This window comes from Flavobacterium covae, from assembly GCF_001534645.1.
Classification (GTDB): domain Bacteria; phylum Bacteroidota; class Bacteroidia; order Flavobacteriales; family Flavobacteriaceae; genus Flavobacterium; species Flavobacterium covae.
In genome coordinates, this window is the sequence record NZ_CP013992.1 from 570,001 (window position 1) to 627,671 (window position 57,671).

The following is a 57,671-nucleotide window of genomic DNA, read 5'->3' on the forward strand; positions in this document are numbered from 1 at the left end:
CCCCTGTTGCTAGTTGCCAGCGAGTCAAGTCGGGAACTCTAGCAAGACTGCCGGTGCAAACCGTGAGGAAGGTGGGGATGACGTCAAATCATCACGGCCCTTACGCCTTGGGCTACACACGTGCTACAATGGACGGTACAGAGAGCAGCCACTACGCAAGTAGGCGCGAATCTACAAAACCGTTCTCAGTTCGGATCGGAGTCTGCAACTCGACTCCGTGAAGCTGGATTCGCTAGTAATCGCAGATCAGCCATGCTGCGGTGAATACGTTCCCGGGCCTTGTACACACCGCCCGTCAAGCCATGGAAGCTGGGGGTACCTGAAGTCGGTGACCGCAAGGAGCTGCCTAGGGTAAAACTGGTAACTAGGGCTAAGTCGTAACAAGGTAGCCGTACCGGAAGGTGCGGCTGGAACACCTCCTTTCTAGAGACAAAAAAAAGAAAATAGACCCTTACTCTCGCTGTTAATTCAAAAAAAAAAAAGACTTAAAATACAGAGTCTCGTAGCTCAGCTGGTTAGAGTACTACACTGATAATGTAGGGGTCGGCAGTTCGAGTCTGCCCGGGACTACAAACAAATTTGAAAATTGATTAATTTGAAAATTTAAAAAAATTAAGTTTAAAAGGAAATTCTAGAAGCGAATTTTGAATTATAAATTTTAAATCATGAATTTGAAAAATAATTCAAAATATATAAATCAACATTCAAAATAGAAAAAGAATGGGGGATTAGCTCAGCTGGCTAGAGCGCCTGCCTTGCACGCAGGAGGTCATCGGTTCGACTCCGATATTCTCCACCAAATTGATTTGAAAATGAATTGATTTGAAAATTTGAAAATGAATAACATCTTCAAATTAACGAATCATCAAATCTTCAAATTGAATAAAGTTCATTGACATATTGAGATAAACATACAAACAAGTAGAAAGAACACTTTAGTAATTAGTACAGAGTGAATAGTAATTAGTCTTAGGGCTAGTCACTAATTACTAAGAACTAATCACTAAAAAAAAGAAAACAATAAGCAAAATAAGGGCGTATGGGGGATGCCTAGGCTCTCAGAGGCGAAGAAGGACGTGATAAGCTGCGAAAAGCTACGGGGATTGGCACACACGAATAGATCCGTAGATATCCCAATGGGGCAACCCAATGCATTGAAGATGCATTATCCAATAGGAGGCAAACCCGCTGAACTGAAACATCTAAGTAGGCGGAGGAGAAGAAAACAAAAGTGATTCCGTAAGTAGTGGCGAGCGAACGCGGAATAGCCCAAACCGTTGTTGTTACGGCAATAACGGGGTTGTAGGACCACAATATTTCTTATAAACAGAATTAGAATAACCTGGAAAGGTTAACCAAAGAAGGTGAAAGTCCCGTATAAGCAAAGAATATAAAGAATAGTGGTATCCTGAGTAGGGCGGGGCACGAGAAACCCTGTCTGAATCTGGCGGGACCATCCGCTAAGGCTAAATACTCCTGAGAGACCGATAGTGAACCAGTACCGTGAGGGAAAGGTGAAAAGAACCGTGAATAACGGAGTGAAAAAGAACCTGAAACCATACGCCTACAAGCGGTCGGAGCAGCATAAGCTGTGACGGCGTGCCTTTTGCATAATGAGCCTACGAGTTACCGTTACTGGCAAGGTTAAGTGATTAAGTCACGGATCCGTAGCGAAAGCGAGTCTGAATAGGGCGCTATAGTCAGTAGTGGTAGACGCGAAACCGTGTGATCTACCCATGGGCAGGATGAAGCTGTGGTAACACACAGTGGAGGTCCGAACCGGTTGACGTTGAAAAGTCTTCGGATGACCTGTGGGTAGGGGTGAAAGGCCAATCAAACTCGGAAATAGCTCGTACTCCCCGAAATGCATTTAGGTGCAGCGCTGTGGTAGAGTTATATAGAGGTAGAGCTACTGATTGGATGCGGGGGCTTCACCGCCTACCAATTCCTGACAAACTCCGAATGCTATATAATATACACAGCAGTGAGGGCTTGGGTGCTAAGGTCCAAGTCCGAGAGGGAAAGAACCCAGACCATCAGCTAAGGTCCCCAAATGTATGCTAAGTTGAACAAACGCGGTTTGATTGCATCGACAGCTAGGATGTTGGCTTGGAAGCAGCCATTCATTTAAAGAGTGCGTAACAGCTCACTAGTCGAGCGATCGAGCATGGATAATAATCGGGCATAAGCATACTACCGAAGCTATGGATTTGTACACTGTACAAGTGGTAGGGGAGCATTCTAACATCGCCGAAGGTGTCTTGTGAGAGATGCTGGAGAAGTTAGAAAAGAAAATGTAGGCATAAGTAACGATAAGGGGTGCGAGAAACACCCCCGCCGCAAAACTAAGGTTTCCGCAGCTATGCTAATCAGCTGCGGGTTAGTCGGGTCCTAAGGCGAATCCGAAAGGAACAGTCGATGGCCAACGGGTTAATATTCCCGTACTACTTATAATTGTGATGGAGCGACGCAGTGGTGAAAGTACCGCGAACTGACGGAATAGTTCGTTAAAGCACCTAACTATAGGCCCAGTAGGCAAATCCGCTGGGACTGGTGAAATGCGATAGTACTCGGAGTCTTCGGACAAAGGGATAGAGTACCTAAAGGCTGCCAAGAAAACCTTCTAAACATAGATTATAAGTACCCGTACCGTAAACCGACACAGGTAGTTGAGGAGAGTATCCTAAGGCGCTCGAGAGATTCATGGCTAAGGAATTAGGCAAAATAGACCTGTAACTTCGGGAGAAAGGTCGCCAGCGCAAGCTGGCCGCAGTGAAAAGGTCCAGGCGACTGTTTATCAAAAACACAGGGCTCTGCAAAATCGTAAGATGACGTATAGGGCCTGACACCTGCCCGGTGCTGGAAGGTTAAGAGGAGATGTTATGAGCAATCAGAAGCATTGAATTGAAGCCCCAGTAAACGGCGGCCGTAACTATAACGGTCCTAAGGTAGCGAAATTCCTTGTCGGGTAAGTTCCGACCTGCACGAATGGTGTAACGATCTGGACACTGTCTCAGCCATGAGCTCGGTGAAATTGTAGTATCGGTGAAGATGCCGATTACCCGCAGTGGGACGAAAAGACCCTGTGCACCTTTACTATAGCTTAGTATTGGTCTTGGATAAGTGATGTGTAGGATAGGTGGGAGACTATGAAATGGCGTCGCCAGGCGTTGTGGAGTCATTGTTGAAATACCACCCTTTGCTTATCTGAGATCTAACCCGCCCCTGGCGGGGACATTGCTTGGTGGGTAGTTTGACTGGGGTGGTCGCCTCCAAAAGAGTAACGGAGGCTTCTAAAGGTTCCCTCAGCACGCTTGGTAACCGTGCGTAGAGTGCAATGGCATAAGGGAGCTTGACTGAGAGACATACAGGTCGATCAGGTACGAAAGTAGAGCATAGTGATCCGGTGGTTCCGCATGGAAGGGCCATCGCTCAAAGGATAAAAGGTACGCCGGGGATAACAGGCTGATCTCCCCCAAGAGCTCATATCGACGGGGGGGTTTGGCACCTCGATGTCGGCTCGTCACATCCTGGGGCTGGAGAAGGTCCCAAGGGTTGGGCTGTTCGCCCATTAAAGTGGCACGCGAGCTGGGTTCAGAACGTCGTGAGACAGTTCGGTCTCTATCTACTGTGGGCGTTAGAAATTTGAGTGGATCTGACTCTAGTACGAGAGGACCGAGTTGGACCAACCGCTGGTGTATCTGTTGTTCCGCCAGGAGCACCGCAGAGTAGCTACGTTGGGAAGGGATAAGCGCTGAAAGCATATAAGCGCGAAACCCACCACAAGATGAGATTTCTTTTAAGGGTCGTGGAAGATCACCACGTTGATAGGCTATAGATGTAAAGGCAGTAATGTCACAGTCAAGTAGTACTAATAACCCGTAAGCTTATTGGTGCCCCACCCAACCTCCCCAAAGGGGAGGAGCAAGGGTGGGGCGTAAAATTCTTTCCAAATTGAATATTTATCTCAATATGTTAAAATATAGCAGCAAAGCTGCGTTTGAAGTTCCAAGTTTAAAGTTCCAAGTTACCTAACTTGAAACAAATAAAACTTGAAACCCCAAACCAAAACCTTAAGGTGGTTATTGCGGCGGGGCTCACCTCTTCCCATTTCGAACAGAGAAGTTAAGCCCGCCTGCGCCGATGGTACTGCATCCTGTGGGAGAGTAGGTCGCTGCCTTTCTTTGGAAACCCTTCATCCGAAACGATGAAGGGTTTTTTGTTTTATGCGCGTTTGTGCTATCAAACCGAAATCACCGCGTGAGCGGGCGTAGCAAGCTACCGTGTAGCGCGAAGCACGCGACCCGACGAAAGGTAGAACTCGCGCCAAAGGCTCACGAAAGTTTTGTTTGAGGCGGGGCACGCCCAAAAAATTAGTATTTGAAGGATAAAAAGGCTATATTTGCAGACTTTTTAAAAATAATTAACCATGAAAGCAGGTATTGTAGGCTTACCGAATGTAGGAAAATCAACTTTATTCAATTGTTTGTCGAATGCGAAGGCACAGAGTGCTAATTTTCCGTTTTGTACGATTGAACCGAATATTGGGGTGGTGAATGTACCAGACCCGCGTTTGGAAAAATTAGAAGAATTGGTTAATCCAGAGCGTGTGTTGCCTGCGACTGTAGAGATTGTGGATATTGCCGGATTGGTAAAAGGTGCGAGTAAAGGGGAAGGATTAGGAAATCAGTTTTTGGGTAATATTCGCGAATGTAACGCAATTATTCATGTGTTGCGTTGTTTTGATAATGATAATATTGTGCACGTGGATGGGAATGTGAACCCGATTCGTGACAAAGAGACGATTGATATTGAATTGCAATTGAAAGACCTTGAGACAGTTGAAAAACGTTTAGATAAGGCTAAGAAAACGGCTAAGTCTGGAAATAAAGAAGCGATTGTTGAAGCGGATTTATTAGAGCGTATTAAGACGGTTTTGTTAGAGGGGAAATCGGCTCGTGTAATTGAGCCTAAAAATCAGGATGAGGCGGATTGTTTAGATATGATTCAGCTGATTACTTCAAAGCCTGTGTTGTATGTGTGTAATGTGGATGAAGCATCGGCAGCTAATGGGAATGCGTATGTTGAGCAAGTGAAAGAGTTGGTGAAGGATGAGAATGCGCAGGTGATTGTGTTAGCGGTTGCTACTGAAGCGGATATTACGGAGTTAGAAACTTATGAAGAGCGTCAGATGTTTTTAGGAGACATGGGGTTAGAGGAGCCTGGTGTGTCGAAGTTGATTCGTTCTGCATATAAATTATTGAATTTACAGACGTATTTTACGGCTGGGGTGAAGGAGGTTCGTGCTTGGACAATTCAAGTTGGAGATACGGCTCCGAAAGCTGCGGGTGTGATTCACTCGGATTTTGAGAAAGGGTTTATCCGTGCAGAGGTGATTGCTTATGACGATTATGTGACTTTTGGTTCTGAAAGTAAGGTGAAGGAAGCTGGTAAATTGCGTGTGGAAGGTAAGGAGTATATAGTGAAGGATGGTGATGTGATGCACTTTAGGTTTAATGTATAGCTTGGTTATTGGTATTTTTAATATTGGTTTATAAGAAGGTGTACTAGTAATGTAGAGCTTACTTTCTAAGAATCGATTATATGAAGGCACATTCATAATTACCCAAACACTTGCATATCAACAAAATAAGTGTTATTTTAGAAGAAACAAACCCCGAAATTGCTCAAAAAGAGTCAAAAACGGGGTTTTTCTTTAAATGCTATGCCAAAAATAATACGTTTAAGCGAATTTCAATACCAAATTCCATTTTTTACTATCAATAAAGATTTTGATGGTTTTTACGCCCAATTTTTAAAAACAGATTTGGGTAAAATTTATCTTTCGATGCCTTTTTCAGAGCTTGCTCAAGCCTTCAAACTGAAAGATTCTCAAAAAGGGACTCATTGTTATTTTAGTCCTAAAGGCAAAATTGCTCTGATGATGCTTAAAAACTACTACGGTTGTTCGGATAAAAAGTTGATTGAACTTCTCAATGGAAATATCTTTATGCAATTTTTTTGTGATATTCTGATTCCGATTGATAAACCTTTGAAAAACTTTAAAATCGTGAGTCAAATCAGAATGGAGCTATCCAAGACTTTAACCATTGGCAAAGCTCAAGAAGTACTAGCTAAGAACTGGATTCCTTATATGGGAGATTTAGATAAAATGCTTACGGATGCTACTTGTTACGAGAGTGAAGTGCGCTTTCCTACGAACCAGAAATTGCTTTGGGAGTGTGTACAGTGGAATTATAAGCAAATGGAAGCTTTGTGTCATTTGTTTAAAATAAAACTACCAAGAACTAAATATTTAGATTGGTGTAAGCGATACAATCAATATTCAAAAAAGAGAAAAAAACAATCAAAACATCGCACAAAAGTTACCCGAGGTTTACTTAAATTATTATACAAACTCAATGGCGAACTTAGCCGTATTGAAGCACAAAATCCGTTTGAAGCCACTACAAAATATAGCAAACAGCGCCTGATTATCAAACAAGTATACAAACAACAAATTCAGATATTTAAAACTGGTAAAAGTGTTCCAGACAGGATTGTAAGTATTAGCAAAAGTTATATCCGCCCAATTGTTCGCGGGAAAGAAGTAAAGCAAGTTGAATTTGGAGCCAAAGTAAACAAAATTCAAATCGATGGCATTAACTTCATCGAACACATTCAATATCGAGCTTTCAACGAAGGAACTCGTCTGCAAAGCAGTGTTTTTTGCGCTCAGAATTTAACTAAAACAAAAGTAAAAATACTTGGAGCCGATGCCATTTATGCTACCAATAAAAATCGAACCTTCACGTCTACCAATACTATCCAAACCGATTTTGTACGTAAAGGAAAAGCTGGAAAAAATGAAGAACAACGCAAAATTTTAGCGCAACACATCAAGAAAGAACGAGCTACTCGACTAGAAGGAAGTTTTGGCAAGGAGAAGGAACATTACCATCTCAAGAAAATCAAAGCCAAAACCCAAAAAAGTGAGATCCTTTGGATTTTCTTTGGCATTCACACAGCCAATGCATTAGAAATAGGGAGACGGATTTATCTACAACAGCAAACTTTAGTAGCATAAAAAAAATGTAAGACCAGCATCATAGGGGAACGTGCGTCGTGTTGCGACCCAAAAACCTATTTTTAAACATTTGAATCCTTTAAAAAACAAAAATGACCCAAATTTGTAAATCAAAATGGGTCATTGTTTTATTTTTTTACAAAAGTGAGGTTACTTCTGAATGTGCCTATGAAAATTATTTCCGAGGTATCCGGATAATTTAGTAACAAAGAAGGCTGTCATTTTGACAGCCTTCTTTGTTTTAAAATTTATAGTTTAAAGATAGATTGAACATAGTTCCTAATTGGCTGAAATGGTATCCGTCATAGGTCATCTGCGAATAACGTTGGTTGAAAGTAATTAAATTTGATTGTGTTTTTACAAAATTAGGGTCTGTTAAACTAGCTTCTCCCGTACTATTTTCAGCTTTAAATTCCCATTTAGGTAAAATATTAAATAAGTTATTGATGTTTAAGGCGAAAGTTAATTTGTTTGTGGGATTAAAATTTATTCCTAAGTCAGTTACGACTTTTGGTTTGAATTCAGTTCTTAAATTAGAATCTAATCCAGCTTGTTTGAATACTGTTTTTCCAAATAAGGTATTGTTTAATGAGAAACCAAATTTTCCAATGTCATAATTAGTTCCTAAAATCCATTTAGTTTTAGGACGAGAAGTAAATAATAAATGCTGTTGTGTGGCATCTATAAGATCTTTTCCGAACTTTACAGGGATTTTATTGGTATTCCAGTTTTCAAATGTGTAATTTCCAGATAAATTAAATCCTAAATCTCCACTTCCTAATTTAATGTTTCGTATGCCTGCAACAACATCAATACCTCTTGTTCTTGTATCCAAAGCGTTAGTAAAGAAAGATAATGTTCCGAGATTTTTTCCGTTAATAGTTACATCTTTAATTTCATCACTTAAAACGATTCTGTCGTAAACATTGATGTGGTAGTAGTCAAGTGTTAATGTTATGTTTTTCATTGGTTTAAAACCTAGTCCAATTGTGTAATTTTCAGATTTTTCAGCTTTTAGTTTTTCAATTCCCATTTGACGTGCTTGAGGTGATACATTGTTTACTAATCCGCTTGCTAAAACACCTTGTCCTGGGAAAAAGCTATATTGAGATTTTTGGGTGTAAATTTGATGTAATGAAGGAGCTCTGAATCCAGATGATATAGATGCTCTTAATGTTATTTTGTCATCTAAAAATTTATATCTGCCACTTAATTTACCGATGTAAGTTGTACCAAAGTCACTGTAATTTTCACCACGTAAAGTAGCATCTAGTAGAAAATCTTTTGTAAAATCTATTGTGGTTGCTATATATCCTCCAATGTTATAGCGATTGAATTTTCCTGAGTTTTCGGGTCTGTTGCCAGCAAATGAATCGGCACCCATTCCATCCCAAGAAGCTTTGTCTCCTTCAATAATGGTAAAGTTTTCAGTTCTGAACTCTGTGCCTATAGCAAAACTGATTTTATCAGTTAAATTTTTATTTATGTCTATATTTCCTACTATGTGATCAAATTTTGTTCCTCCTGGTTTAAATGAAATAGGACTGTTTTGAAGATAAAGATTGGCACCGTTACTATCTAGAATATTAGAACGGTTAAATGAATTGTTTACTGTGTATTCTTGCATATTACCTCCAAAAGTGATGCTTAAATCAGTATTCCATCCGTTTTTGGTTGATTTTAAGCCTAAGGTAGCATTGTAATCGTTAAGATCTCCTTCAAATGTAGGGGCATATCCATCATATCCATTTTTTCCATTTCCTGGGAATAATTGATTTAAAAAAGGATAGTCTGTTAAGGTTCTCCAGTAGGGAGTTCTGTAGTTTGCAAATGAATTTACTTTTTTGTAAACATAAGCACCATTGAAATATAATTTTGAATTTTCAGATGTATCTACGCCTCCATTGATTTCAAATTTAGCAGTTGCGGTTGCAGGCGCTCCATTTATGTTGCCTGCATCTGGATGTCTGTTTAGAAAATCTTGTACATCTGTTATGTTGGCACCAAAATCTTTAGCTTCACCTTGTGCATCAACAGTGCCTGGTCTATTAGCTAAAGTTACTTTGGAAAAATCTAAGGTGTAATTAATAAACCCTTTTTCGTTAAAAGCAGTGGTGCCATTATTAAGGCTTGCGCCAATCATTTTTCCATCTCCTTTTCCTGTAATTCCTGTTCGTAGAGTGGTAGAACCTGAATTAGGATTGTTTTTTAGTATGATGTTCATAACCCCAGCAATAGCATCGGATCCGTATTGAGCTGAGGCACCATCACGTAATATTTCAACTCTTTCAATAGCGTCTTGCGGAATAGCAGAAATATCAGATCCTGTTTCGCCACGTCCAGGAGAGGTTTGTGTATATACTAAGGCACTCATGTTTTTACGTTTGCCGTTTATTAATATTAATGTACGGCTAGGTCCCATATTTCGTATCTCATAGGGATCTAATAAAGATGTAGCGTCATTTACAGGAGTTTGAACGGTATTAAATGAGGGAATTCTATATTGTAATGCTTTATCAAATGTTGCTTGCCCTGTTGAAGCTAGTTCTTTAGAAGATAATAAGTCTACAGGTAGGGGAGTGGTAGTATTACTTCGGGGAGCTGTTCTAGTGCCTACTACAACTACTTCGTCTAGACTTTTATTTTCTTCTTGAAGTATTATGTTTAGTTCAATATTTTGGTCCTTCATTTCAATTTCTCTAACTTCTGTTTTGTACCCCATATAATTGAATTTTAAGGTATGCTTTCCTGGATTTAGTTTTAAAGAAAAACCACCATCAAAATCAGATGTAGTAGAACCTGCATTGTTAGCAATAATGTTAACTCCTGGAATTCCTAGGCCTCCAGTGTCTTTAATAGATCCTTTTATGAAGTTTTGAGTAAAACCTGTCCAAGTCATTATTAGTAATAATAAGCAATGAATTTTTTTCATATTTATTTTTTTTAGGTTATTGTTTTATCAAATATCTAAAAAAAATGTTAATAAAATAATAATGTATGTATTTTTTTTCTTTATTTATTTTTGTTAATAGGTTGTTTTATTTTCTTTTTACATACTTTTCAAGTATCTTAGCACCAAATCGATTTTTTATTTATGTTCGAACAAAATCAATACACCGAAGACAATATTCGTTCTCTCGACTGGAGGGAACATATCCGTATGCGTCCTGGGATGTACATTGGTAAATTGGGAGATGGGTCATCTCCTGATGATGGTATTTATATTTTAGTAAAAGAGGTTCTAGATAACTGTATCGACGAGTTTGTGATGGGGGCAGGAAGAACCATAGAAGTTACTCTTAAAGATCGTACCGTAACGGTGCGTGACTACGGACGTGGTATTCCTTTAGGGAAAGTAGTAGATGTAGTTTCTAAAATGAATACGGGAGGAAAATACGATTCAAAAGCTTTCAAAAAATCAGTTGGTTTAAATGGAGTCGGTACTAAAGCAGTAAATGCACTCTCTACTTTCTTTAGAGTAGAATCAGTACGTGATAATCAACAAAAAGCAGCCGAATTTTCTGCTGGAACACTTACCTTAGAAGAAGATGTTATAGAGACTACTAAGCGTAAAGGTACCAAAGTTAGTTTTATAGCAGATGATACGATTTTTAAAAATTATAAGTATCGTAACGAATACATTGTTAGGATGTTAAAAAACTATTGTTATCTTAATAAAGGATTGACAATAGTTTATAATGGTGAAAAATTCTTCTCTGAAAATGGATTGAAAGATTTGTTAGAGGAGACCATTACTGAAGAAGATATGCAATATCCTATCATTCACCTGACTGGTGAAGATATCGAAATTGCCATGACCCATAGTAAAACACAGTATTCGGAAGAATATTACTCGTTTGTTAATGGTCAAAATACAACTCAAGGAGGTACACACTTGGGAGCATTTCGTGAGGCTATAGTTCGTACGATAAAAGAGTTTTACAATAAAAGTTTTGAGGCATCTGATATTCGTAAATCGATAGTTTCTGCTATTTCGGTTAAAGTAGAAGAACCTGTCTTTGAATCGCAAACGAAAACCAAATTAGGTTCTACCGATATGGGACCTAATTCGCCATCTGTTCGTACTTATGTTAATGATTTCATCAAAACGAATTTAGATAACTTTTTACATAAAAATCCTGAAATTGCCGATTTATTACTTCGTAAAATTCTGCAAGCTGAACGTGAACGTAAAGAATTGTCAGGTATTCGTAAGTTGGCTAAAGAACGTGCTAAGAAAGCGAGTTTACACAATAAGAAATTGCGTGACTGTCGTGTACATCTTACCGATGCTAAAAATTCACGTAGTTTAGAGAGTACTTTGTTCATTACCGAGGGAGATTCAGCTTCGGGTTCCATAACGAAATCACGTGATGTGAATACTCAAGCGGTATTTAGTTTACGTGGAAAGCCTTTGAATACCTATGGAATGACCAAAAAGATAGTGTATGAAAATGAGGAATTCAATTTGCTTCAAGCCGCATTGAATATTGAAGAAAGCATGGAAGATTTGCGTTACAACAACATTGTAATTGCAACTGATGCCGATGTCGACGGGATGCACATCCGTTTGTTGTTAATTACCTTTTTCTTGCAGTTTTTTCCAGAAATCATCAAAGAAGGACATTTGTATATTTTGCAAACGCCTTTGTTCCGTGTGCGTAACAAGAAAGAGACGATTTATTGTTATAGCGATGAAGAACGTAGAGATGCCATTGAAAAACTAAAACCAAAACCAGAAATCACCCGATTCAAGGGATTAGGGGAGATTTCACCTGATGAGTTCAAGCATTTTATAGGGGAAGATATTCGTTTAGACCCTGTAATGTTGGACAAAGCGACTTCTATCGAAAAATTATTAGAATTCTATATGGGTAAAAATACTCCTGACCGTCAGGAGTTTATTATCAAGAATCTGAAAGTGGAGTTGGATACGGTGGAGGAGTTGACGTCGTAGCACAAAGTCACACAAAGTTTGGCACGAAGTCAAAGAAGTTTTTTAGGTTTAACTTTGAGAAATTTAGTGTTATTACTATTTATTGAGAAAAGGTCACACTGAGTCACACTAAGTTAAGCACAAAGTCAATGAAATTAAAAAACTTTGTGAAACATTGTGAAGTACTTTGAAAAACATTGTGAAACAAAAAAAATGAATATGCAAGAAGAAAACGATATCAGTAAAATAATTTTAGACTGTGCTTATAAAGTTCATACAAAATTAGGCTCAGGATTATTGGAAAAAGTATATAGAGAGTGTTTAGCTTATGAATTAGAAAAATGTGGATTAAATGTTAAACAAGAAAAAGGATTTCCAGTAGTTTATGAAGATATCAAATTTGATTGCGGATATAGAGTAGATATAATAGTAAATGATAAAGTTATTATCGAGTTAAAAGTAGTTGAAGAATTTACAATCGAACATACTGCACAATGTTTGACTTATATGCGACTAGCAGATTGTAGATTGGGATTACTTTTAAACTTTTATAAAAGATCATTAAAAGACGGAATAAAAAGATTAGTTATTTAATAACATAGTGAAGCTTTGTGCTAAACTTTGTGAGACTTAGTGAAACTCATTAATGTACAAACAATTAAACAATAAAACATCCCTCAACCCTGAAAACAATTTCTTTCAGGAGGTGATTACTATTGTTAAAAGTTCACAACAGCAGTTACTTCGTACCGTTAATCAAACTTTGGTTATGACTAATTATGAAATTGGACGGAAAATAGTAGAAGAAGAGCAAAAAGGAGAAGATAGGGCTGAATATGGAAAACAGCTACTCAAATTATTATCAGATAGGTTAACAACAGAGTTTGGAAGAGGTTTTTCAGTTGATAATTTAGAACGATTTAGGAAGTTTTATATTGTATATTCAAATTCCGCATCACTGACTCGGATTTCTAATATTGAAATTTCCGCGTCAGTGACGCGGAAATCTGAAAGTTCAAAATATGAGATTCAATCTCAGATTTTTGGTATTGATAAAAAAGCGCAGACACAGACTGCGGAGTTTAGATTGACATGGACACATTATGTTTTTTTAATTAGCATAGAAGATAAACTAGAGCGTAACTTCTACGAAATAGAATCTATCAAGCACAATTGGAGTGTTCGTGAATTAAAACGTCAATACAATTCAGCATTATTTGCAAGATTGTCATTAAGTAGAGATAAAGAAGAAGTATTAAAACTTGCCCAAGAAGGTCAAATTATCGAAAAACCAAAAGATTTAATAAAAGACCCGTATATATTAGAGTTTTTGGGATTTGCTGAAAAAGCACAGTATACGGAAGAAGAACTTGAAACTGAAATGATAGACAAATTAGAAGCCTTTTTGATGGAATTAGGCCACGGATTTACCTTTGTGGCGCGTCAAAAACGGATTTCTTTTGATGAAAAACATTTTTATATTGATTTAGTGTTTTATAACCGAGTTTTAAAATGTTTTGTGTTAATTGATTTGAAAATTGGCGAACTCAAACATCAAGATTTAGGACAAATGCAAATGTATGTCAATTATTACGATAGAGAAATGCGTTTGGAAGACGAAAACAAAACTATTGGAATAATTTTATGTCAAAATAAAAGCGATTTGTTAGTAGAATATTCATTGCCAGAAGAAAATGACCAAATATTCGCTAGTAAATACAAAACAGTGTTGCCAACAGTAGAAGAATTTAAAAAGATAATTTCGTAAGAATGGTTACACAAAGTCACCCTAAGTTTAGCACAAAGTCAAAGAAGTTTAAAAAACTTTGTGAAACATTGTGAAGTACTTTGAGAAACTTCGTGTAACAAAAATATGATTATGCAAGAAGAAAACGAAAATATAGAAGATTTAACCCCACAAGACGAAAACCAAGCCGAAGAAAATCCTACTACGGAAGGACATTTTGAAGGGGAACATTTTTACGACCATGATGAGGAAAATCCTGATGCGACCATTACTAAGGTAACGGGGATGTATAAGGATTGGTTCTTGGATTATGCTTCTTATGTAATCTTGGAGCGTGCGGTGCCTGCTATAGAAGATGGTTTTAAACCTGTACAGCGACGTATCATGCACTCTATGAAAGAGTTGGATGACGGGCGTTACAATAAAGTGGCCAATGTGGTAGGACATACCATGCAATACCACCCACACGGTGATGCCAGTATTGGTGATGCCATGGTGCAAATTGGTCAAAAAGACTTGTTGATAGATACCCAAGGAAACTGGGGGAATATACTAACGGGAGATGGTGCTGCGGCATCCCGTTATATTGAGGCACGATTGAGTAAATTTGCTCTTGAAGTTTTATATTCTCCTAAAATAACCGAATGGGGCTTGTCGTATGATGGTCGTCGTGCAGAACCCATTAACTTGCCCGTGAAATTCCCATTGCTATTAGCACAGGGTGGAGAAGGGATTGCTGTAGGTTTATCTACTAAGATTTTACCCCATAATTTCAATGAGTTAATTGACGCTTCAATTAAAATATTAAAAGGTAAAGCCTTTACACTATATCCTGATTTTCCAACGGCTGGTATTGCTGATGTGTCTAATTATAATGACGGATTGCGAGGCGGTCGCGTACGCGTGCGTGCAAAGGTTTCGCAATTGGATAAGCAAACGTTGGTAATTACACAAATTCCTTTTTCTACTAATACAACTTCCTTGATTGATAGTATCTTGAAAGCGAATGATAAAGGGAAGATTAAAATCAAGAAAATTGAAGACAATACGGCAGCGGAAGTTGAAATATTGATTCACTTGCCACCAGGTGTTTCTCCAGATAAAACAATCGATGCGTTGTATGCTTTTACGGCATGTGAAACTTCTATTTCTCCATTGGGCTGTATTATTGAGGACAACAAACCTTTGTTTATTGGGGTTTCTGATATGCTCAGAATGTCTACGCATCGTACTGTCGATTTGTTACGTCAAGAGCTAGAAGTGCAATTGGCAGAGTTGGAAACCAAATGGCATTTTTCAACCTTAGAAAAAATATTCATACGTGAAGAAATGTACATTGACTTTAAGTTATATAGCGATAAAGAATCATTATATACCTATATGTACGAGCGTTTTGAACCTTTCAAAAATCTATTGTTGCGTGATATAGTCGATGAGGATTTACAAAAGTTAACCCAAATTCCAATGATTCGTATCACACGTTTCGACTCGGCTAAAGCAGATGAATTGATTGCAAAATTGGAAGATGAAATTGCACAAATAAAACATCATTTAGAGCATTTGACGCAGTTTGCGATAGATTTCTTCGCCCGATTGAAAGAGAAATATGGTAAAGGACGTGAGCGTAAAACTGAAATCAGAAATTTTGAGAATATTGAGGCGACAAAAGTAGTTTTACGTAATACAAAACTCTATGTAAACCGAGAAGAAGGTTTTATAGGTACTGGTTTAAAGAAAGACGAATACGTAGCGGATTGTTCCGATATTGACGATGTAATTTGTTTCTTGCGTAATGGTAAAATGATTATTACTAAAGTAGACGAGAAAAAATTCATTGGCAAAGATATTATTCATATTGCTGTTTTTGATAAAAATGATAAGCGTACCATTTATAACATGATTTATCGCGATGGGAAATCAGGACCATCGTTTATAAAGCGTTTTAATGTTTCAGGGGTAACTCGTGATAAAGAATATGATTTAACCCAAGAAAAAGCAGGTTCGCAAGTCTTGTATTTTTCTGCCAATCCTAATGGAGAAGCAGAAACGGTTACGATTTTGTTGCGCCAAGTAGGTAGCGTGAAGAAACTGAAATGGGACGTTGATTTTGCTGAAATTATGATTAAAGGTCGTGCTTCAAAAGGAAACACGGTGGCTAAATATCCGATTAAGAAAATTGAGTTAAAAGAAAGAGGTATTTCTACGTTGCGCCCGCGTAAGGTATGGTTTGACGACACAGTGCAACGTTTGAATGTAGATGGAAGAGGGGAGTTGCTAGGCGAGTTTAAGCCCAATGACCGTTTGCTAATTATCCATCAATCAGGTAAAATAAAAACAGTTATTCCAGAGTTAACCACGCATTTTGAGGATGATATGATTGTTTTGGAAAAATGGCATCCTAAAAAGCCTGTTTCAGCTATTTATTATGACGGTGAAAAGGAACGTTATTTTGTAAAACGTTTCTTGATGGAAAACGAAAACAAAGAAGAACTGTTTATTTCTGAACATGAAAAATCACAGTTAGAAATTGTTTCAACCGATTGGCGTCCAGTGGCAGAAATTGTATTTGCCAAAAAAGGAGGTGTTCAAAAAGAAAATATGACAGTTGATTTGGAACAATTTATTGCTGTAAAAGGAATAAAAGCTCTCGGAAACCAATTGACAGCTGACAAAATCAAACAGATTAGTATGCTTGAACCATTGCCGTATGAAGAACCTATTGAAGTGCATCCCACAGAAATAGTGCGTCAAGATAACGAAAATGGTGAAGGAAACGATTTAACAGATTACAACATCACTTTAGAAGATGATGGTCAGATTACTTTGAGTTTGGACTAAAAGAAATGGGAAGTTTTAGCTTCCCATTTTTGTTTCAATACTTTTAATAACTTCAACTAATTCGGTTTTAAAATCAAACCATTGTGTATTTTCTGTACGTTTGAACCAAGTCATTTGGCGTTTGGCAAAACGACGCGTATTCATTTTAATTTGGTCAATGGCTTCTTCTAAAGAAATTTTTCCTTCAAAATAATCAAATAATTCGCGATAGCCCACAGTTTGTAAGGCGTTCAATTCTTTGTGCGGTAAAAGAGTTTTAACTTCTTCCAATAAGCCTTGTTGCATCATCAAGTCAACTCTAAGGTTAATGCGTTCATACATCAACGTACGGTCTGCTTCTAGACCAATAATTATAGGCGTGAAGTTGCGTGGATTTTTGCGTTTGCCTAAAAAACTAGAGTAAGGTTGCCCTGAACCGATACAAACTTCTACAAAGCGTTTCATACGTTGTGGGTTTTGAAGCGTTTGTGGATTTTCGCTCGCTATTTTTTGATAATATTCAGGGTCTAATTTTTTTAAATTATCTAGAAGATAGGAGATACCTAATTCATCATATTTGCGGTTAACGGTTTCACGTACCGAAGCATCAATATCAGGAAATTCATCAAACCCTTTTAACACGGCATCTACATACAGGCCACTACCCCCCACAAGCACTTGGATGTTGTTTTTTTGGAATAACTCCTCCAGCCTTGCTAAGGCTTCAACTTCATAATCACCAACTGAGTAACTTTCAAAAATGGATTTGTTTTGAATAAAATGATGTGGTGCTTGTGCTAATTCTTCCTGTGAAGGCACAGCCGTTCCGATACACATTTCCTTAAAAAACTGACGGCTATCACAAGAAATAATCTCGCAACCAAAATGATTAGCTAGTTGAATAGCCAAAGCTGTTTTGCCAATAGCTGTGGGACCTATAATGGTAATCAAATAATTTTGTGCCATTAGATTGTTGTTAATTTATCAAAATCGTTACTTGTAAGAAGTTGTACATTTTGGGTGATTTTTTCAATATCCCAATGCCACCATTGCTTTTCTAATAAAAGGTCAATAACCTCGTCAGAGAAGCGTTTGCGGATTACTTGCGCGGGATTACCGCCTACAATAGTGTAGGGCGATACGTCTTTGGTAACCGTGGCGTTGGTCGCAATAATGGCGCCATCACCTATAGTAACGCCAGCCATAATCGTGGCATTATGACCTATCCAAACATCGTTGCCTATTACCGTGTCACCTTTAGTTGGATACGATTTGCCTTCCATAGCGTGTTGCCAATCGTGTCCAAAAATAGCAAACGGATAAGCCGAAATGGCTTCCGTGAGATGATTAGCTCCATTCATAATAAATTTGACTCCTGATGCAATCATGCAAAATTTACCAATGATTAATTTATCCCCTGTAAAATCAAAATGGTATTTGACGTTCTTTTCAAAATTTTCCACATCGTCAAAATCATCATAATAGGTATAATCGCCCACTATGATATTTGGATTTTGAATGATATTTTTTAAAAAACAAAGTTTATTATATCCGTTTAATGGAAAGGGATTGTTTTTATCTGGAATATTGAACATGTTTTGAATTTAGTTTATAGTTTACAGTAAACCGAACTTAATGTTAATACTTCACAAGCTTCAACATCTTCTTTTTATTGATATAATGCTGAATAATATTACGACTGTCACGAGTGTTTTGCATCGGAACAAGAATGTTTTTTAATATTTGTAAAGTATTGATTTGATGGTTTAAATCGTAAAAACAATAGCCTTTGTAAATTCCGTTTTCAATGACCACCGCACTTCTTTCTTCTAACGTTCGACCTTTATCCACAATCACCATAGTATTATTATGGAATTGATGGTTGCTGATGAATTCATTCACACGCAAGTTGTAGGCATCAGGTGCTTCTTTTTGGATACAAGCACCAAAACATTGTTTAATGTCATACTGAAAACAGCTTTTTTTAGTATCGTACAAGCCGTTAATTTTCTGACACAATTGGTATTTTTCTGTAATTTGGAACAGGGCATTTTTGCCTTCCAGTTGACTGCTGAAAGAAGTGATTTCTTTTTTGCGACCATCAGCTTTCAACACTTTCAAGGCTAGATAGCCTTGAGTGTCCTTTTCTGCATACAGCGCCCAAGGGAAAATGGTTTTGCGTTGGGCTCTGTTATAAATGGGTTTATTTATCTTAATTTCCTCGCTTTCTTTCAAAAGAGCAATCAATTCACTGCCTGTTTCTTCAAAAGTAACAGCATAGACTTCTTTTTGTATTTTCTTGCTTTTTTTAGAAGTACCAGTAAAATGTTGGTTGACCCTTTTTTTGATATTTTTACTTTTACCTATATAAATCAAGTCGCCTTTTTCATTATGAATATAGTAAATACCCGTTTTAGAGGGTAAAGCCTCTACAATATCCAATAATTTAGGCGCCATCCCTGATTTGATTTCGGTTTTTACAAAACTTCTGACAATATCTTTTTCAAAATCTTTAGCTAAAAGAAGTTTGAACAAGCGCACAGTAGCCATAGCATCACCACTGGCACGATGTCTGTCGGCTACAGGAATGCCTAAACTACGAACCAACTTACCTAAACTATACGAGGGCAAATCAGGAAGTAATTTTTTAGATAATTCTACGGTGCAAAGCGTTTGTTTTTGAAAATCAAACCCTAATCTTCGGAATTCTGTTTTTATCACTCGATAATCAAAGGATGCATTGTGAGCCACAATAATGCAACCATCTGTGATTTCTATAATACGTTTGGCGATTTCGTAAAATTTAGGAGCACTGCGCAACATGGCGTTGTTGATGCCCGTAAGTTTAACCACAAAGGGTTGAATCGGAATTTCAGGATTAACCAAGCTGATAAATTGGTCAACGATCTCATGACCATCAAATTTATAGATGGCAATTTCGGTAATACCCTCTTCGTTGTATTGACCGCCCGTGGTTTCTATGTCGAGTATGCAGTACAAGCCCCCTAGCCCCCAAAGGGGGAATATTTATAAGTTAATAATTCGTGACAAATATACATAATCTATTTCGTTCCCCCTTTGGGGGCTAGGGGGCTTTTTTTTATCTAACCCCAAAAATACTACTTCCAATGCGAACCATAGTACTTCCACAATCGATAGCCAGCTGATAATCACCACTCATTCCCATAGAAAGGGTTTGCAGGTGACAATTTTCAGTTTTCACAGCTTTGTGTTTGTCAAACAAAGATTTCAACTCTAAAAATTCTTTTTTTATTTGGTTTTGGTCTTCAGAAAAGGAAGCCATTCCCATCAAACCAATAATTCTAATGTTTTGTAACGAATTTTCATTCTGCACTAAGTGAAGAATTTCCTCTAGTTCCGTTTCATTTAAACCAAATTTTGTTTCCTCCTCAGCGATATAAATTTGTAACAAACAATCAATGATACGGTTGTTTTTTTGCGCTTGTTTGTTGATTTCTTGCAATAATTTTAAGCTATCTACACCATGAATCAAACTCACGAAAGGCGCCATATATTTTACTTTGTTAGTTTGTACATGACCTATCATGTGCCATTGGATATCTTTTGGCATTTGCTCCCATTTTTCTGTCATTTCTTGGATTTTGTTTTCTCCAAAAATGCGTTGCCCAGCTTGGTAAGCTTCCATTAAGTCACTAACTGGTTTGGTCTTTGAAACTGCAACCAAGGTAACTTGTGATGGTAAAGAGGATTTTATGTTGTTGAGATTTTGTTGGATTGACATTTTAATAAGCCTTGAGTTTTAAAAATTTCTTTTCAAAAAAGTGAAATGATAAATATGAAATAAGTATCGTTAAGATAAAAACAGAAGTATAAAAAATTAATATGGAAACTGCTTCTGGTGCATAATGTGATATTTGAGTTTTTATAAAAATAAAACCAATAAGTTGAAAAACAATTGGATGATACATATAGATACCATACGAAATTTCACCAAGTTTTTTTAATATGTTAATTTCTAGTAATTTGATGGGTCTTATAGATAAAAAATAAATTGTGATTGAAAAATTAAACATGCAAATTAAATTGTAGAGGTTTTCATTCAAATTATTTTTAAAAATATCTGTAAAAAAAATGAGTATAGTTATGAAAAATGAAATTAAAGAAGTGGTGCGTCCTATATTGTTTTTTTTCTTAATTGACAAATAGGCTATTACGCCACTGAATGAAAAGAAATAAAAATACATTCCATATTTTAATAATATTGTGTTAATCATACTGAAGTGTGCCAAATAAAAATAAAATATGGTAAACAATATTAGAAAAATGAAGATGTTTTTTGCCTTTAAATAGTAGACAATTGGTGCGATAAATAAATAAAACTGTTCTTCTATTCCTATAGACCAAAGTATTTCAATGATTCCTCCTGGTTTATAAGTTGCTAAAATATTAGGGAAGAGTGTTAAGCCTAATGATAATCCAATGCCTAAGCTATAACCAGAATTTGGAATATAACCGAATTTAGGTGCAATTAAATGATAAAATAAAAGGCCTATAAAAAAAACAATGTAATAAAGCGGAAAAATTCTTAAAACTCTTCTTAAATAAAATTTTTTTAGATTGATTTTGTTAATACTTTTTTCTAAGAATAAATTTCTAATTATTAAAAAACCACTTAATGAGAAAAATGCATAAACAGCTTCTGTTCCTCTAAAAAACAATGGGAGATTATTGAAATGAGGAAAGTTTCTGTTGATGCAGTATTCCGGAAGATGGAATAAAACTACAAATGATGCTAAAAAAAAGCGAAGAGATGTTAAATTTGGTAAACGATTCATTTTTTATGCATAGTTACAATTCATACACCAACAACCCACTTCTAAACTTCGGTTCAATATAGGTTGATTTAGGAGGCATAATCAGGTTATTATCAGCTAGTAACTTAATTTCATGAATGTCCGATGGGTACAACATAAAACCTACTTCAAAAGTGCCTTCGTCTATCAATTCCTTCATGTGCAATATAGCTTGTTTGCCAGGAATATAATCAATGCGTTCGTCGTTGCGAAGGTCGCCAATGCCTAAAATAGGTTGGAGCACATAGTCGTACAAAATTTGCGCATCTAGGTTTTTTAAAATTTGATTATTCGTACTATTGTTGTCATTTTTCTTGTATTCTAAAGCATAAAAACGACCGTCTAAATACATCCCAAATTCATATTTGCGTTTGGGTTGGTAGAGTTCACTTTTTTTGTCTTTGATGATGAAATTTTCTGCCAAAAGCTTGATAAATTCTTCCTTCGTATGTCCGTTGAGGTCATGAATTACACGGTTAAATTCATAAATTTTGACATTGCTTTCCGCAATTAAAAAACTCATAAAATAATTCAAATTCGGATTGCCAGTTGTTTTGTCTTGCTCGTATAGCATTTCTGCCGATGCTGAACGATGGTGCCCGTCTGCGATGTACAAATTAGGAATCGCTTCGAAATGTTCTATCAAAAGGTTGATTTCTGTTTCCGTATCGATTTTCCAAAGCGTATGCTTTTCTTTGTTTGGCGTAGCAAATTCATAAATAGGTCTGTTCTTTTTATGAATCGCAATAAAAGTGTTGATTTCAGTACTGTCAGGATAAGTAATCAATACGGGTTCAGTGTTAAATCCCGTTTGATGTAAATAATCCTTGAACAATTCCACGCGGTATTGTAGGGTGTCTTCGTGTTTTTTGATGTGATTATTTTGATAATCCTCAATAGAAGTTCCAGCAACGATACCAGTAAAAGTATTTGTTTTGGTTTGGATTTCGTATAAGTAAAACATTGGTTTTTCTTCCTGAAATAGGATGTTTTCTTTTTTGAAATCGTTGTATTTATGAGTAACTCCTCTAAAACGCTTGTCCGCCGTAATTTTTTGCGAATGTGTGTAAGCAGGATGAATAACATGCAAAAACGAATAGGGATTAAAATCCAACCAAGCGGCTAATTCTGCTGCGGAATATTCATCATAGGTTCTACACGTCACTAACGCTACTTTATCATGCGTGGGGCGAACTGCTTTAAAAGGGATTATTTTGCTCATTTTTTTGAGTGATTAGTGAAAAGTGAATAGTAATTAGCTTGTTTTGCTACTACTATTCACTAATTACTTTTACTATTTACTAAATTGAGATGAAACTTTCTCTGCTTTTTTACTTTCTGAGTAATCGTAGAAACCTTCTCCAGATTTCACTCCTAATTTACCTGCCATAACCATATTAACTAATAAAGGACACGGAGCGTATTTCGGGTTTTTGAAACCATCGTACATTACGTTTAAGATGGACAAACATACATCAAGGCCAATAAAATCGGCTAATTGTAAAGGTCCCATTGGGTGTGCCATACCTAATTTCATCACGGTATCAATTTCATACACACCACCTACACCGTTGTATAAAGTTTCGATAGCTTCGTTAATCATTGGCATTAAGATACGATTCGCTACAAATCCAGGGTAATCGTTTACTTCGGTAGGTGTTTTACCTAATTTAACTGATAAATCCATGATGATTTTAGTTACTTCGTCAGAAGTGTTGTAACCACGAATAATTTCAACTAATTTCATGATAGGCACAGGATTCATAAAGTGCATACCTATCACACGTTCTGGATGTACTACATTGGCAGCAATTTGTGTAATAGAAATAGAAGAAGTGTTTGTTGCTAAAATGGTGTTATGGTCGCAAACTTCGCTTAATTGTTTGAAAATGTTGAATTTTAATTGTACATTCTCAGTAGCGGCTTCTACAACTAAATCGCAACCTACCACACCGTCTTTAATTTCTGTGTACGTGATAATGTTGCCTATGGTTTTATGTTTATCTTCTTCTGTAATAGAACCTTTAGCCACCATACGGTCTAGGTTGTTAGCAATAGTAGCCATCCCTTTTTCTAAAGATTTTTCAGAAATGTCAATTAATTTTACGGTAAATCCGCTTTGTGCAAAAGTATGAGCAATTCCGTTGCCCATCGTACCCGCACCTATAACTGCAATGTGTTTCATAGTTAGCCCCTAATCCCGCCATGGCGGATTCCTACTAGGGGTGAGTAGGGATTAATGGTTTGGTTTATTATTGAATTCTTTTTTTATTTCATTTAACAACTGCTCTTCCGAAGGTAAAATCAACTCATATTGACTTGCAAGTATTGTTTTGTTTTCTTCGGGTAAAGAAAATTTTACGACGGCATTGTTTTTATCGGCACACAAAAGTACACCAATTGTTGGTTTTTCATGAGGTAATTTTTCTACTCGGTCAAAATAGTTGACATACATTTGCAGTTGTCCTAAGTCTTCGTGAGTGAGCTTGTGTGTTTTGATTTCGAAGATAACAAAACTCTGTAACATACGATTGTAGAAGACTAAATCCACAAAGAAATCATCACCTTCTAAATGAATTCTTTTTTGTCGCGCCACAAATGAAAAACCGTTACCTAATTCCAATAAAAAATCTTGAAGATGTGTAATAATAGCTTGTTCTAAATCTTTCTCATAATAAGCACTTTCTCTTTTTAATCCTAAAAACTCTAGTACCATAGGGTCTTTGATAATTTCATTAGGATGGGTAGGAAGCACTTCATTGCGTGCTACGGCCAATACACTTTCTTTGTCATTACTTAAGAGTAGCCGTTCGTACAATTGGCTATTGATTTGACGTTCCATTTGTCGTACGGACCAATTGTTTTTAGCAGTTTCGGCTATGTAATATTCTCTTTTGTCTTCATTGTCAATGCGAATTAGCGTTCGATAATGCGTCCAACTCAATTGTGTACGCAGTGAGTTCACAATTGGAAAAGTTCTGTAAAATTGTCTATACCAATAGAGGTTTCTATATGAAAACCCGCTTCCAAATTCAGGTTGTAATTGTTCCGAAAGATATTTTATCAAATACTCTCCGTAATCAGCTCTATCTTTTCCTTGTTGTTCTTCGTTGAAAATCCGCTCGCCTATATGCCAATATAATAGGGTGCGCTGATAATCTACAGCCTTTATGGCTGAGGTTCGCGCATTTGATATTAAAGACTTAATATCGCTTATTATCGTTGGATTGGAGAGCATTTTTATTTTTTAAAAAAGTATAAAGTAATTACTTTTCAATACACTCAATAATCTGATACGCCACACGTAAGGCTTCCGTGCCATCTTCCAGTGTAACCACAGGTGTCGCATCTTGATTAATCGCATCGGCAAAAGACTCTAATTCGTCTAGGATAGCGTTGTTCAAATGTACATCAGGGTTGTCAAAATAAATTTGTTTTTTAACTCCTTCAGCATTTTGAAGTATCATGTCAAAATCACCAGGTGTTTCAGGCGCATCTTTCATACGAACTACTTCGCACACTTTGTCTAAATAATCTACCGAGATATAGGCATCTTTTTGGAAAAAACGCGATTTGCGCATGTTTTTCATCGAAATACGACTTGAAGTAATATTGGCCACACAACCATTTTCAAATTCGATACGCGCATTCGTAATATCTGGAGAGTCAGAAATAACTGCCACACTACTAGCATTAATCGACTTTACTTTTGATTTTACAACGCTTAAAATCGCATCTATATCGTGAATCATCAAGTCTAAAACCACAGGAACATCTGTACCACGGGGGTTAAATTCAGCCAAGCGATGGGTTTCTATAAACATCGGGTTGCTGATTTTATCTTTAACTGCCATAAAGGCTGGGTTAAAACGCTCTACGTGTCCTACTTGTCCTTTTACGTTGTGTTTTTTAGCCAAAGCAATGATGGCTTCCGCTTCTTCAACCGTGGTCGCTATAGGTTTTTCTATAAAAATATGTTTACCCGCTTCGATTGCTTGTTGAGCACATTCAAAATGTTGTAGCGTAGGGGTTACGATGTCCACCACGTCAACAGCATTAATTAATTCGGTAATAGAATCAAATTTTTTATAACCAAATTCTTGCGCTACTTTGGTCGCATTATCTTCAAAAGGGTCGAAGAAACCTACTAATTCGTATTTTTCAGATTGATTAAGTAATCGCAAATGTATTTTTCCAAGGTGACCAGCACCTAAAACGCCTACTTTAAGCATAATTAAGAATTTGAACAAATGTAAATCATTTATTCGATTTATTCAAAAATCAATGTAAATCTAAGTTGTAAAAAGCACCTTTATTTTTACGACTTTCTAGCGAATGTTTTACAATTAAATAAGCGGTGGCATTAATGTTTCGTAGTTCACATATCTGAGGCGAAAGGGTTACTTTTTTAAATAATTTTTCAGTGTCTTCGTATAAGTAATGCAAGTGATCTAATGCTCTTTCTAAACGCTGATTTGAACGTACAATACCTACTAGATCGTTCATAATATTTTGAACTGACTTTTTGTTATGTGAAATAAGTATTAGTTCTTTTGGAGCTACTGTTCCCTCAGAGTTCCATTGAGGTATTTCGGGTAAATGCGTTTTTAAATGGTTGCGATTTGTTATTATATCTTTTGCTATAATATGGCCAAAAACTAAGGCCTCTAAAAGTGAGTTAGAGGCGAGTCTATTTGCCCCATGAAGCCCTGTGTTTGCTACTTCGCCATTAGCATATAGATTATGGATAGAGGTGTGTCCTAGCTTATTTACCTTTACGCCACCACACATATAGTGCATAGCGGGTAGTACTGGTATGTAATTTTTAGAAACATCTATGCCTATATTTTGGCATTTTTTAACAATATTAGGGAAATGATTATAGAAGTTTTGCTGATCTAAATGAGTACAGTCTAGGTATACACATTCGTTTCCAGAGATGTTGATTTCCATGTTAATAGCACGTGATACAATATCTCGAGAAGCTAGTTCGGCTCTTTGATCATACCGAAGCATAAAGCGTTCGTTAGATTGATTGCGCAAATAAGCCCCAAAGCCTCTTACGGCTTCAGATATTAAGAAAGCAGGGCTTTTGCCTGGTTCATACAATGCTGTAGGGTGAAATTGTATGTATTGCATGTCCTCAATAACGGCTTTGGCCCTAAAGGCCATACCTATTCCGTCGCCTGTTGCAATGATGGGATTTGTAGTCGTGGCATAAGTTTGTCCTGATCCTCCTGTTGCTAAAATGGTTTTATAAGCTAAATAGGTGTTAATACTACTTGTTTTTTCGTTTAAAATATAGGCACCATAGCAGTGAATGTTTTCTTGTCCTACTTCAATTTTTATATTTGTAAAATGATGTTCGGTAATTAATTCGATGGCAAAATGATGGGAAAGAAATTCAATATTTGGTAAGTTATCTATTTGTTTTAATAATGTTGTTTGAATTTCATATCCTGTTATGTCCTTATGATGTAAAATTCTATTTACAGAATGGCCTCCTTCTTTACCTAAATCATATTGATTATTTCTATTCAAATCAAATTCGGCTCCCCACTGTATTAGTTCCTGTAAGCGATTAGGGGCGTTTTCTATTACAAGTTTTACAGTATTTAAATCGTTTTCGTAATCGCCTGCTTTTAAAGTATCTTCTATATGACTTTCAAAAGTATCTTCTTGGTCCCAAACAGCTGCTATGCCGCCTTGTGCATATTTAGTGTTTGATTCTTCTTTAGTATCTTTGGTAGCTATAGTTATTTTTTTATTAGGTAAAGCTTTTGCTAGCTTAATAGCTGTTGAGAGACCAGCTACTCCTGAGCCTAAAATTAAAAAGTCGGTTTTAAAGATACTCATTATTTAGAAATTTCTAACATGGCATTAATTGATTTTATGGCTTTTTTTTGTAAGTTTTCTTCTATTTCTATGTTTGGTAATTCATGTTTCATACATAAGTAGAGTTTTTCTAGGGTGTTTAGTTTCATAAAAGCACATTCGCTACAATTACAATTAGCTTCATTAACAGGAGCGGCAATAAAATTTTTGTTAGGAACTTCTTGTTTCATTTTATGAAGAATACCTACTTCGGTAGCCACGATAAATGTATTGGCATTAGATGTTTTTACATAATTTAATAAACCAGCAGTAGAACCAATATATTTTGCTACTTTTAAAATATGAGCTTGAGATTCAGGATGTGCAATAATTTCGGCATTGGGATTTTCTTTATATAATTCTAGGATTTTGTCAATAGAAAAAGCTTCGTGTACTAAGCAAGCTCCATCCCAAAGGAGCATATCACGTCCTGTTTTTTTTATTAAATAAGCTCCTAAATTTTTATCGGGGGCAAATAGTATAGGTTTGTCAAGCGGAATGGCGTTAATTATTTTTTCGGCATTTGATGAGGTACATACAATATCTGTTAAAGCTTTAATACTTGCCGAAGTGTTTACATAGGAAACTACAACATGATTAGGGTGTTGTTTTACAAACGATTCAAAATCAGGAGTAGGACAAGAATCGGCTAGGGAACAACCAGCTTTTAAATCGGGTAAAACCACTTTTTTTGTAGGATTTAAAATTTTAGCTGTTTCTGCCATGAAGTGAACCCCTGCAAAAACAATTAGATCGGCTGTTGTTTGCGCAGCTTGCTGAGCTAATGAGAGGCTGTCACCTACAAAATCGGCAATATCTTGAATTTCAGGACGTTGGTAGTAGTGAGCTAAGATGATAGCATTTTTTTCTTTACGTAATGTATTAATTTCTTCAATGTAATTAATATTTTGTTTCTCTAGCTTTAAATAACCATTTTTAATTAAATTTTTTCTGGCAATTTCTAAATCGTTCATACCTAAAAAGTTTGGACAAAACTAGGGAGTAGATCAAAATTAAAATATGATAATTGTTAGTTTAATTAGAAAAAGAGGTTTTGTTAAATGTGATTTTTGTCTTAATTTTACCCGAGAATTATGAGAGATTTACCCAAACATCAAGGACTTAGAAATCAGTTAGTAAGCCTTTTAGAGCAAAAAGGAATTACGGATCGAAATGTATTAGAGGCTATTAGGAAAATTCCAAGGCACCTGTTTTTAAACTCTGGTTTTGAAGATTTTGCTTATCAAGATAAGGCTTTTCCTATTGGAGCAGGTCAAACGATTTCGCAACCATACACGGTGGCTTTTCAATCCGAGCTTTTGCAGGTTAAAAAACATGATAAAATATTAGAAATAGGTACAGGAAGTGGTTATCAAACTGCTGTTTTGTGTGCCATGGGAGCTAAAGTCTATTCCGTAGAAAGACAAAATGAATTGTATAGAACTACTTCCTTGTTATTGCCTAAGCTAGGTATACTACCCAAGCATCTGACCTTTGGAGATGGTTATAAGGGTTTGCCTAATTTTGCACCATTTGATGGGATTATTGTTACGGCAGGTGCTCCTTTTATTCCACAACCCTTGATGGCACAGTTAAAAATAGGAGGGCGACTAATTATACCAGTAGGAGAAAATGTTCAGATCATGACCATGTTAATTCGTAAAAATGAAACCCAGTTTGAAAAACATGAGTTTGGCGATTTTCGATTTGTACCACTGCTAGAAGATAAAAACTAAGCCTATAAATTACTTATAGGCTTTTTTAATTCTATCTAAATCACGCTTGTTGTCACGATCTTTTATAGTTTCTCGTTTGTCATAATTTTTCTTACCTCTACATAAAGCAATGTCTAATTTTGCAAGTCCTTTTTCGTTTGTAAACAAGCGCAAAGGGATAATGGTTAAACCTTTGTTTTGAACGTCCTTTAAAAGTCCTTTTAATTCTTTTTTGTTTAAAAGAAGTTTTCGTTCACTTTTAGCTCTATGGTTATAATGTGTTCCAAAAGCATATTCTTCTATAGTAGAGTTAATGACAAATAATTCACTTTCATTAAACTCACAAAAGCTTTCAGCAATTGAAGCTTTTCCTAATCGAATAGATTTTATTTCAGTGCCAGTTAATACGATTCCAGCCGTGTATTTATCAATTATTTCGTAATCAAACTTAGCTCTTTTATTTAGTATGTTGATTGTTTTTTGCATAGGACTGCAAATTTATAAAAATTATTATGTATTAAAATGAATTTATAAGTATGAGTAATTATTTTTTTTAATTTTTAAATTATTATATTCGTAATTCAAACCAAAAAAAAATACTGAAAATGAAAAAAAAGTTAATTAAAATTTATTTTTTATCTGTAATATCTTTTACTTCTTGTGTTAATGATGATTCTTCTTCTAAAGAAGAGAGTGTTGTAATCGCTCAAAATCAAAAAGAACCTTTGTCAAATAAAGAAATAAATGATAAGGTTCTTTTTCGTGTAAAAACAGGCGAACAGTTTAACTGGAATATGGCTACAGCACATGAAGTTTGGAGTGCAATTCAAAATGGAAATAAAATCTGTACCATAGGTTTTGGGAACAATAAAAATGAATTTGATAGAAAAAAAACAGTAAACCAAGCAGAATTACAAAATCAATTACTCAAAATTATAGCCAAGTATGAAGAAAAAGAAATAGGGAAAATATTACTAAAAGAAGATCCTTATCTTAATCTTGTAGATGTTTATATTGAAAAGCAAGAAACCATCATAGCTCTAAAAAGATTGGGATATGTACGTTATGTTGAACCAGGAGATTTTAAAATAGAACCAGGATCAGATCCTACAAGTAAAGATTCTTCATCTTCGTCTGGATGTGGACTAGAGAGCGAAACAATTAGTTCAGGAGATTTTACAACAATTACACCTAATGCCAAAGTTCCTTGGGCATTTTATAATCACAATATACCTTCTGCATGGGGATACTCTACAGGTAGAGGAATTACGTTAGCTATTGTAGATACAGGAGCTTCTACTGTTAATTCATTACTTAATGCAAATTTCAATAATGGAGATTCTTCAGGAAGAACAATTCAAAAATATGGCGTTTATGTAGATTCTATTTGGCCTTGGTCCACAGGATATGATGGAGCAAACGATAAATGTGGTCATGGTACAAGTATGTCCTCTGTGGCAGCCTCTCCTAGAAACGATAAAGGACAACCCGTTGGAGTGGCATATAACTGTAACTTAATTACCTATAGAGCTGCTTCAAATGTTGTGCTAGATGGTTATCAAGAATTAGAAGGTGTTAAAAAAGCCTTTACGGATCTAGGAAATAATCCATCTGTTCGTGTTATATCTATGTCAATGGGGAATATTATTTCTTCTAGTAAAATTGAAGACGGTATTAAATATGCTTATAGTAAAGGAAAATTAATTTTTTGTGCAGCTGGAACCTCTACTAATTTTACCTCATCAGTTGGAGTTATTTTTCCAGCATGGATGCCTGAAACCGTTGCTGTTACTGGTTTAAGAGAGGCAAATGGTTATGAAGCATGTGATATTTGTCATACAGGAAATAAAGTTGAATTTGCTATTATGATGCAAAGAAACAATACAGGAAATAAAATACCCGTAAATAGTTATTATGAAGGACAAAGTGATTATGTAGGAGGCTCCTCTGTAGCTACAGCAACAACGGCTGGTATAGCAACCTTAATATGGGCTAAAAATCCTACTTGGACGAGGGATCAGGTTTTAAATAAGTTACGCCAATCTTCCGAATTTTATGGAAAGAAACATCCTGAATTTGGTTACGGTATGCCAGATGCTTTAAAAGCAGTTCAATAATAAATAGTACTTATCAAAGAGGTTGTCCGAAAAGGGAGCAATCTTTCGTTTCGACCAAAGGGAGGCTCGAATGAAGTGAGCAGGTGGAGCAAATCACATAACGCTGATAACGTCACTTCGGCGATAGAAAAAGTGACAGACTAGACGTTGTGTTTTGACTTTTCAGACACCCTCTTTGTTTGTATAAGTTTTAATAAAATTGGTTCTCCTAAAAGTAAAAACAGTAACTTCGCAAGTTCTATTTTTATTGTAAGAAAATGGCAAAAATTATTATACTCACTCCTATGGAGATTGAAAAGGAGAAAGTAGAAACGGCATTATCGCAATTCTCTAACTTAACACATTCTTATCACATTGTTGTTTCTGGAATAGGAAGAGAGAGTACCGCAAAGACCCTAATGAATTTACCAGCCCATGATCTTTGTGTATTAATGGGCTTTGCAGCAGTTGTAGGAAAAGAAAGCGAACTACCTGCTTATCTTGCTATGGGGAAACCTATCGAGATTACTAATGCCTCTTTGTATGGATACGAAGGAGGATTGTTTGAAAATGGAAAACCCATAGCGGTCAATCCTCAAACAAATTTACCGTGTTTGCATTCACTAACTTCAGATAAATTTGTTAGAACGACTAATCTAGCCGTTCAAACAGTGGTAAATATGGAGGATTACACTTTTATGTATTTAAAAAAGCCGCAGGATTTTATCATTCGAATTATCTCAGATTTTTTACCTCACGAAACCGAAATCGATTTTTTTGAAGAAGTAAAAGGAATACAATTTCTAGAAGCTGTAATGGAATTAGAAAAAATATGATAGTTACCTAAGGTCAAAATCATCAGGTAAAATCAAATATATATTTTCTCATTAAAATTGAAAAGGCTCGTTTTTTATCATAATAAAGGAGTATAAAAAACGAACCTTTTGTTATGTTTTAGAAAGCAGAAAATTAATTGCTTGATGTTTTATCGTTTCGTAGCTTACTGTTTTTCTTGCCGTAAAAGAAATAAATTAATATGCCTATTGCAAGCCATGCAAAGAGCCTAATCCAAGTACCTAGAGGTAAAGAAAACATCATTAACAAACAAGTAGCTATACCTAAAATAGGCACAAGAGGAACTAACGGCGTCTTAAATGGTCTAGGTAAATTAGGTTCTTTTTTTCGTAAGATTAAAATACCTATACATACCATTACAAAAGCCAATAAAGTACCTATACTAGTCATTTCACCCACCACATGAATGGGAACTAATCCAGCAAACAAACTAATGAATACACATAACAAGATGTTTGATTTATAAGGAGTATGAAACTTAGGGTGCAATTGCGAAAACACCTTAGGCAACAAACCATCATTACTCATGGCATAAAATACGCGTGATTGTCCTAATAAGTCGACTAAAATAACAGAAGTATACCCAATTAGAATAGCCATAATTACGGCAGTAGCTAACCATATATAAGGCGTTTTTGCAATGGCAATAGCCACAGGTGCAGCACTATTTTTAAATTCTGTATAGTGGGCTAATCCAGTCATTACATAACCAAAAGCAATAAATAAAAGCGTACATACAATTAATGACCCTAAAATCCCAATTGGCATATTTTTTTGTGGGTTTTTAGTTTCTTGTGCCATCGTAGCCACGATATCAAAGCCTATAAAAACAAAGAAAACAACTCCTGCACCACGAAGTATTCCTGAAACACCAAATTCTCCAAAAGTTCCTGTGTTAGCAGGGATAAACGGACTGTAGTTTGCCGGATTTATATATTGCCAACCTAAGCCTATAAATAACAATACGACACCTACTTTAAGGGTTACAACAATAGCGTTAAATATCGCAGATCCTTTTGTTCCTCTGATAATAACAGCTGTAATTAATGCAATGATTAATACGGCTGGAAGGTTAATAAAACCGTGAACAATATCTCCATTTTGTCCTGTTGCAGTTTCAAATGGTGACATAATTAATTGGGGCGGGAGGTATATCCCAAATTTCTCTAAAAATTTGACCAAATATTGAGACCAACTAATACCTACTGTAGCTGCGCCTACAGAATATTCTAAGATCAAATCCCAACCAATTATCCAAGCAAATAACTCTCCTATGGTAGCATAAGCGTAAGTATAAGCACTACCAGAAACAGGTACCATCGAAGCAAATTCTGCATAACATAAAGCACTAAAAGCACAACCTACTGCGGCAACAATAAAGGATAGGATAACTGCGGGTCCTGTATTGTTAGCTGCGGCAATTCCAGTTAAAGAAAATAGACCAGCACCAATAATAACACCTATTCCAATCATGATTAAATTGAAACCACCCAAGCTTCTTTTCAAACTATGGGTTCCAGTTGTGGCAGCCTCTCTCTGTAAGGCTTCTATAGATTTTTTTAGCATAAAAGTATATTTATAACAGTCCTTTGGACTGGCTTTTTTAAAAACGGGGCAAAGGTAAGCCAACTAATTTTTAGTGCTTTAGAAATCAACTGAAGAATATTCTGGGGTAAAGTGCTATAGGTTAGTGTTTTTCATACGTCTCGCTCATTAGTTGATAATAAGTTTGTAAATACACCGCAACGTAATTTTTTTTACTAAAATGATGGTATGAACAAGATCAAAAAAATCAATACAATTGTATAGACTTCTTTAGACTGAATAAAAATTTTAAAAATCATTTGGAAATTAAAAAAAATAATTACAAAATTTGCGTCAGAAAATTAGTAACAATTAAAAACGAAGAAAAAATGTTTGTATTCAATTTAGCAAATTACCGTTACGGATCAGCAGGAGCTGGTGTAACGCCTCTTCGTGGTTTTACTTTAAGTTAGAAAAATAACTTCACTATATGAGAAAACCCGAAGACAATTAGTTTCGGGTTTTTTTTGTACATTCTAGATACCTCACAAAATTTTCCCGACAACGACGCGCAAAAGTCTGTAATGACTTAGTTCACATTGTATTTAAGAAAATTTTAAAATTAATTACTTAACAATTACAACAATGTAATGGATTGTAGTGCCAACGATTATGCGTTGGGAACTCGTTTAAAATCGAAACGAAGAAGAAAGCGTTTGTCTAAAAATGCAAAAGAAAAACAATTGATTGCTTTACACCATTTGGAGATGGATTTGTGGCATCAAAAAAGAAACTTGCCTTTAGTACCACTCGAGAAACCATATCAAAAAGGTTGGGTGCGTTTTTTTGTAGTGCGCGACGACGTACAACGAGTAGATACATTGGGATTTTTTACCGAATTGCTAGAGAAAATTAATAACCAATTATGGTCAGAAAACAAGCGATTCACCAAAAGAAAACGAAAATTCCGACGCAGAATTGATGTTCCTATCGAACAAAAATTAAAAAGATTTAGTGAAACAGAATGGACACATCCAAATTTTAAACTAACACCAAAAGAGAAAGAATATTTTGAAGCTGTAGAAGAATGGGATATACACAAAAAGTGCTACTGTACCTATTATGAATTTAAGGAAAAATGGCGCTTTGTACTGCGAGTACGACCGTATATGATTACCCATACCAAAGCACTAGATGTAGAATTAGAAAGAGATATTAGTAGAATAAGAAATTACATCGAAAGAAATCATCTCAGATACCTTCAAAATAAATTAGTTTATGGTAGGAGTTTTAAGTGGGATTTAGAGGTAAAGAATATACAAAACCCTCTAAAAGCAAAGTCCATCGTCCAGATATATCAAGAATATCTTGACGAAAGTAAAGAAAACAATTATGGGAAATAAATTATCAGGAAAAGACCTTATTAAAATAGGTTTTCCAAAAAATAATGCCATCAATATTGCTTTAGGGCAAATTAATAGATATCGCAAAAGAGAAAAAAAAGAAAGTATTCTTAACGAAGCCAAAGAGGTTTTACTATACCCAGAAAAGTTCAAAAATCACGGAACTTGGGGCAAAGTAGCCGAAGGATTAGTGAATCCAGTACAAGTAAAGTTCAATGAATTACGAAACACACGAGCGCCATTTTCGATTTTTGGTGAAAATGAAATCGAAGAGCAAGCCAAGTTTCAATTGTATGATGCTTTGAAATTACCTGTTGCTGTGCAAGGAGCCTTGATGCCAGATGCACATTCTGGTTACGGATTGCCTATAGGCGGTGTGTTAGCCACAGATAATGCAGTGATACCGTATGGGGTAGGAGTAGATATAGGTTGCCGAATGAGCTTGTCTATATTCGATTTACCCGCTTCGTATCTCAAAGGAAAAGAACATCAATGGCGAAAAATACTGTTGGATAACACCAAGTTTGGAATGTACGAAACACACAAAATCAAATCCGATCACGAAGTGTTTTCTCATTCTGCTTTTTCAAATATTCCTTTGGTAAAACAATTGTTAGATAAAGCATACAAGCAATTGGGTACTTCGGGTGGAGGAAACCATTTTGTCGAAATAGGAATCGTAAAAATCGATACCCCTATGAACGAATGGAAACTAGACGTAGGTGAATATGTTGCGGTTTTATCGCATAGTGGTTCCAGAGGTTTGGGGGCCAATATTGCAAAACATTATACCTATTTGGCTACTAAACAATGTCCGTTACCTAAAAATGTACAGCATTTGGCTTGGTTAGATATGAACACACACGACGGACAAGAATACTGGATGGCAATGAATTTAGCGGGCGAATATGCTAAGGCGTGTCACGAAGATATTCACAAACGTATTGCGAAAGCCATCGGGAAACGAGTGTTAGTAACCATCGAAAACCATCACAATTTTGCTTGGAAAGAAATGGTAAACGGACAAGAATGTATTGTACATCGCAAAGGCGCAACACCTGCTGCCAAGGGCGAACTAGGAATTATTCCGGGTTCGATGACAGCACCTGGTTTTATTGTACGAGGCAAAGGAAATGAAAGTAGCCTGAATTCTGCTTCGCACGGTGCAGGACGATTGCATTCTAGAGCCAAGTGTAAAGCCAAGTTCACGCAAAGCGATATCAAAAAAGTTTTAAAAGACAAGGAAGTCGATTTGATTGGTGGTAGTATCGATGAAGCACCTATGGCGTATAAAGACATCCACAAAGTAATGGCGCTTCAAGAAGAATTAGTAGAAGTATTGGGAACATTCACCCCAAAATTTGTGCGAATGGATAAATAAGATTGTACCATGGGAGCACCACATAATATAAATAGATACGGCGAATTGTGGAATCAATCACGTATTGACGAGGGATTGAAAATTCTTTCGATTTTAAAAGAATACATAATTATTTCTGGAGGTTGGGCTTGGCACTTTATGAGTGCCCCTAACCATACAGAATACAAACACGCTCACGATCATAAGGATATAGATGTTTTTGTACATCCTAAAAATGTTTCAGAAGTAATGGTGCTTTTACAAGCTAATGGCTTTCAAAAAGTATGGACACGTTATGATCATTTGCCTAGTCAAGAGAATTTTCGACGCTATGAAAAGGTAATTGAATTGGAAAAGGAAAAACCTTTTAGAGTCACTATCGATTTTTTTGAAAGAGAGGATATTGAAACAGTAGAAAGCAATGGTTTTAATGTTGTCAAACCTAGCCAATTGCTAACCTTTTACAGAAATATTCATTCTAGTGATAAATGTTGGGCGGTAATGAGAGCGAAAGCGTTTTTAGAAAAAGGGATTAACCCTATAGGGCGAAACGAACTTTCTGAAATTCCTAAAGAGTTTCAAAAAGGGAAGCCAGCAAAAGAAAAATAGTAATGGAAACAAAAATAATTCAAATCACCTCAGGAAGAGGACCAGCCGAATGCGATTGGGTAGTGGCGCAAGTGCTCAAAAGAGTATTAGTCGAAGCCGAAGAAATGAAGCTGAAAGTGGAAGTAATTAAAAGAGAGCCTGGACCCGAAAACGGAACCGTAGTTTCGGCACTAGTGGCGATAAATGGTGCCAATACCAACGACTTTGCCCGTAGTTGGATGGGTACCATTCAGTGGATTGGGAAAAGTACGTTTCGAAAATTTCACAAACGTAAAAATTGGTTTGTCGGAATTTTTGAAGTGCCTCCAACCCTCTTGCCTACGTTTTCAGAAAAAGATATTCAATATCAAGCAATGCGTAGTTCAGGAGCAGGGGGACAACACGTAAACAAAGTGAGTTCTGCCATTCGTGCCACACATCTTCCTACAGGAATAAGTGTAGTGAGTATGGATTCTCGTTCGCAGCACCAAAATAAAAAGTTGGCAACCGAACGATTACTAGCCAAACTAAAAGAGACGCAGTACGACCAACTCCAACAGCAAGTGCAAAACCAATGGACCAATCAAATGGCAGTGCAAAGAGGAAACCCAATTCGCACTTTTGAAGGTTCCGATTTTAAAAAAGAAAAGAAAAGTAAAAACAACAAAAAAGAACGACAAGAGGGAAAGAAGATGATAAACAATAGTTTATATGATGAGTAGTATCAATCATCATCCAAAACTTGTCACCCAACAAATTCAAAAAAATGAAAACAATAGATAAATACTTATTTCAAGCGTTAGATAACTACCCGTATTCTTTAGAGGAAACGGTAGAATCCTTAGATTATGCTTTGTCATACGACCCTAAAAACGTAACCGCATTGTCTTTATATGCACGTTTAGAGTCGGAACATTTGCAAAATTACGAAACGGCAAAAAACTATTTTCAAGACGCTATCGCTATAAATATGGATTCTGTTGCAGTATATCCTTATTATATAGAAACCTTATTGTTGAATGAAGATTTTAAAGAAGCAGAAAACTTAATTGATTTTGCTTTAACAATAAAAGGTGTAGATAAAATGGCGATTTTATTAAAAAAAGTCCAATTATTAGAGCGTCAACAAAAAATTAAAGATGCTTTAAAGTTAATTAAAGATGTAAAATTGGTGGTTTATAATAATGATACCTATGAATTAGATACTACTGAAAGACGTTTGTTAGCTAAAAAGGAATTGTTAAAACCAAAGAAAAAATCAAAAAAGAATAAAGCAGAGAAGAAGAAAAGTAAGAAGTGATTAGTGTTCAGTCGCAGTATTCAGTCACAGTTTACAGTGTTCAGGACTTAGTAATCAGATGTTTGAAGCGAAAAACTTAGTGTGACTTTGTGCTAAACTTCGTGATACATTGTGATACATATTCAGTGTTCAGTCACTTTGTTCAGGTTTAGTATTCAGTATGCAGGAATCATTCCTTATAAGTTATTCGGTTTGTTTGTCACTCCGACCTAAGGAGGAGTCACATAATCAAATTTTAAAGTTAGCTTGTAAATTATAATTTGTGCATCTGTGGTTGCTAAAAGTATTTGTAAGAAAGAAAAGTAATCAGTGTTCAGAACTTAGTGTTCAGGTATTTTAAACGAAAAACGTAGTGTGACTTTGTGCTAAACTTCGTGATACTTTGTGAAACACTAAAACAAAAAAATAAAAAACGATGGCAAAATTATTAGATAAAATACTCGTAGTCGATATAGAAGCTACGTGTTGGGAAGGCAAACTTCCTGAAGGTATGATTAGTGATATTATAGAAATGGTATATGTTTACTCGATGTACAAACAGGCGAAATAAGCGATAATAGGGGGATTTTAGTACACCCTGAACGTTCCACTATTAGTCCATTTTGCACTGAGTTGACTACCATTACCCCCGAGTTAATCGAAAAAGATGGTATGTCTTTTTCAGAGGCATTGTGCATCCTAAAGAAAGATTATTTGAGTCAAAGCCGCGCTTGGGCAAGTTTTGGTGCTTACGATTTGAAACAGTTTCAAAAACAATGTCAAGCCTTAGAAAAAGGCTATCCGTTTAGTCCGTCGCATATCAATGTCAAAACCCTGTTCGCATTAAAAAACAAACTCGGTCACGAATTAGGAATGGATGGAGCGCTAAAATTTTTAGGTATTCCTCTGGAAGGTACACACCACAGAGGAGTAGATGATGCCAAAAATATCGCGAAGATTTTAAGAGAGGTTTTGAAATGATTTCTATAAAAATCAATTTTAAAACTAACTTAGTAGTTATTATAATACAAAACCTAACAGGTTGGAAAACCTGTTAGGTTTATAAAAAAGAAAAAAAATGTTTACAGCCGAAATAAAAAGTAGAATAGGAGAGGACATCTCCATTTTAATAAAACCCGAAAATTATTCGTATAACTTTATCTGCGAATGTGGCGACGCCAGTGATTTGACCGTAAAAGACTGTCAAAACACCGAAGCGATCTTCATCAGTCACACCCATATTGATCATTTTATCAATTTTGATACAATACTCCGACACCAAATAGGTATACAACGCCGAGTGGTGATTTGTGGACCAACAGGGATTACCCAACAAGTGCAATCGAAGTTAAAAGGCTATCAATGGAATTTGATTGCAGAAGATGCCATTGTGTATGAAGTACGAGAGATTCAAAACGAGGGTAAAATTACCTGCTCCGAAATTAAACCACCATTTTGGAACATTGAACCCATAGATAAGGAATTGGATTGTCTATATCAAAATGAAAAATGCACCGTCGAATTTGTATTGTTGGATCATAAAACCCCTTCTGTAGCCTATCTTTTTAAAGAACACGATACATTAAAAATTGATTTAGGCAAAGCCCAATTTAAAGGTGGGGCTTGGGTGAATGCATTGAAAAATGCTTATACCAACCATGAGGACGATGCGCAAATCACGATTGCAGCGGTTACTTATTTAGCCAAAGAGTTATATTACTTGCTTGATCTTAAAAAAGGCCACCAACTAGGAGTTATTATGGATCACGCGGCTAATACAGCAAACCACGATTTGATTTATAGCATGTTTAAAGATTGCGATACCGTTTATATCGAGAGTTTTTACAAAGCCGAAGATCAAGAGCAAGCTCAACAAAATTACCATAGCTATTCTATTGAATCCGCCCGAATTATGAAAAAATGTCAAGTAAAAAATGCTATCCCTGTACATTTCTCCCGCAAGTACAATGATGAGGATATCAAAATGATTTTGCAGGAGTTTAGGGAGGTGTTTTAGGGATAAAATCAACTGAATGATGTTGATTTTTTGTTTTAAAAGCTGTTTCTGTTAAAAAATACGCAAAAACCTTTTTTAAGTTTAAAAAAATATTACATTTGATTAAAATTTGAGAAATGTTGGTTCAGTTTTCTGTTAGGAATTTTAAAACTTTTAAAGATAAAGTTACCTTAAGTATGGTAGCTTCAAATTATGATAAATCTGATTCAGAGGAATCAAATGTTTTTGAAATTAAAAATTATCCTCATAGGCTATTAAAAAGTGCTGTAGTTTATGGTGCGAATGCTAGTGGTAAAACAAATTTAGTGGACGCTTTAGCATTTATGAGATGGTTTGTTGTTAATTCATCGACCAAGACTCAGAAAGGTGATCCAATTAATGTGGAAAATTTTAAATTCAATACAGCATCAGAAAACGATTCTTCCGAATTTGAAATTATTTTTTTATTTGACAAAATGCAATTTAGATATGGTTTTGAAGTAAATAAAAAAGGTGTTGTAGCGGAATGGTTATTTCAAAAAAAGCTTAATCAAAAACCTAAAGAAGTAGAGTTGTTTTATAGGGATGAAGTTAGTATAGATTTTCATACTTCATTTAAGAAATTTGAAATTTTGCAAAAACAACTTGATATTATTAGAGATAATGTTTTGATTTTATCTTTGGCAAATCAATTTAATGTAGGAGAAGCAAGTGTTATTGTCGATTATTTTAGGAAAATACATTTTTTCTTAGGAAATGAACCAGAAATTTATGAAGAGTTTTCTTTTAAAGAAATTTCGAAAAGATCAAATTTAGGATTAAGGATTATTGAGACACTAAGAAGATTTGATATTGGTATATCTGATATTTATGTTAATGAAATTAAGCCAGAAAACTTACCTAAAGAACACAATACTCAATTATTGGAATTGTTTAAATTTAAAAAAGGAATGGTTTTCTTCGAAGCAAAATCAGTTCATAAAAAATATGATACTGATTACAATTTTGTAGCCTATGAACAAGCAGATTTTAAGGAAATTGAGTCGGCTGGTACTCAAAAATTATTAGCAGTATTAGGATTTGTTCTGTTTTCTTTAGAAACAGGTTGTCCTATGTTTATTGACGAATTAGATTCAAGATTGCATCCTAATATTGTATCATTTTTAATTGAATTGTTTAACTCAAAATCGACAAACCCGAATAATGCACAATTAATTTTTAATACACATAATACTAACTTATTGCACAAATCATTATTTAGAAGGGATCAAGTTTGGTTTATGCAAAAAAATAGATATGGTGAAGCTAAATTATTTTCATTAGCTGATTTCAAAGTAAGGAAAGAGGAAAATTTTGAAGAAAAGTATTTAGAAGGTAAATATGGAGGAATCCCATTTCTTGAAAATATTTCAGATTTGTTTAATAAATAGATTCTTTTGACAATGAAAATGCAAGATAAAAGATCTAAAGATCAATTAAACAAACTTACACATAAGGAATCACTTCAAAATGTTAAAAGAAAAAAAAGAGGAGAACCAATTCTTGAGAGATCCTTCGATATTAAGAAAGGTAACCCAGAAATTTTAATAGTTTGTGAAGGGAAAAATACTGAAAAAGATTATTTTGAAAAATTTAAAATACCTACATTAACTTTAAGAGTAATTGGCGTTGGAGATAATACTTTGTCTTTAGTAAAAAAAACAATTGAAAAAAGAGATGATAAACCTGTAGGTTATTATCAAGAAGTTTGGTGTGTTTTTGACGCTGATCCTAAGGCTGATAATCCCAAACAATTAATAAATTTTAATAATGCTATTTTTTTAGCAAAGCAAAATGATATTAAAGTTGCTTATTCTCACCAAGCTTTCGAATACTGGTTGTTACTTCATTTTAATGATTATCAAGGTGAACCTATGGATAGGAAGTTATATAAAGATCGATTAAATAAATTTTTATCACCTTATGATTTAAAATATGATGACAGTAATGATGAACGAGGAAAATCTATATCGAATGAATTTTTTGAAGTGCTGTTAGCTTATGATAAAGGAAAAAGAAGAATTTGCCAAGCAATTAAGAGGGCAGAAAGAATTTATGAAAATTTAGAAAATAAAGAAAATCCATCAAAATGCGAATCTTCTACTACAGTCTTTTATCTTGTGAAACGAATTTTAGGGATTGAAGACGAAGAGGAATTATCTTGTGAAGAATTAGAGTTCTAAAAAGGCACATTCAGAAGTAACCTCACTTTTGTAAAAAAATAAAACAATGACCCATTTTGATTTACAAATTTGGGTCATTTTTGTTTTTTAAAGGATTCAAATGTTTAAAAATAGGTTTTTGGGTCGCAACACGACGCACGTTCCCCTATGATGCTGGTCTTACATTTTTTTTATGCTACTAAAGTTTGCTGTTGTAGATAAATCCGTCTCCCTATTTCTAATGCATTGGCTGTGTGAATGCCAAAGAAAATCCAAAGGATCTCACTTTTTTGGGTTTTGGCTTTGATTTTCTTGAGATGGTAATGTTCCTTCTCCTTGCCAAAACTTCCTTCTAGTCGAGTAGCTCGTTCTTTCTTGATGTGTTGCGCTAAAATTTTGCGTTGTTCTTCATTTTTTCCAGCTTTTCCTTTACGTACAAAATCGGTTTGGATAGTATTGGTAGACGTGAAGGTTCGATTTTTATTGGTAGCATAAATGGCATCGGCTCCAAGTATTTTTACTTTTGTTTTAGTTAAATTCTGAGCGCAAAAAACACTGCTTTGCAGACGAGTTCCTTCGTTGAAAGCTCGATATTGAATGTGTTCGATGAAGTTAATGCCATCGATTTGAATTTTGTTTACTTTGGCTCCAAATTCAACTTGCTTTACTTCTTTCCCGCGAACAATTGGGCGGATATAACTTTTGCTAATACTTACAATCCTGTCTGGAACACTTTTACCAGTTTTAAATATCTGAATTTGTTGTTTGTATACTTGTTTGATAATCAGGCGCTGTTTGCTATATTTTGTAGTGGCTTCAAACGGATTTTGTGCTTCAATACGGCTAAGTTCGCCATTGAGTTTGTATAATAATTTAAGTAAACCTCGGGTAACTTTTGTGCGATGTTTTGATTGTTTTTTTCTCTTTTTTGAATATTGATTGTATCGCTTACACCAATCTAAATATTTAGTTCTTGGTAGTTTTATTTTAAACAAATGACACAAAGCTTCCATTTGCTTATAATTCCACTGTACACACTCCCAAAGCAATTTCTGGTTCGTAGGAAAGCGCACTTCACTCTCGTAACAAGTAGCATCCGTAAGCATTTTATCTAAATCTCCCATATAAGGAATCCAGTTCTTAGCTAGTACTTCTTGAGCTTTGCCAATGGTTAAAGTCTTGGATAGCTCCATTCTGATTTGACTCACGATTTTAAAGTTTTTCAAAGGTTTATCAATCGGAATCAGAATATCACAAAAAAATTGCATAAAGATATTTCCATTGAGAAGTTCAATCAACTTTTTATCCGAACAACCGTAGTAGTTTTTAAGCATCATCAGAGCAATTTTGCCTTTAGGACTAAAATAACAATGAGTCCCTTTTTGAGAATCTTTCAGTTTGAAGGCTTGAGCAAGCTCTGAAAAAGGCATCGAAAGATAAATTTTACCCAAATCTGTTTTTAAAAATTGGGCGTAAAAACCATCAAAATCTTTATTGATAGTAAAAAATGGAATTTGGTATTGAAATTCGCTTAAACGTATTATTTTTGGCATAGCATTTAAAGAAAAACCCCGTTTTTGACTCTTTTTGAGCAATTTCGGGGTTTGTTTCTTCTAAAATAACACTTATTTTGTTGATATGCAAGTGTTTGGGTAATTATGAATGTGCCTAAAAAAAAACACCAGTGTGAGCTGGTGTTTCTTGCAAGAAAAAATCTTGCTATAGAAAGAATCAGTTATACGATTAATCGATGGTGATTTCGGCTAGGTTTTGGTTTTCTTTTACTTTGCCTAGTTGGATGGTTTGTAGTTTGCGAACTATTTTACCGTTTTTGTCTTTTATATAAATTTCTACTAAAACGGTGGCTGGGCCTGTTTCGGTGAGTTTGGTCTCTCCATAATAATTGGTTTTGATTTGGTATTTTCCTTTAATCGCATTGCGTAATAAATACTGCTCGGGACCATAGCCTTGTGTGAAATCTTTGGAAAAACGAGCGCCTATTTCGGTGTCTTTATGAGCGTAGTAGCATTCTTCATTAGTGGGTTCAATGATATGTAAATCAATATCCGTATCCATTTGATTCCAATTCAAAATAATACGTAAATCCACGGGTTTAGCATCGACATATTTTTTGTCGAGTTTACCCGTTTTGATGTTGTGGGTTGCTGCTAAACGGTTAATATCCATCAGGATAATATCTTCAATGCCTTGATATACACCACTCATTTCGCCATAGTAATTGGTTTCAAGAGATTTAAGTAAAGTGTCGTACGCTTCCTGGTATTGTTTGTTGTCTTCTAGAGTTAAGGCTAAATCTCGGTACGATTGTGGTTCGTGTGTTCTCCACGTAACAATTTTCTTAGCCACGTGTAAGGCTAGTTCGTTGGCACCCCACTGGCGTAATACAAACAATAACGATTTGTACAATTGGTGATTTTCTAAATCTAACTCGGCGATATTGCTTAGTACCAACAACGCTTTTTCAGTATCACCAGTGTTGTAAAAATGAGTCGCTACATCAAAATAATAACTCGGATTGGCTTGATTGACTTCCCGTAATTTAAGATATAAAGCATATTTTTCGGCAGGAGCTACTTTTTCTAGGGCTTTTAAATAAACTCGATCTGGATTCCAAGAGTTGGTTTTGATGGAGTTGGTATTTGACCAAGTAGTAGAATATCCATCAGTATCTGTATTAGTTTTTTGATTTAAACTTATTCCTGGAGTTCTTCCTTGAAGTGCGTTTACAATATTTCTCTCACTTTCATTTTTACTAATAACTAAATTAGCTTTTGCTCTATCAACTTGGCTTTCATTTGCAGTCATTGATTCTTCTTTTACTTCCATTTTATCAATGTCTCCAGTAGGTTGATCAATAGTAACTGCTGCATTTCTATCATACATTCGATCTCTAGGAGCCACTGTTCTGTAAGTACCTTTCTTTTTACCTTTAGGAGTAGGAGGTGGTGTTTTCTTTACAAACTTTATATTCTTTTTCCACCAGCTATCCAGTTCGCTATGATAACGATCAATATTCTCCCAATTGCTTTTGGTTTTAGCTTCGGTACTCGCTAATTGTGTTTTTTTAATTTTATCAAACTCCTCACGTAATTCGGCTGGAGGGACAATGTCATATAAAATGTAATCGTTTACCGTTTCGAGTACAATTAAAGAGGTATTAGGGGTGATAATGCCAAATTTTTTACCTAGGGTTTCAATTTCTTCAGCGTTTTTATTGTACTGAATTTCTAAATTGGCAATCTTTTTTTGTGCCCATAATTTCTCGATATTGAGGTCGGTATTTGTTTCTTTATTTGTCGCAATAGTTAAGGTTTGTTCTGTAAGATGTTCGGCATCATAACCAAATAATAAAGTAACCTGATTTGTAGGTAACAACGAAATACCTGCCACACTAAAATTAGGCGTTACAGGCGTGCCTTCCATAGGATAGGTTTCTACGACAGTATTGTTATTTTTAATACCGTAGAAAAGGAAATTTCTATGGGTTAATAAAGTCAGCGCATCTTCGGTTTTTAAGGTGTTGAGGTTCAAAAAAGCACCACCCGTTTTTATGGCTTGGTAATTTAAAAAGGCATAATTAGCCGTTACCGATGAGGTGATGGTATAAAGCGGTTGTTTGGTTTCGGGAAGTGTGGCATCGCTCAAAGTCGATAAACCATCTGTAAAGAAAAGGATTTCATCTTTTTTAGGGAGTTCGATTTTGGTATAATTCGTTCCGCCGTCATAGGTAATGGTTTCTAAAGTCTTACGTAACTCCGACCAATTACCATTGGAAATTACATAATCAGCTTTCTTTTCAAAATGAAATCCAGCCAAGTACAAACTTACCGCTACCGAAGGCATTTTTTTGAAATACAAATCCAATAGTTCCAGTTCTTTTTTACTATCGCGTTTGTGACTACTTAGTGAAACATCCCAAATAAGTCCGATAGATTTAGGTAAGGTTTTCGCTTTTTTAGCTCCGTCGAGATGCATTGTAGCATAAAAATAATATTGGTTGTCCTTTTCCTGCGTCACCACCGATGGGATGGAAGAGGTAACAGGAATTTTAACCAATAGTTTGTCTTTTGGGATATAATTTTTTTGTTGGATAGACGCTTGGTACGTAGTGCCTAACTTTTCGATGGTAATTTCTTTGCCGTCATTTGAGATTTTGGGTTGGGCATCGCTGCCTATCACACTAATATTGAGCTCAAAAGTATCAATGGCTTTGGTGTACGAACTCATCATTTGGTAGCCCAAATAGGTTTTGTCTAGCATACTCAATTCTTGTTCGTAGCCTATAATGACGATGCGTTCGCTATTAGGTAACAAAGGGAAAATTCGGGTTTTAAAGTTATTACCTTCTACTTTTTCAAGCAATCCAGGATCGACTCTACGATGTTCGACGGCTTCAAAAACTTGTTTTCCTTTGTTTTTATTCACAGGTACTGCTTCGCGTATTTTTCCGTTAATATCAATGGCATAGCGCGACACCGAAATTCCTTCAGGAAGCGGGAAAAGTAAATCGGCCTCCATTGGTCGGGTAGAAGCATTAAAAAAATGCATTTCGGTAGTGGTGTAAGCAATGTTGCCCACAATTTTTACCTGCACTTTGAGTTGGCTAAGTTTTACTAAGGAAGAGTCTTTGTCTTTTACTGTCAGCTGCGGATTTTGCGCCCAACTGTAAAGGCTGATGAATAATAGGATGAAGAGGAATGATTTTTTAAACATAACTAATTCTATAAAATGGCTTATAAGTATAGAGGTTTTTTTTGAATAAAAGGTTGGGAAGGGGGAAAGATTTTTAGACCTGACAGGTATTAAAAACCTGTCAGGTCTAAATTACATTTTTCCTGATGGGATTGTTTGAAATTTTCGATATCGTTAAATAGTTCCATTACTTCTTTTCTTTTGAGTTTTGTTGATCTGTCAGAAGTACAACTTACATACGAACTCCACGGATATTGTATAGGATGATCACAAATGTTATGATGTACAGGATTATGATGGACGTATATGATTACATTTTGAAAATAGGTTCTGTTGTTGATTTGTTTTCGGCGAAAAGGTCTTTCAAATAAAGCACCATGCCGTTTTGTGCTTTTATTGTAAGCTTTTGTATAAGCATTGAATAAGTTAGAAAAAGACTGAGAGGGTAAAATAATTTTATCCGTTGAAATTTCTGAAATTTCTTTTATTTTCACCACAAAGTAAAAATGATTTTTCATTAAACACCAAGCAAAAGTCTCAGCAATAGGATCAATGTGAAGGGAATAGAGAGTAAGGAAATACTCGTAATTTTCTTTATTGTCAAAAAGTGTAACACTATTAGTTCCACGATTGTAGATGTGGTAGTAATTTCCACGTTCTAAGGCTTGTATCATAACTATTTTGGCTTATATATAAAACAAATATAGGTAAAATAGTTTTCACACCTGACAGGTTTTAGTGTAATTAATTTGGAATAAACCAAACTTAATTCGGTTTACTAATGATTTAATTAGTAAAAAGCCTAATTTGATTTTGTTTAAGTTTTCACACCTGACAGGTTTTAAAAAACCTGTCAGGTGTGAAAAAGTTATTCGGCTATTAAAACCTCTAATATCGTAATCGCAGCCTCACTAATTTTAGTTCCAGGACCAAAAACGGCAACTGCTCCAGCATCAAATAAGTATTGATAATCCTGTGCAGGAATTACGCCGCCAACAATTACCATAATATCCTCACGACCATATTTTTTTAATTCTTCAATTACCTGAGGTACCAATGTTTTGTGCCCTGCTGCTAATGAGGAAACCCCTAAAATATGTACGTCGTTTTCTACGGCTTGTTTAGCTGCTTCTTGTGGCGTTTGAAATAAAGGTCCAATGTCTACGTCAAAACCTACATCGGCGTAGCCTGTGGCTACTACTTTAGCACCACGATCGTGTCCGTCTTGCCCCATTTTGGCGATCATGATACGAGGACGACGACCTTCTTTTTTTGCAAATTCATCGGCTAACTGACGTGCTTTTTCAAAGCTTTCGTCATTTTTTATTGCTGCACTGTACACGCCACTAAAACTTCTAATTTGTGCTTTATATCTTCCAAAAACGCTTTCTAAGGCGTCACTTATTTCTCCTAAAGTCGCTCGGTTACGTGCTGCATTTACGGCTAAATCTAATAAGTTGCCGTTACCTGTTTTAGCACATTCGGTTAGTTTGGCTAAGCAATCTGCTACTTTTGCTGTATCGCGCGTGGCTTTTATTTGTTCCAAACGTTCAATTTGTTGCTTACGAACGGTTTGGTTATCGACTTCAAGAATATGTAACGGATCTTCTTTTTCTAAACGGTATTTGTTTACCCCAACAATAATATCTTGTCCGCTATCAATACGAGCTTGTTTACGAGCTGCGGCTTCTTCAATGCGAAGTTTAGGAATTCCCGCTTCAATCGCTTTGGTCATTCCGCCCAGTTCTTCTACTTCTTGGATTAATGCCCATGCTTTTTCGGCTATTTCAGCAGTTAAACTTTCTACATAATAACTTCCCGCCCAAGGATCGACCGTTTTACAAATTTTGGTTTCCTCTTGTAAATAAATTTGGGTATTACGAGCAATACGCGCTGAGAAATCGGTGGGTAATGCAATCGCTTCGTCTAAGGCGTTGGTGTGTAACGATTGTGTTCCACCAAAGGCTGCCGCAGCAGCTTCAATAGCAGTACGCGCCACATTATTAAAAGGATCTTGTTCGGTTAAACTCCAACCCGATGTTTGACAGTGTGTACGTAAAGCAAGCGATTTTTCATCTTTTGGATCAAACTGTTTTAAGAGTTTTGCCCAAAGCATACGACCTGCACGCATTTTAGCAATTTCCATAAAGTGGTTCATTCCAATCGCCCAGAAAAACGAAAGGCGTGGAGCGAACTCATCAATATTCATTCCCGCGGCTAAACCTGTACGTATGTATTCTAGACCATCGGCTAAAGTATAAGCTAATTCAATATCTGCGGTAGCTCCAGCTTCTTGCATGTGGTAGCCTGAAATAGAAATCGAGTTGAACTTTGGCATATTTTTACTGGTATAGTCAAAAATATCGGCAATGATTTTCATCGATGGGGTAGGTGGGTAAATGTAAGTATTACGCACCATGAATTCTTTTAGGATATCATTTTGAATCGTTCCTGAAAGTAGGTTAGACGCTACGCCTTGTTCTTCGGCTGCTACTATGTAAAACGCCATGATAGGTAATACGGCGCCATTCATGGTCATAGAAACCGACATTTCGCCCAATGGAATTTGGTCGAAAAGGACTTTCATGTCTTCTACAGAGTCAATGGCTACTCCAGCTTTTCCTACGTCTCCCACTACGCGCTCATGGTCTGAATCGTAGCCACGATGCGTCGCCAAGTCAAATGCCACAGATAAACCTTTTTGCCCAGCGGCTAAGTTTCTTCTGTAAAAAGCATTACTTTCTTCGGCAGTGGAAAATCCTGCGTATTGACGAATGGTCCATGGACGACGAACGTACATGGTTGCATAAGGTCCACGTAAGTTGGGGGCAAAACCCGCTCCAAAACCCAGGTGTTCTAATCCTTCTATATCCGATGGGGCATAGGAAGGTTTTACCGCTATGCCTTCGGCAGTGGTAAAGTCTTGGGCTGCGTTTAACGTTTCTTGTTTAACGTCTTTGGATTGCTCCAAAGTTAAATGTTGTATGTTTTTTCTCATGAATTTTTCTTTAGTAATTCTTCAAATTCATTTACTGTTGGGATATTTTTTTCTAATTGTTTTGGTAATATTTCTGTAAATGTATATTCACTTACGCCTATTGGTTTGTTGATGTCTTTTAAAGCGTATTCAACTTCAATCCCATTTTTGCCATTGCATAGCAAAATACCAATGCTAGGATTGTCATTTTCTGATTTTAATAAATCATCAACCGCTGACAGATAAAAGTTTAGTTTTCCTGTAAATTCAGGTTCGAAAGAAACGGCTTTTAATTCTATAATGATATAACACTTTAAGGTTATATGATAGAAAAGTAAATCTAATGCATAGGATTTGTTTCCAATTTCAATTGGATATTGTCTTCCTATATATGCAAAACCTTTACCTAATTCTAATAAAAATTTTGTGATATGATTAGTTAATGATTTTTCAATTTCTAATTCATGAACTTGCGGTTCTAAAGTGAGGAAGTCAAAATTATAAGGGTCTTTTAAAAGCTGGTTGGCTAAAAATGCTTGTTTTACTTCAAGTGTTTTATCGAAATTAGTTATCGCTTTACCTTGTCTTTCAAAAAGATTTTGTTTTAGTTGTAATGATAAAATTGCTCGGCTCCAGTTATTTGAACGGGTTTCCTTTATGTAAAAGGCTGCTTCTTCAATCGTTTTTGTTTTTTCTAAAATTAACACATGATGCCCCCAAGGGATGGTACATAATTCGTTTAATCCAACGACTTGTTGGATTGGTGCATTTGATGAATTTAGTCCAACAGCTTGTTGGATTGAAGCGTTAGCGTAAAAAAGATAAAATTTTCTAATGTTGAATAAATTGCTTCTAGAAAAACCAGATAGGTCAGGAAAAATACTTTTTATATCTTTTGAAAGTTGCTCTATATAATTATTTCTTGTTTCAAATAAATTTTGGTTTTCAATAATCATTTTTCCGATATTCCAGTATAAAAGAATGAGTTCTTTATTTACAGATATCATAGCTTTTTGTTGAGAATTAAGAATTTGATTCTTGATTTCAACAATTAAATCTTGATATTTTAAGAGATTCGGTGACAATTATTAAGTTTATAAATAATTTAAAAGAGATTTTAAGAACAATTATTCTACAATTTTAAAAATATAATTGCGATAGATTAAGGTTTTATGCTTGTTGTTGACTAATGCACCCATTAGTACCTCCAGTAAACAAGGCTAAAGCACTTCCGTTTTTAGATTTGCGACCACCATGAGGGTAGTTCTTAATGCTACTGATGTTTGTTAAAGCAACTTCTTGTCCCTCAATAGTAAGTGTTTCGGCATTTTTAATTAGCATTTGACTCCTGTCCTGTGTGGTTAGTTTTACTCGAGAGCCTTCCAAAATCGTGGTTGCTTGTCCACTTTTTTTGTCTGTCGCTTCAAATTGTTTTTGTCCAAATAAATTGAAGCAAGCAATTAAGAATACTATTGAAAATACTTTTTTCATCTGGTTAAGGGTTTAGAAATACAGATTATCGTTTTTTATTTATTCTTCTGTGGCTAAACGTTCTTGTTCTAACTTTTCTGCTAAACGACGTTCTATAACAGGAGTGATTAATGTTTTACGTGGGTTCTGTTTGATGAAAGGATACAATTCCAAATCATCTTTCATACGGTCGTTTTTATTAGGGTATTTGTTTGTTCCTAACAATACTTCTTTGCCCGTATCAAATAATTCTTGTTCTTTATCAGCACTTTCTTTGATTTTACGTTGGATGATACCTTCTATCAATTGAGTGATGAGCCCGCCATTGTTTTCAATGTCTTTGAATAAGGTTAACGCTTTGTCCGCTAATTGCTGCGTTAATTCTTCAATATAATAGGCGCCGTCAGAAGGGTTGTTTACTTTATCAAAATAACTTTCGTGTTTTAATACTAACAATTGGTTTCTCGCAATTCTATCCCCAAATTCGTTGTCTTTATGATAAATGGCATCATACGCAAGATTAGCCACTGCATCTGCACCACCTAAAATAGCACTCATACATTCTGTAGTGGTGCGCAACATATTGACATTGTAATCATAAAGTGTTTTGTTGCGTTTGGTAGGTGTAGCTAAAATATGGCAATCGAAAGTATGGTTGTATTCTTTAGCTAAAGTGTTAAAAAGTAAACGTAAAGCACGGAGTTTAGCTATTTCAAAGAAATAATTACTGCCTATAGCAACATGAATGGTTATAGGTTTAGTAATAGTTGTGATTCTGTTGAAATATTCATTAATATGGGCTAGGGTATAGGCCAATTGCTGTACGATGTTAGCTCCAGCATTTTGGTAAATTTCTGCATTAATGGCTAAAGTCGGTTTGATTTCATTGAGCAATTTGAAGTCAGCTTCTAAATTGAGGTACCAATTCCCGTCTTTGGTTAACTGACCTATAGGGTCAATTTCAATAATGGCATTAGGTCGAATTGTGTTTATCTTTTTAATGAAAGCTTCATTCAAAAAGGTAGTTTTGATGTAAACAGGAATGGACTCGGGTATGGACTGTAAAAGTGTTTCAATAGCCGTATCTTCGTTTTCTATGGTAAAGCGTAGGCTTTCAGCACCACGGTTTAAAGTTTCTAAAGCTCTTTTGATAGATTTGTCTAAATCGTAGACAAAAATATTTTGAACTATGGTAAAGGCATCTGTTTTGGTCGTAGGTTCGTAGGGAACAATCGTTTCATCTTGGTGATAAAAAGGCTTTATTTTAATTCCTTCAGGACTTTCCCAAACAAGAGTATCATTATAATCGGCGCCTTTTAGTTCGTATTGAATTTGTTGCTTCCATTGTTTGGTAGCAACATTATCGAAGGCATGGAATAGTTTTTCTTTCATGTTGTAATAAACAAACTATTTTTAGATGAAATAGTTGATTGATTTTTCACAAATTTAAAAAAATAACATTTAAGAAAAGAATCTTGCTTTAAAATGATTATAATTTATTGTAAAAAAGACAAGGAGGTAGTCTAAAAACTACCTCCTTGTTGTTTTATAGAACTCAATTTAATTACCAAACGATTTTTTTAGTTTCGTAATCGCCATTTGTATAAGTTACTTTTGTAATGATTACGCTGTTTGTTTTAGGTAAGTTTTTAGTGAAAATTTTAGTATTGTTTACTGTTTCTTGTGAAAGAATTTTACCTTGTACATCAGTTATTAAAATAGTACTAAATTCTTTGTTAGATTTTAGTGTGATTTCTTCGTTTTCGGTTAATATGATCAATTGATCTTTTAGCTCCATTGCTTTACGGAATACCTCGGTATTTAAAGAAATAGTAGGAGTTACTAGTTCTAAAGTATACAGGTCTGTGTTAAGATCTGAATAATCAATTGTTATATCTTCGTTTTTATTGAAACTTTCAGTTTGAACTAAATTGTTTTTTTGGTCAAAAACATAAATTGTTATGTCTTCATTATCAAGTCCTTTTCTGTTAATAGTCCAATTGCCTTCTTTGTGTTCAGTTATTAATTGTTCAGTTGCTACTTTTATAGAGTTTTCTTTTGCATAGGCAATCTTATAAATTTGGTTGTCATGTTTCATTTCTAGAATATATGCACCTTCTTTTAGGTCTTCTAGTTTTTTGCTAACCATTCTGTTACTAGCTGAATTTTGGTCAAAACCATAGATGTTTGTGATTTCAAAATCAGGATTTTTACTTTTTGCTGTAATGAGTGGATGTAACTGTGATTTGTTGAGTTCTAATGTAGGATTTTTAGAAATTCTATCTGAACTGATTGCGTTCCAGTTTAATAGTCCGCCTGTTCTATGCCAGTTGAATTTTGCAATAGAAGCAATTAACCAAGGGAAAACGCCTCCTGCATGACCTAAAGGACCTAGATTGGTAGCGTTAATTTTGTATTTAGATAAATCAAAAAGAGAATAGTAGTTTCTTTGTACTTTTTCAGTTTTAAGGGCATTTAGAAAAGGGATTTCAGCATCTGCTGTAGTGTATGACATGGTTGTAGGTGTTGTATTATGGAAGTCATATACATCGCTTTTCTTTAAGAAATCTCTTAGAGGGTTACTAGGGCTAGATGCTGTTTTAATATATTCTTTAGTAAATAGGGTTTTCCATTTTAGAGGTCCCCAATCAAGTCCTCCTTCTTCTTGAAGAACGTGTTTTTTGTAAATTTCTTGAAATTCTGGAGAAATCATTTCTGTAAAGTTTTTCTGATATTGTTTATATCCTAAACTATGTGCTCCATTTACAATATATGCAATAAAAGCAGATGAAGGGTAGTCTTCATTGCCTAAGACGCGATCTTCATAGGTTGTTTTAGATAAATCGTATGGACCTGCTCCAGCATATACTTGTTTGAAGTTAAAACGTTTGTATTTTTCTGTATTGTATTTTAGTACAGCCATAGTGGAGTGTCCGCCTTGAGAATAGCCAGAAAGGAAATATTCGTTGTATCTTTTTACTCCTTTTTGGTTTAAGAATGTGTCAGCAGCTGTAAGCATATCTATACTAGCAGATGCTTCTGTTTTTGCATCAGCATAAGGGTGTACGCCTTCTGAATCACCTAATCCCAAGTAATCAGGAGAGACTACATAGTAGCCGTTAAGAGCGTATAACATATCAAGAATGAATCCGCCTTCTCGTGTGCTTTTTAAATTGGAAGGTACATTAACTCTTTTGTCTGCTGTAGGATGTTCTAATAGAACGGTTGAAAGAGGGTAGTCTACTTTTGGAAACATAACTAAACCATGTGCTTTTACAAGTTTGTCATGATGGTCTGTAGTCCAATAGGTTACTTTGTATCCTTCTAATCCTTTAACAAGAAATTGAAAAAGTTTAGCTACAGCAGTAGGTAATTTAATATTGCCAAAACCAGCCATTCTTTGAAGTACTTGGGGGGCTGAATCGTCCATTTTTTTTTCTACACTAATCAAATCGCCTGGTTGCTGGGCAAGGGTTGATAGAGAGAAGATTAATGATAATACGAGTAAAGTTTTTCTCATAAAAAAAGGGTTAAATTGTTATTAGTAATAAATGCAAATTTAACCCTTTTTTAAAATAATAGCAATAATGTTTATTTTAATGTGTCATTTTCGAATTCTATGATGTAAATATCTTCGTTTTCGCGTTTCATATAATATTTTTCACGAGCGTATTTTTCAATTTCATTTGAACTTTTTAATTTTTTAATTTGTTCAAGGTCTTTTTGAATTTCTTCTTTGTAATATTTTTTGTTATCTTCTAGTTCTTCAATTTCTTTGTTTAGGACTTGATGATCTAAATAGGAGTAGTTGTCTAGAAAAAGCATCCATATTAAAAAGAAGGCACTTACTAAAAAGTATTTATTACTGATTATTTTAAACCAATATTTTCTTTTTAAGAAGTTTTTGAAGGATTGAAACATATTCGATAATGAATTAAAAAGGGGGTGTATTTAAGAAATACGTTGATTGATAACTGCTCTCACTACGTCAATAGCAACAGTATTGTATTTATCATTAGGTATGATGATGTCTGCAAATGCTTTAGTAGGTTCTATAAACTGTTCGTGCATTGGTTTTAGTGTGGTTTGATAACGATTTAATACTTCTTCCATGTCACGTCCTCTTTCGGCAATGTCACGTTTTAGTCGTCTGATTAGTCGCTCGTCCGAGTCGGCATGAACAAAGATTTTAATATCAAACATGTCTCTTAGTTCTGGGTTTGTTAGTATTAAAATACCTTCAACTATCATTACTTTACGAGGTAGCGTATGAATGGTGTCTCCGGTACGATTGTGTTTGACAAATGAATAAACAGGTTGGTCGATTGCCTTTCCTTCTTTAAGGTCTTTTAAATGTTCGGTTAGTAATGCGAAATCAATTGAACGAGGGTGGTCAAAATTAATTTTTGTTCTTTCTTCTAAGCTTAAATCGCTAGTTTCTCTATAATAATGATCTTGAGAAATGATACCTACCTCTGTTTCGGGTAATTCATTCATGATTTGATGAACTACAGTTGTTTTTCCTGAGCCTGTACCGCCTGCAATACCTATAATTAACATATTTTTGTGGGATTTAAAAATGCAAAAGTAGGATTTTTTGAAGTTCTATCAAATTTAGTTAGTATATAATAAAAAAAAACCTTTCTGAATAGAAAGGTTTTAGTCGGGGTGGCAGGATTCGAACCTGCGACCTCCTGGTCCCAAACCAGGCGCGATGACCGGGCTACGCTACACCCCGAAGGTGTTTTTGAATTTTTATTGGTAAGCTTTCGTCGGGGTGGCAGGATTCGAACCTGCGACCTCCTGGTCCCAAACCAGGCGCGATGACCGGGCTACGCTACACCCCGAAAGCGGCTGCAAATATAGAAATTTTTGTTTGTAATATGCAAGTGTTTTTTAGAATATTTATTATTTAGGATTGATTTTTTTACTAAAATGTTTAAATATTGGTTGTTTTTGTTTAAATGAATGGTTTTTAAGATTGAAATTATTGTTTTGGATTGTATTTATGAAAAGAGTTTTATATGAAAAATAAAAGAGGTGTGGAAAAAGTAAAATAATAGAACTTTTTTTACTTTTTTAGAAGGGCTAAAGGAAAATAGAGAGATAGGGTTTTTATTGAGCTTTTCGTTTTTAAGTTTTTATGGAAAAGAATGGGTTGATATTTTTATAACCACTTCAAAAAACTCCGGTTTTTGAAGTGGTATTATTAACTTATATTCCTTTTATAATATTTATAAAATCATTTGTAGTTAAAGAAGCACCTCCTATTAAACCTCCATCAACGTCAGGTTGAGAAAAAATTTCTTTGGCATTTTCTGGTTTAACACTTCCTCCGTATAAAATGGAAACATTTTCGGCAATTTCATTTCCGTAACGTTCTAGGATTGTTTGTCTGATGAATTTATGCATTTCTTGTGCTTGTTCAGGAGAAGCTGTTTCTCCTGTGCCAATGGCCCAAACAGGTTCGTAAGCTAAAATTATATTTTTCCAATCAGAAGCATTTAAATGAAATAGAGCGTCTTTTAGTTGGTATTCTACTATGTTAAAATGTTGTGTGTTTTGACGGTGTTTTAATTCTTCTCCAAAACAGAAAATAATGTTCATTTGATGCTTTAGTGCTGTATCTACTTTATTGGCTAATAGAGCATCGGTTTCATGAAAATAAGCACGGCGTTCAGAATGTCCTAAAATAACGGTTTGGATTCCAATATTTGTTAACATATCAGCAGATATTTCTCCTGTAAAAGCACCGCCTTCTGCTTGGTGCATATTTTGCGCAACTACTTCTATAGTTGTATCGTTTGTTTGTTGAACTGCTTGTGATAAGTTAACAAAAGTAGGAGCTATGATTATTTTAGCGTCTGTTTCTGGAAGATTTGTAATTAGGTCTGCTATCAATTCTTGTGTTTGCTTAGCATTTTTGTTCATTTTCCAGTTACCAGCTACTATTTTTTGTCTCATATTGTATTTGTTAGTATTTTAAGATGCAAAGATATGTCTTTTAAAGAGTTAAAATATTTTTATTGCATGTTTTATAATGTTTTTAAAAGAAGGTTTATTTTTTCAGTATCTTTTTCAATGGCTCTAAATAAAACTACTTTTCCTTTTTTGTCTAAAACAATGTATCTAGGAATCCAGTCTAGATTTACTGATTTTCCAAAATTTCCTTTCATGTTTTCTCCTACAAACAATTGA

46 protein-coding genes, 4 tRNA genes and 3 rRNA genes (2 of these 53 only partly in view) are annotated in these 57,671 nt (G+C 35.3%); 25 read left to right on the plus strand and 28 right to left on the minus strand.

Going from position 1 to position 57,671, the window contains the following annotated elements; all coding sequences use genetic code 11:
• From AWN65_RS02395 to AWN65_RS15140, 7 genes are all read left to right on the plus strand, one after another.
• Nucleotides 1–423, plus strand: a 16S ribosomal RNA gene (locus tag AWN65_RS02395); it begins 1,093 nt to the left of the window's first position.
• A 73-nt stretch (nt 424–496) separates the two neighbouring features.
• Nucleotides 497–570: transfer RNA gene (locus tag AWN65_RS02400), tRNA-Ile, on the plus strand.
• A gap of 152 nt (nt 571–722) precedes the next feature.
• A tRNA-Ala gene (locus AWN65_RS02405) sits at nt 723–799 on the plus strand.
• Between the two features lie 219 nt (nt 800–1,018).
• Nucleotides 1,019–3,895 (plus strand): 23S ribosomal RNA (locus AWN65_RS02410).
• A gap of 179 nt (nt 3,896–4,074) precedes the next feature.
• A 5S ribosomal RNA gene (gene rrf, locus AWN65_RS02415) occupies nt 4,075–4,183 on the plus strand.
• Together the 16S, 23S and 5S rRNA genes with 2 tRNA genes alongside form the textbook arrangement of a ribosomal RNA operon.
• Before the next feature lie 246 nt (nt 4,184–4,429).
• The gene (ychF, locus tag AWN65_RS02420) at nt 4,430–5,524 is read left to right on the plus strand and encodes a redox-regulated ATPase YchF (protein ID WP_060381706.1); all 1,095 of its coding nucleotides are present in this window, start codon (nt 4,430–4,432) and stop codon (nt 5,522–5,524) included.
• A gap of 201 nt (nt 5,525–5,725) precedes the next feature.
• Entirely contained in the window at nt 5,726–7,087 is a 1,362-nt protein-coding gene (locus AWN65_RS15140) for a hypothetical protein (protein ID WP_063744209.1), read from the plus strand.
• A 241-nt stretch (nt 7,088–7,328) separates the two neighbouring features.
• On the opposite strand, the gene AWN65_RS02430 is transcribed toward AWN65_RS15140, so the two are convergent.
• Nucleotides 7,329–10,019: a TonB-dependent receptor gene (locus AWN65_RS02430; protein WP_060381707.1), complete on the minus strand. Its 2,691-nt coding sequence runs from the start codon at nt 10,017–10,019 to the stop codon at nt 7,329–7,331.
• A gap of 162 nt (nt 10,020–10,181) precedes the next feature.
• Here AWN65_RS02430 and AWN65_RS02435 point away from each other — a divergent pair, with 162 nt between their 5' ends.
• From AWN65_RS02435 to AWN65_RS02450, 4 genes are all read left to right on the plus strand, one after another.
• Nucleotides 10,182–12,044: a DNA topoisomerase IV subunit B gene (locus AWN65_RS02435; RefSeq protein ID WP_060381708.1), complete on the plus strand. Its 1,863-nt coding sequence runs from the start codon at nt 10,182–10,184 to the stop codon at nt 12,042–12,044.
• A 192-nt stretch (nt 12,045–12,236) separates the two neighbouring features.
• A complete protein-coding gene (locus AWN65_RS02440) occupies nt 12,237–12,617 on the plus strand; it encodes a GxxExxY protein (protein ID WP_060381709.1) in 381 nt (126 codons plus the stop codon).
• Nucleotides 12,618–12,669: 52 nt separating this feature from the next.
• Nucleotides 12,670–13,791 (plus strand): PDDEXK nuclease domain-containing protein, encoded by a 1,122-nt coding sequence (locus AWN65_RS02445; RefSeq protein WP_060381710.1) that lies wholly within the window; start codon nt 12,670–12,672, stop codon nt 13,789–13,791.
• Between the two features lie 111 nt (nt 13,792–13,902).
• On the plus strand, nt 13,903–16,608 hold the full coding sequence (locus AWN65_RS02450; protein WP_060383800.1) for a DNA gyrase/topoisomerase IV subunit A: 2,706 nt from the start codon (nt 13,903–13,905) through the stop codon (nt 16,606–16,608).
• A gap of 15 nt (nt 16,609–16,623) precedes the next feature.
• Here AWN65_RS02450 and miaA read toward each other — a convergent pair whose 3' ends face one another.
• From miaA to nadA, 11 genes are all read right to left on the minus strand, one after another.
• Nucleotides 16,624–17,553, minus strand: a complete 930-nt coding sequence (miaA, locus tag AWN65_RS02455; RefSeq protein ID WP_060381711.1) for a tRNA (adenosine(37)-N6)-dimethylallyltransferase MiaA — start codon at nt 17,551–17,553, stop codon at nt 16,624–16,626.
• Complete coding sequence (locus AWN65_RS02460) at nt 17,553–18,182, minus strand: CatB-related O-acetyltransferase (RefSeq protein ID WP_060381712.1); 630 nt, start codon at nt 18,180–18,182, stop codon at nt 17,553–17,555. Before AWN65_RS02460 ends, miaA begins: the two co-directional genes overlap by 1 nt.
• A gap of 43 nt (nt 18,183–18,225) precedes the next feature.
• Complete coding sequence (locus AWN65_RS02465; protein ID WP_060381713.1) at nt 18,226–19,587, minus strand: exonuclease domain-containing protein; 1,362 nt, start codon at nt 19,585–19,587, stop codon at nt 18,226–18,228.
• 100 nt (nt 19,588–19,687) lie between these two features.
• Nucleotides 19,688–20,350, minus strand: a complete 663-nt coding sequence (locus AWN65_RS02470) for a YggS family pyridoxal phosphate-dependent enzyme (RefSeq protein WP_060381714.1) — start codon at nt 20,348–20,350, stop codon at nt 19,688–19,690.
• Between the two features lies 1 nt (nt 20,351).
• The gene (locus tag AWN65_RS02475; RefSeq protein ID WP_060381715.1) at nt 20,352–21,404 is read right to left on the minus strand and encodes an acyltransferase family protein; all 1,053 of its coding nucleotides are present in this window, start codon (nt 21,402–21,404) and stop codon (nt 20,352–20,354) included.
• Nucleotides 21,405–21,417: 13 nt separating this feature from the next.
• Nucleotides 21,418–22,644 carry a DUF1015 domain-containing protein gene (locus AWN65_RS02480; RefSeq protein ID WP_060381716.1) on the minus strand — a complete coding sequence of 409 codons (1,227 nt, stop codon included), beginning with the start codon at nt 22,642–22,644 and terminating at the stop codon, nt 21,418–21,420.
• 72 nt (nt 22,645–22,716) lie between these two features.
• Complete coding sequence (locus AWN65_RS02485) at nt 22,717–23,607, minus strand: 3-hydroxyacyl-CoA dehydrogenase family protein (protein WP_060381717.1); 891 nt, start codon at nt 23,605–23,607, stop codon at nt 22,717–22,719.
• Between the two features lie 51 nt (nt 23,608–23,658).
• On the minus strand, nt 23,659–24,660 hold the full coding sequence (locus tag AWN65_RS02490) for a PDDEXK nuclease domain-containing protein (RefSeq protein WP_060381718.1): 1,002 nt from the start codon (nt 24,658–24,660) through the stop codon (nt 23,659–23,661).
• Nucleotides 24,661–24,688: 28 nt separating this feature from the next.
• On the minus strand, nt 24,689–25,654 hold the full coding sequence (locus AWN65_RS02495; protein ID WP_060381719.1) for a Gfo/Idh/MocA family protein: 966 nt from the start codon (nt 25,652–25,654) through the stop codon (nt 24,689–24,691).
• A gap of 49 nt (nt 25,655–25,703) precedes the next feature.
• Nucleotides 25,704–27,278, minus strand: a complete 1,575-nt coding sequence (gene nadB / locus AWN65_RS02500; RefSeq protein WP_081078379.1) for an L-aspartate oxidase — start codon at nt 27,276–27,278, stop codon at nt 25,704–25,706.
• On the minus strand, nt 27,278–28,270 hold the full coding sequence (nadA, locus tag AWN65_RS02505; RefSeq protein ID WP_060381720.1) for a quinolinate synthase NadA: 993 nt from the start codon (nt 28,268–28,270) through the stop codon (nt 27,278–27,280). Before nadA ends, nadB begins: the two co-directional genes overlap by 1 nt.
• A 120-nt stretch (nt 28,271–28,390) precedes the next feature.
• Here nadA and AWN65_RS02510 point away from each other — a divergent pair, with 120 nt between their 5' ends.
• Entirely contained in the window at nt 28,391–29,032 is a 642-nt protein-coding gene (locus AWN65_RS02510; RefSeq protein WP_060381721.1) for a protein-L-isoaspartate(D-aspartate) O-methyltransferase, read from the plus strand.
• Between the two features lie 9 nt (nt 29,033–29,041).
• Here the strand turns inward: AWN65_RS02510 and smpB are convergent, their stop codons facing one another.
• The gene (gene smpB, locus AWN65_RS02515; protein WP_060381722.1) at nt 29,042–29,497 is read right to left on the minus strand and encodes an SsrA-binding protein SmpB; all 456 of its coding nucleotides are present in this window, start codon (nt 29,495–29,497) and stop codon (nt 29,042–29,044) included.
• Nucleotides 29,498–29,616: 119 nt separating this feature from the next.
• Here smpB and AWN65_RS02520 point away from each other — a divergent pair, with 119 nt between their 5' ends.
• Nucleotides 29,617–31,128, plus strand: a complete 1,512-nt coding sequence (locus tag AWN65_RS02520; RefSeq protein ID WP_060381723.1) for a S8 family peptidase — start codon at nt 29,617–29,619, stop codon at nt 31,126–31,128.
• Nucleotides 31,129–31,385: 257 nt separating this feature from the next.
• Nucleotides 31,386–31,943 carry a hypothetical protein gene (locus AWN65_RS02525; RefSeq protein WP_060381724.1) on the plus strand — a complete coding sequence of 186 codons (558 nt, stop codon included), beginning with the start codon at nt 31,386–31,388 and terminating at the stop codon, nt 31,941–31,943.
• A 133-nt stretch (nt 31,944–32,076) separates the two neighbouring features.
• Here the strand turns inward: AWN65_RS02525 and AWN65_RS02530 are convergent, their stop codons facing one another.
• Entirely contained in the window at nt 32,077–33,528 is a 1,452-nt protein-coding gene (locus tag AWN65_RS02530; protein ID WP_060381725.1) for an amino acid permease, read from the minus strand.
• A 278-nt stretch (nt 33,529–33,806) separates the two neighbouring features.
• Here AWN65_RS02530 and AWN65_RS14880 point away from each other — a divergent pair, with 278 nt between their 5' ends.
• The 11 genes from AWN65_RS14880 to AWN65_RS02575 all read left to right on the plus strand — a co-directional run bounded on the left by AWN65_RS14880 (nt 33,807) and on the right by AWN65_RS02575 (nt 42,334).
• A complete protein-coding gene (locus AWN65_RS14880; RefSeq protein WP_158447574.1) occupies nt 33,807–33,959 on the plus strand; it encodes a hypothetical protein in 153 nt (50 codons plus the stop codon).
• A gap of 177 nt (nt 33,960–34,136) precedes the next feature.
• Nucleotides 34,137–34,889 (plus strand): hypothetical protein, encoded by a 753-nt coding sequence (locus AWN65_RS02535; RefSeq protein ID WP_060381726.1) that lies wholly within the window; start codon nt 34,137–34,139, stop codon nt 34,887–34,889.
• On the plus strand, nt 34,879–36,270 hold the full coding sequence (locus tag AWN65_RS02540; protein ID WP_060381727.1) for an RtcB family protein: 1,392 nt from the start codon (nt 34,879–34,881) through the stop codon (nt 36,268–36,270). Before AWN65_RS02535 ends, AWN65_RS02540 begins: the two co-directional genes overlap by 11 nt.
• 9 nt (nt 36,271–36,279) lie before the next feature.
• The gene (locus AWN65_RS02545; protein ID WP_060381728.1) at nt 36,280–36,858 is read left to right on the plus strand and encodes a hypothetical protein; all 579 of its coding nucleotides are present in this window, start codon (nt 36,280–36,282) and stop codon (nt 36,856–36,858) included.
• A gap of 2 nt (nt 36,859–36,860) precedes the next feature.
• Entirely contained in the window at nt 36,861–37,559 is a 699-nt protein-coding gene (gene prfH, locus AWN65_RS02550) for a peptide chain release factor H (RefSeq protein ID WP_060381729.1), read from the plus strand.
• Nucleotides 37,560–37,603: 44 nt separating this feature from the next.
• Nucleotides 37,604–38,137, plus strand: coding sequence for a tetratricopeptide repeat protein (locus tag AWN65_RS02555; RefSeq protein ID WP_060381730.1), 534 nt, complete (start codon nt 37,604–37,606; stop codon nt 38,135–38,137).
• Between the two features lie 415 nt (nt 38,138–38,552).
• Complete coding sequence (locus tag AWN65_RS15400; protein WP_335338728.1) at nt 38,553–38,687, plus strand: hypothetical protein; 135 nt, start codon at nt 38,553–38,555, stop codon at nt 38,685–38,687.
• A gap of 14 nt (nt 38,688–38,701) precedes the next feature.
• Entirely contained in the window at nt 38,702–39,097 is a 396-nt protein-coding gene (locus tag AWN65_RS02560; RefSeq protein WP_335338729.1) for a 3'-5' exonuclease, read from the plus strand.
• Nucleotides 39,098–39,194: 97 nt separating this feature from the next.
• The gene (locus AWN65_RS02565) at nt 39,195–40,133 is read left to right on the plus strand and encodes an MBL fold metallo-hydrolase (protein ID WP_060381731.1); all 939 of its coding nucleotides are present in this window, start codon (nt 39,195–39,197) and stop codon (nt 40,131–40,133) included.
• Between the two features lie 116 nt (nt 40,134–40,249).
• Complete coding sequence (locus tag AWN65_RS02570) at nt 40,250–41,542, plus strand: AAA family ATPase (RefSeq protein ID WP_060381732.1); 1,293 nt, start codon at nt 40,250–40,252, stop codon at nt 41,540–41,542.
• A gap of 12 nt (nt 41,543–41,554) precedes the next feature.
• Nucleotides 41,555–42,334 (plus strand): RloB family protein, encoded by a 780-nt coding sequence (locus tag AWN65_RS02575; RefSeq protein ID WP_060381733.1) that lies wholly within the window; start codon nt 41,555–41,557, stop codon nt 42,332–42,334.
• A gap of 170 nt (nt 42,335–42,504) precedes the next feature.
• Here the strand turns inward: AWN65_RS02575 and AWN65_RS15145 are convergent, their stop codons facing one another.
• From AWN65_RS15145 to AWN65_RS02645, 14 genes are all read right to left on the minus strand, one after another.
• A complete protein-coding gene (locus tag AWN65_RS15145) occupies nt 42,505–43,866 on the minus strand; it encodes a hypothetical protein (protein WP_063744209.1) in 1,362 nt (453 codons plus the stop codon).
• A 190-nt stretch (nt 43,867–44,056) separates the two neighbouring features.
• On the minus strand, nt 44,057–47,047 hold the full coding sequence (locus AWN65_RS02585; RefSeq protein WP_060381734.1) for a VIT domain-containing protein: 2,991 nt from the start codon (nt 47,045–47,047) through the stop codon (nt 44,057–44,059).
• A gap of 89 nt (nt 47,048–47,136) precedes the next feature.
• Nucleotides 47,137–47,700 (minus strand): hypothetical protein, encoded by a 564-nt coding sequence (locus AWN65_RS02590; protein WP_060381735.1) that lies wholly within the window; start codon nt 47,698–47,700, stop codon nt 47,137–47,139.
• 194 nt (nt 47,701–47,894) lie between these two features.
• Nucleotides 47,895–50,024 carry a methylmalonyl-CoA mutase gene (gene scpA / locus AWN65_RS02595; RefSeq protein WP_060381736.1) on the minus strand — a complete coding sequence of 710 codons (2,130 nt, stop codon included), beginning with the start codon at nt 50,022–50,024 and terminating at the stop codon, nt 47,895–47,897.
• A complete protein-coding gene (locus tag AWN65_RS02600) occupies nt 50,021–51,088 on the minus strand; it encodes a PDDEXK nuclease domain-containing protein (RefSeq protein WP_060381737.1) in 1,068 nt (355 codons plus the stop codon). Before AWN65_RS02600 ends, scpA begins: the two co-directional genes overlap by 4 nt.
• Before the next feature lie 85 nt (nt 51,089–51,173).
• Entirely contained in the window at nt 51,174–51,494 is a 321-nt protein-coding gene (locus AWN65_RS02605; RefSeq protein ID WP_060381738.1) for a hypothetical protein, read from the minus strand.
• Nucleotides 51,495–51,533: 39 nt separating this feature from the next.
• Complete coding sequence (locus AWN65_RS02610) at nt 51,534–52,865, minus strand: methylmalonyl-CoA mutase subunit beta (protein ID WP_060381739.1); 1,332 nt, start codon at nt 52,863–52,865, stop codon at nt 51,534–51,536.
• Between the two features lie 172 nt (nt 52,866–53,037).
• Nucleotides 53,038–54,993 (minus strand): lipase family protein, encoded by a 1,956-nt coding sequence (locus AWN65_RS02615; protein WP_060381740.1) that lies wholly within the window; start codon nt 54,991–54,993, stop codon nt 53,038–53,040.
• Nucleotides 54,994–55,064: 71 nt separating this feature from the next.
• A complete protein-coding gene (locus AWN65_RS02620; RefSeq protein WP_060381741.1) occupies nt 55,065–55,394 on the minus strand; it encodes an FtsB family cell division protein in 330 nt (109 codons plus the stop codon).
• Nucleotides 55,395–55,424: 30 nt separating this feature from the next.
• The gene (gene udk, locus AWN65_RS02625) at nt 55,425–56,033 is read right to left on the minus strand and encodes a uridine kinase (protein ID WP_060381742.1); all 609 of its coding nucleotides are present in this window, start codon (nt 56,031–56,033) and stop codon (nt 55,425–55,427) included.
• Nucleotides 56,034–56,136: 103 nt separating this feature from the next.
• A tRNA-Pro gene (locus tag AWN65_RS02630) sits at nt 56,137–56,211 on the minus strand.
• 34 nt (nt 56,212–56,245) lie between these two features.
• Nucleotides 56,246–56,320: transfer RNA gene (locus tag AWN65_RS02635), tRNA-Pro, on the minus strand.
• Between the two features lie 367 nt (nt 56,321–56,687).
• Nucleotides 56,688–57,437 (minus strand): triose-phosphate isomerase, encoded by a 750-nt coding sequence (gene tpiA, locus AWN65_RS02640; RefSeq protein ID WP_060381743.1) that lies wholly within the window; start codon nt 57,435–57,437, stop codon nt 56,688–56,690.
• A 71-nt stretch (nt 57,438–57,508) separates the two neighbouring features.
• Nucleotides 57,509–57,671, minus strand: partial view of a TlpA family protein disulfide reductase gene (locus tag AWN65_RS02645; RefSeq protein WP_060381744.1) — the final stretch only. It continues 332 nt past the right edge of the window; 163 of the gene's 495 nt are visible here — the last part of the coding sequence; its start codon lies off the right edge, out of view — the gene reads right to left on this strand; its stop codon occupies nt 57,509–57,511.

What these genes read in the sequence shown, in the direction of transcription:
- ychF (WP_060381706.1), top strand. Translation starts at nt 4,430, where the DNA reads ATGAAAGCAGGTATTGTAGGCTTACCGAATGTAGGAAAATCAACTTTA.
- AWN65_RS15140 (WP_063744209.1), top strand. Translation starts at nt 5,726, where the DNA reads ATGCCAAAAATAATACGTTTAAGCGAATTTCAATACCAAATTCCATTT.
- AWN65_RS02430 (WP_060381707.1), bottom strand. Translation starts at nt 10,019, where the DNA reads ATGAAAAAAATTCATTGCTTATTATTACTAATAATGACTTGGACAGGT.
- AWN65_RS02435 (WP_060381708.1), top strand. Translation starts at nt 10,182, where the DNA reads ATGTTCGAACAAAATCAATACACCGAAGACAATATTCGTTCTCTCGAC.
- AWN65_RS02440 (WP_060381709.1), top strand. Translation starts at nt 12,237, where the DNA reads ATGAATATGCAAGAAGAAAACGATATCAGTAAAATAATTTTAGACTGT.
- AWN65_RS02445 (WP_060381710.1), top strand. Translation starts at nt 12,670, where the DNA reads ATGTACAAACAATTAAACAATAAAACATCCCTCAACCCTGAAAACAAT.
- AWN65_RS02450 (WP_060383800.1), top strand. Translation starts at nt 13,903, where the DNA reads ATGCAAGAAGAAAACGAAAATATAGAAGATTTAACCCCACAAGACGAA.
- miaA (WP_060381711.1), bottom strand. Translation starts at nt 17,553, where the DNA reads ATGGCACAAAATTATTTGATTACCATTATAGGTCCCACAGCTATTGGC.
- AWN65_RS02460 (WP_060381712.1), bottom strand. Translation starts at nt 18,182, where the DNA reads ATGTTCAATATTCCAGATAAAAACAATCCCTTTCCATTAAACGGATAT.
- AWN65_RS02470 (WP_060381714.1), bottom strand. Translation starts at nt 20,350, where the DNA reads ATGTCAATCCAACAAAATCTCAACAACATAAAATCCTCTTTACCATCA.
- AWN65_RS02475 (WP_060381715.1), bottom strand. Translation starts at nt 21,404, where the DNA reads ATGAATCGTTTACCAAATTTAACATCTCTTCGCTTTTTTTTAGCATCA.
- AWN65_RS02480 (WP_060381716.1), bottom strand. Translation starts at nt 22,644, where the DNA reads ATGAGCAAAATAATCCCTTTTAAAGCAGTTCGCCCCACGCATGATAAA.
- AWN65_RS02485 (WP_060381717.1), bottom strand. Translation starts at nt 23,607, where the DNA reads ATGAAACACATTGCAGTTATAGGTGCGGGTACGATGGGCAACGGAATT.
- AWN65_RS02490 (WP_060381718.1), bottom strand. Translation starts at nt 24,660, where the DNA reads ATGCTCTCCAATCCAACGATAATAAGCGATATTAAGTCTTTAATATCA.
- AWN65_RS02495 (WP_060381719.1), bottom strand. Translation starts at nt 25,654, where the DNA reads ATGCTTAAAGTAGGCGTTTTAGGTGCTGGTCACCTTGGAAAAATACAT.
- nadB (WP_081078379.1), bottom strand. Translation starts at nt 27,278, where the DNA reads ATGAGTATCTTTAAAACCGACTTTTTAATTTTAGGCTCAGGAGTAGCT.
- nadA (WP_060381720.1), bottom strand. Translation starts at nt 28,270, where the DNA reads ATGAACGATTTAGAAATTGCCAGAAAAAATTTAATTAAAAATGGTTAT.
- AWN65_RS02510 (WP_060381721.1), top strand. Translation starts at nt 28,391, where the DNA reads ATGAGAGATTTACCCAAACATCAAGGACTTAGAAATCAGTTAGTAAGC.
- smpB (WP_060381722.1), bottom strand. Translation starts at nt 29,497, where the DNA reads ATGCAAAAAACAATCAACATACTAAATAAAAGAGCTAAGTTTGATTAC.
- AWN65_RS02520 (WP_060381723.1), top strand. Translation starts at nt 29,617, where the DNA reads ATGAAAAAAAAGTTAATTAAAATTTATTTTTTATCTGTAATATCTTTT.
- AWN65_RS02525 (WP_060381724.1), top strand. Translation starts at nt 31,386, where the DNA reads ATGGCAAAAATTATTATACTCACTCCTATGGAGATTGAAAAGGAGAAA.
- AWN65_RS02530 (WP_060381725.1), bottom strand. Translation starts at nt 33,528, where the DNA reads ATGCTAAAAAAATCTATAGAAGCCTTACAGAGAGAGGCTGCCACAACT.
- AWN65_RS02535 (WP_060381726.1), top strand. Translation starts at nt 34,137, where the DNA reads ATGGATTGTAGTGCCAACGATTATGCGTTGGGAACTCGTTTAAAATCG.
- AWN65_RS02540 (WP_060381727.1), top strand. Translation starts at nt 34,879, where the DNA reads ATGGGAAATAAATTATCAGGAAAAGACCTTATTAAAATAGGTTTTCCA.
- AWN65_RS02545 (WP_060381728.1), top strand. Translation starts at nt 36,280, where the DNA reads ATGGGAGCACCACATAATATAAATAGATACGGCGAATTGTGGAATCAA.
- prfH (WP_060381729.1), top strand. Translation starts at nt 36,861, where the DNA reads ATGGAAACAAAAATAATTCAAATCACCTCAGGAAGAGGACCAGCCGAA.
- AWN65_RS02555 (WP_060381730.1), top strand. Translation starts at nt 37,604, where the DNA reads ATGAAAACAATAGATAAATACTTATTTCAAGCGTTAGATAACTACCCG.
- AWN65_RS15400 (WP_335338728.1), top strand. Translation starts at nt 38,553, where the DNA reads ATGGCAAAATTATTAGATAAAATACTCGTAGTCGATATAGAAGCTACG.
- AWN65_RS02565 (WP_060381731.1), top strand. Translation starts at nt 39,195, where the DNA reads ATGTTTACAGCCGAAATAAAAAGTAGAATAGGAGAGGACATCTCCATT.
- AWN65_RS02570 (WP_060381732.1), top strand. Translation starts at nt 40,250, where the DNA reads ATGTTGGTTCAGTTTTCTGTTAGGAATTTTAAAACTTTTAAAGATAAA.
- AWN65_RS02575 (WP_060381733.1), top strand. Translation starts at nt 41,555, where the DNA reads ATGAAAATGCAAGATAAAAGATCTAAAGATCAATTAAACAAACTTACA.
- AWN65_RS15145 (WP_063744209.1), bottom strand. Translation starts at nt 43,866, where the DNA reads ATGCCAAAAATAATACGTTTAAGCGAATTTCAATACCAAATTCCATTT.
- AWN65_RS02585 (WP_060381734.1), bottom strand. Translation starts at nt 47,047, where the DNA reads ATGTTTAAAAAATCATTCCTCTTCATCCTATTATTCATCAGCCTTTAC.
- AWN65_RS02590 (WP_060381735.1), bottom strand. Translation starts at nt 47,700, where the DNA reads ATGATACAAGCCTTAGAACGTGGAAATTACTACCACATCTACAATCGT.
- scpA (WP_060381736.1), bottom strand. Translation starts at nt 50,024, where the DNA reads ATGAGAAAAAACATACAACATTTAACTTTGGAGCAATCCAAAGACGTT.
- AWN65_RS02605 (WP_060381738.1), bottom strand. Translation starts at nt 51,494, where the DNA reads ATGAAAAAAGTATTTTCAATAGTATTCTTAATTGCTTGCTTCAATTTA.
- AWN65_RS02610 (WP_060381739.1), bottom strand. Translation starts at nt 52,865, where the DNA reads ATGAAAGAAAAACTATTCCATGCCTTCGATAATGTTGCTACCAAACAA.
- AWN65_RS02615 (WP_060381740.1), bottom strand. Translation starts at nt 54,993, where the DNA reads ATGAGAAAAACTTTACTCGTATTATCATTAATCTTCTCTCTATCAACC.
- AWN65_RS02620 (WP_060381741.1), bottom strand. Translation starts at nt 55,394, where the DNA reads ATGTTTCAATCCTTCAAAAACTTCTTAAAAAGAAAATATTGGTTTAAA.
- udk (WP_060381742.1), bottom strand. Translation starts at nt 56,033, where the DNA reads ATGTTAATTATAGGTATTGCAGGCGGTACAGGCTCAGGAAAAACAACT.
- tpiA (WP_060381743.1), bottom strand. Translation starts at nt 57,437, where the DNA reads ATGAGACAAAAAATAGTAGCTGGTAACTGGAAAATGAACAAAAATGCT.